The organism is Polyangiaceae bacterium (assembly GCA_016715885.1).
GTDB lineage: Bacteria > Myxococcota_A > Polyangia > Polyangiales > Polyangiaceae > Polyangium.
In genome coordinates this window covers 745172-802842 of sequence record JADJXL010000001.1, presented here as the reverse complement: position 1 = coordinate 802842, position 57671 = coordinate 745172, and the positions used below count along the sequence as shown (strand labels likewise).

The 57671-nt window shown below is 61.1% G+C and carries 43 protein-coding genes (2 of these 43 running past the window's edge); 21 read left to right on the top strand and 22 right to left on the bottom strand.

Annotated features, from left to right (window positions below; all coding sequences use genetic code 11):
- Positions 1–2384: the 5' portion of a hypothetical protein gene (locus tag IPM54_03295; GenBank protein ID MBK9258844.1), read on the bottom strand. The gene continues 649 nt to the left of window position 1, outside the view; the window shows 2384 of its 3033 coding nt (coding positions 1–2384); the start codon lies at positions 2382–2384; its stop codon lies off the left edge, out of view.
- Positions 2385–2406: 22 nt separating this feature from the next.
- The gene (locus IPM54_03290) at positions 2407–3054 is read right to left on the bottom strand and encodes a trypsin-like peptidase domain-containing protein (GenBank protein ID MBK9258843.1); all 648 of its coding nucleotides are present in this window, start codon (positions 3052–3054) and stop codon (positions 2407–2409) included.
- Positions 3055–3476: 422 nt separating this feature from the next.
- On the opposite strand from IPM54_03290, the gene IPM54_03285 reads away from it, so the two are divergent.
- The 6 genes from IPM54_03285 to IPM54_03260 all read left to right on the top strand — a co-directional run bounded on the left by IPM54_03285 (position 3477) and on the right by IPM54_03260 (position 10641).
- Complete coding sequence (locus tag IPM54_03285; GenBank protein MBK9258842.1) at positions 3477–5078, top strand: aryl-sulfate sulfotransferase; 1602 nt, start codon at positions 3477–3479, stop codon at positions 5076–5078.
- 234 nt (positions 5079–5312) lie between these two features.
- Entirely contained in the window at positions 5313–6521 is a 1209-nt protein-coding gene (locus IPM54_03280; GenBank protein MBK9258841.1) for a hypothetical protein, read from the top strand.
- A gap of 194 nt (positions 6522–6715) precedes the next feature.
- Positions 6716–8521, top strand: a complete 1806-nt coding sequence (locus tag IPM54_03275; protein ID MBK9258840.1) for a protein-arginine deiminase — start codon at positions 6716–6718, stop codon at positions 8519–8521.
- Positions 8518–9459: a HEAT repeat domain-containing protein gene (locus IPM54_03270; GenBank protein ID MBK9258839.1), complete on the top strand. Its 942-nt coding sequence runs from the start codon at positions 8518–8520 to the stop codon at positions 9457–9459. The genes IPM54_03275 and IPM54_03270 overlap by 4 nt, the downstream gene beginning before the upstream one ends.
- 47 nt (positions 9460–9506) lie before the next feature.
- On the top strand, positions 9507–10274 hold the full coding sequence (locus IPM54_03265; GenBank protein ID MBK9258838.1) for a hypothetical protein: 768 nt from the start codon (positions 9507–9509) through the stop codon (positions 10272–10274).
- Between the two features lie 34 nt (positions 10275–10308).
- A complete protein-coding gene (locus tag IPM54_03260; GenBank protein ID MBK9258837.1) occupies positions 10309–10641 on the top strand; it encodes an FKBP-type peptidyl-prolyl cis-trans isomerase in 333 nt (110 codons plus the stop codon).
- Here IPM54_03260 and IPM54_03255 read toward each other — a convergent pair.
- Genes IPM54_03255 through IPM54_03245 form a run of 3 tightly spaced genes read right to left on the bottom strand, consistent with a single transcriptional unit; the run spans position 10575 to position 18588 of the window.
- Positions 10575–15047, bottom strand: a complete 4473-nt coding sequence (locus IPM54_03255; protein ID MBK9258836.1) for a serine/threonine-protein kinase PknK — start codon at positions 15045–15047, stop codon at positions 10575–10577. The two genes, IPM54_03260 and IPM54_03255, sit on opposite strands and share 67 nt — an antisense overlap.
- A 25-nt stretch (positions 15048–15072) precedes the next feature.
- Positions 15073–15318: a hypothetical protein gene (locus IPM54_03250; GenBank protein ID MBK9258835.1), complete on the bottom strand. Its 246-nt coding sequence runs from the start codon at positions 15316–15318 to the stop codon at positions 15073–15075.
- 18 nt (positions 15319–15336) lie between these two features.
- Positions 15337–18588 (bottom strand): serine/threonine protein kinase, encoded by a 3252-nt coding sequence (locus tag IPM54_03245; protein MBK9258834.1) that lies wholly within the window; start codon positions 18586–18588, stop codon positions 15337–15339.
- A 352-nt stretch (positions 18589–18940) separates the two neighbouring features.
- Between IPM54_03245 and IPM54_03240 the strand changes: the two genes are divergently transcribed.
- The 6 genes from IPM54_03240 (at position 18941) to IPM54_03215 (ending at position 25544) form a co-directional block, all read left to right on the top strand.
- Positions 18941–19249: a hypothetical protein gene (locus tag IPM54_03240; GenBank protein ID MBK9258833.1), complete on the top strand. Its 309-nt coding sequence runs from the start codon at positions 18941–18943 to the stop codon at positions 19247–19249.
- Between the two features lie 53 nt (positions 19250–19302).
- Positions 19303–20538 (top strand): hypothetical protein, encoded by a 1236-nt coding sequence (locus IPM54_03235; GenBank protein MBK9258832.1) that lies wholly within the window; start codon positions 19303–19305, stop codon positions 20536–20538.
- 87 nt (positions 20539–20625) lie between these two features.
- Complete coding sequence (locus IPM54_03230; protein MBK9258831.1) at positions 20626–22974, top strand: hypothetical protein; 2349 nt, start codon at positions 20626–20628, stop codon at positions 22972–22974.
- Positions 22975–23010: 36 nt separating this feature from the next.
- Positions 23011–24195 (top strand): protein kinase, encoded by a 1185-nt coding sequence (locus IPM54_03225; protein ID MBK9258830.1) that lies wholly within the window; start codon positions 23011–23013, stop codon positions 24193–24195.
- A 93-nt stretch (positions 24196–24288) separates the two neighbouring features.
- Positions 24289–25221 (top strand): tetratricopeptide repeat protein, encoded by a 933-nt coding sequence (locus IPM54_03220; protein MBK9258829.1) that lies wholly within the window; start codon positions 24289–24291, stop codon positions 25219–25221.
- Between the two features lie 17 nt (positions 25222–25238).
- Positions 25239–25544, top strand: coding sequence for a hypothetical protein (locus IPM54_03215; GenBank protein MBK9258828.1), 306 nt, complete (start codon positions 25239–25241; stop codon positions 25542–25544).
- 14 nt (positions 25545–25558) lie between these two features.
- On the opposite strand, the gene IPM54_03210 is transcribed toward IPM54_03215, so the two are convergent.
- The 4 genes from IPM54_03210 to IPM54_03195 all read right to left on the bottom strand — a co-directional run bounded on the left by IPM54_03210 (position 25559) and on the right by IPM54_03195 (position 28066).
- Positions 25559–26011 carry a biopolymer transporter ExbD gene (locus IPM54_03210; protein ID MBK9258827.1) on the bottom strand — a complete coding sequence of 151 codons (453 nt, stop codon included), beginning with the start codon at positions 26009–26011 and terminating at the stop codon, positions 25559–25561.
- 19 nt (positions 26012–26030) lie between these two features.
- Positions 26031–26444: a biopolymer transporter ExbD gene (locus tag IPM54_03205; protein ID MBK9258826.1), complete on the bottom strand. Its 414-nt coding sequence runs from the start codon at positions 26442–26444 to the stop codon at positions 26031–26033.
- A gap of 78 nt (positions 26445–26522) precedes the next feature.
- Positions 26523–27230 carry a MotA/TolQ/ExbB proton channel family protein gene (locus IPM54_03200; protein MBK9258825.1) on the bottom strand — a complete coding sequence of 236 codons (708 nt, stop codon included), beginning with the start codon at positions 27228–27230 and terminating at the stop codon, positions 26523–26525.
- 89 nt (positions 27231–27319) lie between these two features.
- Complete coding sequence (locus IPM54_03195) at positions 27320–28066, bottom strand: energy transducer TonB (GenBank protein MBK9258824.1); 747 nt, start codon at positions 28064–28066, stop codon at positions 27320–27322.
- A 382-nt stretch (positions 28067–28448) separates the two neighbouring features.
- Between IPM54_03195 and IPM54_03190 the strand changes: the two genes are divergently transcribed.
- Entirely contained in the window at positions 28449–31628 is a 3180-nt protein-coding gene (locus tag IPM54_03190; GenBank protein ID MBK9258823.1) for a TonB-dependent receptor, read from the top strand.
- A gap of 30 nt (positions 31629–31658) precedes the next feature.
- Complete coding sequence (locus IPM54_03185) at positions 31659–32738, top strand: hypothetical protein (GenBank protein MBK9258822.1); 1080 nt, start codon at positions 31659–31661, stop codon at positions 32736–32738.
- A 17-nt stretch (positions 32739–32755) separates the two neighbouring features.
- Here the strand turns inward: IPM54_03185 and IPM54_03180 are convergent, their stop codons facing one another.
- Complete coding sequence (locus tag IPM54_03180) at positions 32756–34207, bottom strand: thioredoxin family protein (GenBank protein MBK9258821.1); 1452 nt, start codon at positions 34205–34207, stop codon at positions 32756–32758.
- Between the two features lie 177 nt (positions 34208–34384).
- Here IPM54_03180 and IPM54_03175 point away from each other — a divergent pair, with 177 nt between their 5' ends.
- A complete protein-coding gene (locus tag IPM54_03175) occupies positions 34385–34783 on the top strand; it encodes a hypothetical protein (GenBank protein ID MBK9258820.1) in 399 nt (132 codons plus the stop codon).
- Here IPM54_03175 and IPM54_03170 read toward each other — a convergent pair whose 3' ends face one another.
- Positions 34784–35932: a matrixin family metalloprotease gene (locus tag IPM54_03170; protein MBK9258819.1), complete on the bottom strand. Its 1149-nt coding sequence runs from the start codon at positions 35930–35932 to the stop codon at positions 34784–34786. It abuts the gene before it with no gap.
- A 1-nt stretch (position 35933) separates the two neighbouring features.
- Entirely contained in the window at positions 35934–36482 is a 549-nt protein-coding gene (locus tag IPM54_03165; GenBank protein MBK9258818.1) for a hypothetical protein, read from the bottom strand.
- Positions 36483–36703: 221 nt separating this feature from the next.
- On the opposite strand from IPM54_03165, the gene IPM54_03160 reads away from it, so the two are divergent.
- Positions 36704–37564, top strand: a complete 861-nt coding sequence (locus IPM54_03160) for a hypothetical protein (GenBank protein MBK9258817.1) — start codon at positions 36704–36706, stop codon at positions 37562–37564.
- 15 nt (positions 37565–37579) lie between these two features.
- On the opposite strand, the gene IPM54_03155 is transcribed toward IPM54_03160, so the two are convergent.
- The gene (locus tag IPM54_03155) at positions 37580–39217 is read right to left on the bottom strand and encodes a hypothetical protein (GenBank protein ID MBK9258816.1); all 1638 of its coding nucleotides are present in this window, start codon (positions 39215–39217) and stop codon (positions 37580–37582) included.
- Positions 39214–44583, bottom strand: a complete 5370-nt coding sequence (gene uvrA, locus IPM54_03150) for an excinuclease ABC subunit UvrA (GenBank protein MBK9258815.1) — start codon at positions 44581–44583, stop codon at positions 39214–39216. The genes IPM54_03155 and uvrA overlap by 4 nt, the downstream gene beginning before the upstream one ends.
- A 133-nt stretch (positions 44584–44716) precedes the next feature.
- Here uvrA and smpB point away from each other — a divergent pair, with 133 nt between their 5' ends.
- Together smpB and IPM54_03140 are read left to right on the top strand one after the other, a co-directional pair.
- Entirely contained in the window at positions 44717–45196 is a 480-nt protein-coding gene (gene smpB / locus IPM54_03145) for an SsrA-binding protein SmpB (GenBank protein MBK9258814.1), read from the top strand.
- The gene (locus tag IPM54_03140) at positions 45193–45477 is read left to right on the top strand and encodes a hypothetical protein (GenBank protein ID MBK9258813.1); all 285 of its coding nucleotides are present in this window, start codon (positions 45193–45195) and stop codon (positions 45475–45477) included. Before smpB ends, IPM54_03140 begins: the two co-directional genes overlap by 4 nt.
- Here the strand turns inward: IPM54_03140 and IPM54_03135 are convergent.
- Complete coding sequence (locus IPM54_03135) at positions 45460–46329, bottom strand: hypothetical protein (protein MBK9258812.1); 870 nt, start codon at positions 46327–46329, stop codon at positions 45460–45462. The genes IPM54_03140 and IPM54_03135 overlap by 18 nt on opposite strands.
- 128 nt (positions 46330–46457) lie before the next feature.
- On the opposite strand from IPM54_03135, the gene IPM54_03130 reads away from it, so the two are divergent.
- A complete protein-coding gene (locus tag IPM54_03130; protein MBK9258811.1) occupies positions 46458–47987 on the top strand; it encodes a DUF362 domain-containing protein in 1530 nt (509 codons plus the stop codon).
- Here IPM54_03130 and IPM54_03125 read toward each other — a convergent pair.
- From IPM54_03125 to IPM54_03110, 4 genes are read right to left on the bottom strand one after another with little or no spacing between them, the layout of a single operon-like run.
- Positions 47965–48510 carry a hypothetical protein gene (locus IPM54_03125; protein ID MBK9258810.1) on the bottom strand — a complete coding sequence of 182 codons (546 nt, stop codon included), beginning with the start codon at positions 48508–48510 and terminating at the stop codon, positions 47965–47967. The genes IPM54_03130 and IPM54_03125 overlap by 23 nt on opposite strands.
- Positions 48511–48529: 19 nt before the next feature.
- Entirely contained in the window at positions 48530–49261 is a 732-nt protein-coding gene (locus tag IPM54_03120) for a hypothetical protein (GenBank protein MBK9258809.1), read from the bottom strand.
- Complete coding sequence (locus tag IPM54_03115; GenBank protein ID MBK9258808.1) at positions 49258–50391, bottom strand: ATP-binding cassette domain-containing protein; 1134 nt, start codon at positions 50389–50391, stop codon at positions 49258–49260. Before IPM54_03115 ends, IPM54_03120 begins: the two co-directional genes overlap by 4 nt.
- Complete coding sequence (locus IPM54_03110) at positions 50388–50969, bottom strand: hypothetical protein (GenBank protein MBK9258807.1); 582 nt, start codon at positions 50967–50969, stop codon at positions 50388–50390. Before IPM54_03110 ends, IPM54_03115 begins: the two co-directional genes overlap by 4 nt.
- Positions 50970–51228: 259 nt before the next feature.
- Between IPM54_03110 and IPM54_03105 the strand changes: the two genes are divergently transcribed.
- Positions 51229–53718 (top strand): hypothetical protein, encoded by a 2490-nt coding sequence (locus IPM54_03105; GenBank protein ID MBK9258806.1) that lies wholly within the window; start codon positions 51229–51231, stop codon positions 53716–53718.
- A 16-nt stretch (positions 53719–53734) separates the two neighbouring features.
- Here IPM54_03105 and IPM54_03100 read toward each other — a convergent pair whose 3' ends face one another.
- Together IPM54_03100 and IPM54_03095 are read right to left on the bottom strand one after the other, a co-directional pair.
- Positions 53735–54772: an SUMF1/EgtB/PvdO family nonheme iron enzyme gene (locus tag IPM54_03100; GenBank protein MBK9258805.1), complete on the bottom strand. Its 1038-nt coding sequence runs from the start codon at positions 54770–54772 to the stop codon at positions 53735–53737.
- A 134-nt stretch (positions 54773–54906) separates the two neighbouring features.
- Positions 54907–56415 carry a sigma-54-dependent Fis family transcriptional regulator gene (locus IPM54_03095; GenBank protein ID MBK9258804.1) on the bottom strand — a complete coding sequence of 503 codons (1509 nt, stop codon included), beginning with the start codon at positions 56413–56415 and terminating at the stop codon, positions 54907–54909.
- A 228-nt stretch (positions 56416–56643) separates the two neighbouring features.
- Between IPM54_03095 and IPM54_03090 the strand changes: the two genes are divergently transcribed.
- A complete protein-coding gene (locus IPM54_03090) occupies positions 56644–57468 on the top strand; it encodes a hypothetical protein (protein MBK9258803.1) in 825 nt (274 codons plus the stop codon).
- Between the two features lie 142 nt (positions 57469–57610).
- On the opposite strand, the gene IPM54_03085 is transcribed toward IPM54_03090, so the two are convergent.
- A protein-coding gene (locus tag IPM54_03085; GenBank protein MBK9258802.1) for a YgiQ family radical SAM protein crosses the window boundary here: on the bottom strand, positions 57611–57671 show its final stretch. The gene runs 1904 nt beyond the window's last position; 61 of the gene's 1965 nt are visible here — the last part of the coding sequence; the start codon falls outside the window, past its right edge; it ends in the stop codon at positions 57611–57613.

The window sequence follows — 57671 nt, the reverse complement described above, 5'->3', positions numbered from 1 at the left end:
GTGACGCACGATCGCTCGGCATCTATACGCATTTCCGCAACGACGCGCGCGACGACCCGCCCCCAATCATCGGCAAACACCGCTTCGATGGTCTCGATGGCCTCCGTCAACCGGCGAATGTCCGCGCTGGTTTCGACGAATAGATTACGCACGGCCTGCGAAGACAGTCCACCGCTCGAGCCAAACCCAGGAAAAAGCACGCTGCCAATGAGCTCCGTTTCCGCTAAACTCGTTGGTTTGTCATACTCGTACCATTGACTGAACAGGCCCGGGGTTGCGCCAAACGCCAGGTCACCGGCAAATACCTGCTCGGTCGATGCCAAAAATGCCGCCGCCAATTCGAGCGACGCTCGCGCCAGCACGAGGCTCGCACGGGCCACGCGCAATTTGGGCATACGCTCCGCCAAGCGTGCCGTGTTTTCTGCATGAGCGCCCGCGGCGCGGAAAGCATCCGCGAGTTTGTCAGAACCATTCGCACCACCCAAATCGATGGGTGGAATGGAAAAGCTCGCCGCTGACGACGCTCTCGCCATTTCTTCCGCTGCAAGACGATATGCTCGAAATGCATCCACGACGGCAAACCATCGCGTGGAGAGATCCGCAGCCGGTTTGTCGACCAGGTTTGCCCATCGCAAAATCGTCGTCAGCTTTTCCAGCTTGCCAGATGCTTGCAGCGCTGCGAGCGGCTGCATTCGAGGATCGAGCGGTTTGCCAGGATCGATGCGAGGACAAATCGATTCGGACATCCCAGCAGTTGGTTCCGAAAAACCCCCGCATACGTCACGCGAAAAACCTCGCCCGAGAATCGAAAAACAAGCCGGCGAATTCGTCAGCGCCGCCAAAAGCAATGCCTTCGATTCTTCCACTTTGCCTGGTTTCGTTTGACGAACCAGGTCGCCGTACTCTTGAAATACGTAGGGCACGGCCGCCGCACACGCGAGAAGCTCCAGGCGATGACTGAAAAATCGGCGCCCTTGTGCGTCATTGACTCGATACGCATTGATCCGTTCGACGTCGCTCGCAAAGTTGTACAAAGCAAGCGAGGCATTCGCACCCGACGCGAGACTTTTCGCGAGCCGTGCACCGGACAAACGAATGTCGCGCGCCGCTTTGCATGCGAGCTGCTTCTTCATTCGAGCTTCACATGTCGCCGAATTTGCCGCAGAGGTATCGCACGAAAGGACCGTCTCGACACCAGGATCACAAGCGAGCAGGCCCGCGTCGAGCTTCATGTCGGCCGATAACGTCGCTCCAAGACCGAACCCCAACGCTACGCCGTGCCACGTGGCCACGTCCGTTGCAATGGCACCTCGCAACGTGCGCATCAAATCTGCGTCGCCATATTGCATGAAATCAATGGGGCCGCCCGCGAGCGCACATGTCGTGGGAAACCAAAACGACCGAATTTCCCTGTACGTCGGTTCGCTTGCCGCCTTGCCACCACACACGTCTTCGTGAAGCCGCCGCGTGAACCAAACGATGGATTCACGCTTTGCCCGATCCACGATCAAACTCGCCACCGCGCGAATGCCCACATCGAGCGCACCAATGGTAAATGCTGCGACGTCGAGTCCCGTATGCTGCACGTCGAGAACGCGCGATGCCGCGTCTGCTACGGCAAAAACCGGCGAGATTTCCGGCTCGGCCATGGCGATTTCGGAAAGCAACAAAGCTTGTTTCGAGGGCAATACAAATCGAACAGCATCGAAACGATGTTTTACGTAGGTGGCTAGTGCCCGTACGGATTCGTCATCGGAAATGGCCGCTGCATGCGCAAGTGCTGGTGACGCAAACGCACACAAATTGACGGGGCTCGTTGGTTTGTCGCTACCTGTACAAAGCTCGCTGCAAAGCGACGCACGCAAGGTGCCAATGCTTTGCGCCGCATTGCCGAGTTTGCCGGTGACTTCCTTTTTCGCCGCATCCAGCAATCTCTGTTTACTTTGAAGAACCGTGCCGAGCTCCGTGCGAAGGCGCCCATCGTTTGGCCTTTGCGAGATTTCTTGGCGCAAACGTTTTTCTCGCTGTTCGAGCTCCACGATGCCCTTGCGAACCGCGAGCGCTCGAATCGCAGCGCGCTCGAGCATCGCCTTGTCGACATCGGGCGCAGCGGACGTACATGCCAAACCAAGCGACCGGGAAAAACCCATGAGCGCCGCCACGCGTCCGGCATGGAGCTGAACGGCCTCCCCAGAATCACCCAACGGCGAAGAGGCAGAAAGCACAGGCTGCGCAATTCGTACGGGCGGCGGTGCGGACTGCACGGACGTTGCGGGTTGGTCCGTACCTGCGTCGGCATACGTAATGGGTTGCGCATCCGCCACACGCGCATACGCGAGCGCACTTGCGCATGCGATGCCACCGAGCTTCCAAAGTCGACTCATTTCACGGTTTTTCATGGGAAAGTTACGCGATGGCATTCATGGCAGCGTCTTTGGCAGCAAATAAGAAATCGTCGATCAAAACACGCGCCTTGGCTCCATTCGGGGACGTTCCCAAATAAATGCCAACCGCGGCCAAAGGACTTCCAGCGTCGGATACCGCGACGACGGGTCCCCCGCTCATGCCAGCGCGTCCCGGGCGTTCGATTCTCAATTGGCCCGCTCCAGGAAACGCGCGAGTGCCCACGACCGCGGGTAAACCCGAGGTGGTACGGCCGACGCCCAATGGATATCCCCAAATCTCGACACGGCAAGGTCCATCCATCGTGGCAGCTTGTAGGCCGGTGGTACAAGTTCCTTGGATCCGCACGATTGCGACATCGGGCGCAGCGTTTCCACCCTCGGGAAATGCAATCGCGACTACTTCGAGCTTCGTCCAGACGCCGCATATGAATGCCTCGGCTTTCACGTCGCTTGGAGCAATGCCTTGGGGAAGCGCGACGACGTGACGCGCCGTGATGATGGACGAGGGCCACTGGCCAATGAAAAATCCCGACCCCCACGCGGCCCAAGTATTGCCGAAACGTGCTTGCACACGCACGACCGGCGGCTCGAAAGCGACCGAATCTGCGCTCGCCGACGGCGATCGCAGCACTTTGACGACGGACTTCATGATTCCTCGCCCTTGTAACGAGCCACCTTGACTACGGGTGTGTGCACGAAGCAATGATAGCGCGGATTTCGCGAGGATGCGCGAAAGTTGTGGCGATTGTTCGGGGGCGCTGTGAATTTGTACAGCGAGCCGTCAGTGTTGCATGGAACGCATTACGGCTGGCACACGGCCATCATGCACTTACCCGAGCTGCATTTCGAGGGCATGGTGCAGAATTGTCCGTTCGGCGTACACGCGGCGGCGCACGTGGATCGGCATGAATTGTTCGTGCAATTGCCAAAGAGCATTGGCAGGTTTTCTAAGCGTCGACGCCGTTTGCGCTACGGCATTCGGCTAGATGATTTCATTGTACTTTCGCTGCTGACAAGGGTAAAACAAATTTCGTGCCCTTTCCAAGCCGACGCCGACTGCATGCCGCCGCAATGTTCGCCGGTCTAACGCTGGCTGGATGCAGTAGTGACAAACCCCCGGCTTCGCTCGTTCTCGACGCGCACATCTATCAAAACCCGAATCCAACTGTTCCTCTGGCGGCGATTTTGCACATCAAGACGGACGAACCGACGACGGTCCACATCCAAGTCAGCGGTACAGCCCATCCCGTGCATGCGGACTTCCGCGCGTCGACGACCGTGCACGACATCCCCGTGATCGGACTTGCTCCTGGTAAAACGAATTCAATCGTCGTAACGGTCGAAAGCGCAGCAAGGCGGAAGGAGACGACGACGTTGACGTTCGATGCGCCCGCGCTTCCTGCCGATTTTCCGCCCCTGGAAATCCTGACGAGCGATCCGGTGTCGATGGAGCCGGGATGGACGCTGTTCAATGTTTTTCAATTCGATCCGCAGCATGCAGGCGTGGTCGTGCCGATGGGGTGGCTCGTCATCGTGAATGCCGCCGGTGAAGTCGTATGGTATCATAGGCCGCCGGTCGTGCCGGGTGAGGCGCGCCAACTCAGCAATGGGCACTTGCTTTACGAATACAGTCATCTAGGATTGGTCGAAATCGATATGCTTGGGAATGCGGTGGCGCAATGGCAAGCAGCGGCCCTCAAAACGCCCGTACTTCCCGGTGCAACGCCGGTCGATACGGCAACGATGCACCACGACATGGCCCAAATGCCCAATGGCCACTTTTTGACATTGTCGACGACCGCCGTCATGATGTCGCACTATCCCACGAGCGAAATCGACCCCGAAGCTCCGCCCGGCAAAGCGACGGTCATCGTCGATAACGTGGTGGAATTCGATCGCAAGGGCACGATCGTACGCACGTGGGACATGAGCGACATGCTCGACCTGAAGCGAATTGGGTACGACTCGTCGAGTCCCTTCTGGGATGTGTTTTACCCCGGTCATGCCGGCGGAACGAAAGATTGGTCGCACGCCAACGGCATTGCGTACTCCGAAGAGGACGATAGCATCGTCGTGTCGCTCCGAAATCAGGATGCCATCGTCAAATTCAGCCGCGAAACTGGCAAACTGGCGTGGATCTTCGCGCCTCCGGCGAATTGGAAGAGCCCATGGCAAGAACTGCTCCTATCGCCCGCTTCGCAGTTGGAATGGCCATATCATCAACATGCTCCGAAACTCGGCCCGAACGGAAAATTGTTGCTCTTCGACAATGGCAATTGCCGCGCATCACCGTTCGAGGTCCGTGTTCCGGCCGAGCAGAACCATAGCCGCGTCGTGGAATTCCGCATCGACGAGGCCGCCAAAACTGTAACACAAGAATGGTCCTACGGCGGAAGCGATACGGAAATATTTTATTCGCCTTTCTTGGGCGAAGGCGATTGGATGCCCACCACGGGCAACATCCTGGTTGCCGACGGCGGACACGTCGTCGACGAGCACGGCACTCCGAGCGATTCCATCATCCTCGGGCACAAATGGGCGCGGATTTTCGAAGTGACTCGCGAGGACAAACCTCGAAAAGTGTTCGAGATTCGCATCAAGGCAGCGAACACCGCCGGGTTTGGCGGATGGTCGATCTATCGAGCGGAGCGGATTCCGCACCTTTATCCATAACTCGGCATTTGCCCACCAAAACAAATGTCGACATTTCGTTCGTCATCGTTGCGTTGCAACTCGCCTCCGGATCTCCGGACTTGATCCGCTTGCGCACACCGCGCGTTGGTTGCATTAGCATCGCATTGCACGTTATTGATATGACAAACAATGTCCGTTCTACCGTACGAAACGGTGCACATGCGTTCGTCTTTGGCATAGACTGAACGTGTGCACTTGCAACAAGGAGCTATCATGCAAAGAATCGCGACGGTTTCGCACGGATGGATAATCGCATCAGTGTGGATATTTACAAATTTGACCGGCTGCGCGCTTTCGGATGCAGGGACCACGGATCCATCGGGCGCAAGCGGTGGCTCGGGCGGCGATACTTCTTCGAGCAGCACCGGGAGCGGCGGAATGGGCACCGGGGGCGTCGCCGGAGGCGGGGGAATTGGAGGTGGAGGAACCGGCGGCATTGGAGGTGGAGAAACCGGCGGAACGGGAGGCAGTGGTGGCGGCAGTTCGTCGTCGTCGTCATCTTCGTCATCGGGAATGCCGACTTTGGAAAATTGCAAGGACGGGATGGATAACGATGACGACGCGCTCGTCGATTGTCGCGACACTGATTGCGGATCCATCTTCTCTTGCACAGCTCCGGCTCCGATGGGCTGGACATATGTGCGTGTTCGACAAACTGCGTACAATGCGGCGCTGGCGCCTTGTGCAAACGGTCAGCAACCAACGCGTCTTTTCGAAGGCGCCGACCAGGGGCAATGCAACCAGTGCTCGTGCCTCGCGTCCGGAGCTTGCGAAGTCGCGATGACTTGTTACACAGGCGACGCCTGTGCGGCTGGGGCAGTTTCCGCAACCTATACGACCAATAACGACGGATGCTCGGCCGACGCGATCGCAATGGGCGGTGGGAGCTGCCAGATCACCAATACGGGCACGGTTCCTGCCAATGCAAAGTGCAGTGCCAATGGTGGCGGATTGAAAAATGTAAATCCGTTCATGGGCGAGGTGCATACGTGCCCCGTCGCGAGCGCCGGAGCGGGATGCGGTGCTGAAGCGTGCGTACTGGCACCGAGCCCCATGTACGAAAATCGGCTATGCGTATCTCGCAGCGGTCCCAACGCTTGTCCAGTGGGTTTCCCCGAGCAGCATTTGACGTTCGCGAGCTTCAGCGACACACGCGCGTGTTCGGCTTGTACTTGCGACAAGAGCGCCATTACGTGCGTCGGGGATACGACGGTCACCCTATGGACGAATTCGAATTGCACGGCAAGCGCCGGAAGCATAACCACCAACAATGGTTGCCAGAACATCGGCCCTGGCATCACGCATCGAAATGTGACAAAAATCGCTTCGATGGACGTGCCAGACGCAAGCTGTCCACCATCCGTACAACAGGGAGTCGTCACGGGCCAGGGGCAAACGACGGTTTGTTGCGCCGCGCCATAACGACGACAAACCCATTCGGCAAAACGCCTCTCCGTCCTCTACGCAACGCAGCATTCACGTCATCATTCTCACCATCGAAATGCGCGCAACGATTGCGAAATCGCCGGTCGTTTGACCTTTCGCCTGCTTGCGATTTCATCTAACATGGGCCGCGCGGCGCGCGGTTTTTCCCGTTCGATGCGCAAGGAGACGACATGCGAAAACGAAGCGGATTTCTTTTATCGACTTTGCTCGCGATGAGCGCCGTGGGGTGCGGGGGCGAGGACGATAACGCAGTAGTGTCAACTCCAAAACCGGTCGCCATCGCAGACTTGCGCGCCGATGTAAATCGTAACGGTACAGTGGATCTGGATGATTCCAGCGAAGACGATCGTGAGGATACGTGGGACAAAGACCACGGTGCCATCTTTCTCGCGAATATCGACGACGACGCGAAAACGTGTCCGAAGACCGGTCCAAACGCGGCCCTGGCTGGATGCAACGACGCTTTCGACGATATCATCAATGGTCCGGATGATTTACACGATCTCGCTCGATTGAAAACGGTTGCATGGCCTGAAGCGCCAAAGGATGCCTACGCGACGATCGCTTTGAGCATGCCCGGCGTGGAGCACGTGCGCCTTTTCAAATGGAACGGCAGCGAATTTCAGGTTTTCGATGCCGCATCTGGGCAGCTTGGCCCGGACGACCTTGTAAATGGCGTGGAATTCGCCATCGAAGGCAAGGACATTCTGCGCGATACGTCGATATGGGACGGACTGCTCGACGTGACGCTGAAGGTACACGGCGGCACGGGCACCGATGGTAAGCCGATACCGGATGCGGAGGACACCGTCCGAATGCGACTGGCACCGATTATTTTCCGCCATCACTTGGACCCTGCGGAAAAGGTTTATGCCACGAAATTCACCAACGATGCCGATTCCTCGGCATTCATGGCGGACCTCGGCAAAGCCGTGCAAGCTTCGGGCATCGAGGCTCCGCTCGTCGGGCTTCCCGTGGGCGATCAATGGACGCAAGACTTTTTCGAAACGACGTACATGTCGATGCCCGCTGAAGGCGGAAAGCAGCACGTCATTCACGTCAATCTTCGATCGGCGAATTACGAAAGTGGAATCTTGCGTGCGGCAGGCAAAGTCGTGTTCACGCAATTTCGAGGCAAAGACGTTGCGGGCGCGGTTCAATACGATCCCATGCATCCGGACGAAATGGACAGCCTCAATTCGTTCGGCAACACCGAAACCATTCCTCCGCATTCGTTCGACGGCGAGGATTATCCGCTCGGTCGCGTGCTGCGCGGGTCGAATCCGCAATATTACCCCGACAAGAGCTTCGACCGCCTGATCGCTGCGCAAGGTGTGCAACCCATGGTCACAATCGACACGGAATGGCTTTACGTGGGACACGTGGACGAAACGGTGAGCTTCATCAAGGCGAATACGCCGCGCGGCTGGGCGATGCTCATCAATGATGCAACCTTGGCCAAGAAAATGCTCCAAGACGCAGTGGATGCAGGGCAAGGCGAAAGCCCCATGTTCGTGGGAATGAAGTGGTACGATTACTCGGATGCGCAAGCAACCATCAGCGAAGTGCTGAACGACCCCGAGGTAATGAATACGAGCGCTTGGGCGGCTGCCGAGGTCGATTCGCAGCTCACGCAAATCGAATCTGAAACGGGAATCACGGAAGCGGACCTCGTCAAGGTACCATTCTTGCACCAACCGGAATACGGCTATGCCGTCGCGTACAATCCCGGCACGGTCAATGGGATTTACCTTTCCGATCAAGATTTCGGGGCTCCCGATCCGCACGGCCCGGTCGTCAACGGACAAGACATCTTCAAAAAACAGCTCGAAGAAGCGCTCGCACCCTTCGGCGTCAAGGTGCACTGGATCGAAAACTGGAACCTTTACCATGCGCTCGACGGCGAGGTCCATTGCGGATCGAATGTCACGCGCGCCATTCCGACGGATGCTGCTTGGTGGGAGAGTGGACGATGAAAAAGCATGTTTTTGTTGTGGCATTGCTCGGAGCGATGATGGCGCAGGTATCTCCGGTGAATGCGGCTCCAGCGAGCGGCGTCATGCTTGCTCCGGACAAACTTCCCGCAAACGCGCGCACGGCGCTCGCTCTCGATATCGAAGCGGCAAAGCGACAGAGCCCCAAGGCATTTCAAGCGCTGAGCGTCGTACGGAATGATCTGCCGAGGCTCGATGCGAACAAACGTGGTCGTTTCGCGCCGATTCCTGCGATTCTCAAGTCCATGGGCAAAGATGCTCTTTTGCCAATGCTCGAGGAGCTCGCGTTCCGCGGTCAGCCCAAAGGTGAGCTCACGGATTCCGCGTGGATTGCCTGGCGGGCGGGCGTCATCGAAGCGGTGGGCATGCTACGTGACGCGCGCGCAGAGAGCGTGCTCGTGACGATTCTCGATGGCTCGGAGACCGAATTTCACGTGGTGCGCGCAGCGGCAGCAGCGCTTGGGCGAATCGGCACCGATACGGCGGCGCAGAAGCTCGTAACGATGTCGAAGCTCGAGGGAGCAAAACGAAAGGCGGTCCTTGCGGGGATGGGCGAATGCCGGCGCAAGGCGGTCGCCGTGGCGCTTGCCGATGTTGCCATTGCGACCCCCGATGCCGCGACAGCCAAAATCATTGCGCATTCGCTTGGTGACGTAGGATCGGCTTGGGCATGGAAAACGTCCATCATTGCTTCGAGCGGCGAGGAAGCCCCCGTGCGCGCGATTGCCGCCAAGGCGCTCGTCGCGGTTTTCGTAGCGCATGATGGCGATGCGCGAAAAACGGCTTCGAATGCGCTCATGGTGGTGGATGATCCGTCGACGCCGGCGCTCATCGACGCCGCAAAGAAAGGCGCTTCACGCGATCTCGCGGCCGCCCTCGACGCACTTGCCGCGCGATTCGCGAGAAACCCCACGCGCTAATCAATTGCCCCTTCACGCGCGGATGGCGATCGGGTTAGGGTCACGCCATGCGATACCTCGCCGTCTCGATCCTCTTCTTCATCTTGGGCTGTGGAGGCAGCAAACCCGCTGCCGAAACGCAAGACAAAGCCGCTGCGGAAGGCAGCAGCGAAGCGGCCTCCGCGGACAAACCCGCCGAAGACAAACCGAAGGACGAAGCCACTGCGGACGATGGGAAAACCATCCCGGAAGCATGCGCCAATGGCACGAGCGGTGATGGCTGCGTGATGCCCAAAGCGTTCGTCAAGCGTCTGTGCTCCGGCGTGTACCCCGAGCTTGCGCTGATGTTCTTCCAAAAAGGAACGCCTTGGAAACGCGCCTACGTGGCCGTCAAGGAAATCAATCCTTTTAATGGATTCAGCGGTCCGAGCTCGGAAGAAAAGCTCTTCTTCGAGGAAGAGCTGCTCGTGCTGCTTTCACACAAGGCCGACACGGGCGGAATGCAAGTGAGCGGGGCCGGTTCGAGTTACGACGTACTGCGTTGGGACGGATCGTGTGCGACGTTGTCCGGCGAGGAGGTACGATTGGCCGCGCCGCCGAAGCCGAAACACGCGACGATTCCGTGGCGAATTCTGGAGGATGCAACGCAGGAGGCATTGAAGAAGGACGAAGCGCTCGCGAAAGTTGCATCCGAGAGGCGCAAGGAATGCAAGGGGGCAACGATGGGCGCCGTATCGGCGAAATGCGAAAAAGCCGATCGAATGCTGAATGATTTGGTCGTCGAAGCGGTTCGGAATGGGACGTCCGTTCCCAAGCCCGCGAAAGTGCCGCAATGACCGTCCAGCCGGACGGAGAATGGGAGAATTCAAGATGTCGAGTGCAGAGCTCCAAATCGAAAAACTTCTCGAAGGAACTGGCGCCGAAGCCCAAGCGGGGGATACGGTGCAAGTGCATTACACCGGAACGCTGACGAACGGCAAGAAATTCGACAGCTCGCGTGATCGAGGCAAACCATTTCAATTCAAGCTCGGCGCAGGCCAGGTCATCAAAGGCTGGGATCAAGGCGTTGCCGGCATGAAAGTGGGCGAACGCCGAAAACTCACGATTCCAGGACATCTCGCGTATGGCGAACGCGGCTATCCGGGGCTCATTCCGCCGAATGCAACGTTGATTTTCGACGTCGAGCTCGTCGGAATCCTCTGAATCCAGGCCACGATGTCGACCGCTGCAACACGATCAATCGATAGCAAGAACATCGACGAGCCATTCGGGGCGACCGATATGTCTTCCCATGCAGTGGCGCCCAGCGGCTCCAGCAATCGAACGGCAGAACGCGGCCCGAGCAGCACGACACCGGTCGCATCGGCATACACGAGCTCGCCCGGCGACGGCCCATCACTCAATGCAGACGCTCGGGGCGTTGCATACCCCATTACGCGAACGGTGCTCGTCTTCTCGTCGATGCGCGCCAAGGCCCCGGAGCTCACGGCGAGCCACAATCCTGGGCCTTCGGTGCCCCGCGCGACGCTTGGCCTCACGTCGTACACATATCCGTCGGCCTTTGCCATGACTCGATATGCGGCCGCGTCGGCATCAAAAGGCGCCACGACGAGCTCACCACTCACACGCTGATAATAAAAATGACTACACGCGGAATCGACGCCGACGACGAAGCCAGGCTCGCGCGTTATCGTGGCCATCGTCGCGCCACTGCGAGCATCGAAGACGCGCCATGTCTTGTCGTCGCGCTCCCACGCGACCATTCGCTTGTCGTCGCAACGCCGAAGGAGTCTGCCTTTGCGCGTGAGCTCCCGTTTGCCGCTGTCGACACGGTAAAACCTTATTTCGTCATTGACTTGGAATGCAACGACTTCATCATTCTCACGGTGAATGGCTGCGACGGCGGGCGTTGATGCTTCGAGCGCTTCGGGACTCGATTCGCCGCGGAACTGCACGAAAGATTCGACGGCCGACCGGCTGTGAGCCAAAAGGACGAGATCACGCGTGAGGAATTGGCCGCCGGCAAACCGAAATCCTCCCAAAAGGTCGCGTGGACCTAGCGGCAAATTCGACAAATCACGCACGTCGTCTTTCGACTTTGCGACGACTGGACGGCCCTCGCGCGGCGCAGGTTCACACGGATTTCCTTTGGGCAAAGCATCGCCGGGTGCCCGAGCCCCTTTGCGCAAATAATGGAATTGGCCCGTTACGGCATCGTCTCCGATACTCGTGCCACAAATAGCCAGATCCAGACCCCCTTCGTCCCATCGAACGAACGTCGGTGTCCCGGCGGAATCGCCAGCCATCAATGGCGCGTCTGGACGCACTGGATCGAATATCTCGAAGCGTCCGGGCTCGACGAGGGCCAGCATATTTTCGCGCGGCCCAAAGCGCCCAAATTCGACCGGACCCGCTGGTTTGATTTCAAACGTCTTTTGTTCGGATGGACGCCACACGAGCACTTTTTGATCGATGGCAGCCGCAATCCATTCTCCATCCGGTGAAACGTCGAGCGGCAAGCCTTGAAATGGATGGGTATCGACCTTGTCTGCACGACGCAAATCCCATCGCAACAAGCCGCCGTCGCCCAAACAAGCGAGCACGGGAGCCCTTTCGGCAACCTCGAGCGCGCCCGTGCACCGCGTTGGCAGAATCGCTGCCAATGCTACCGCTCCGTCGGGCCGTAATCGAAAGACGCGCACTTCACCGGCCACCGAACGCGTCGCAAACGCGGTGTCGAATGCGAAATGGACTCGTTCGACAAACGGGGTTTCATGGGGGCGAACGAATGTCGTGTGCGGATGCAGCTCCGTAGACGGCGGCTCGGCGGGCGCGCTGCCGTCGGCTGGAGGTTCCTGGTAAAACGGGTCGAAATGAAAATCGACGACGACGATGCCCGTCCCGCCTGCATTGGCCAATAACCACCGGTCGCCCCACGGAAACGAGGGACTCGTGGACGGCGTGAGCGTGAGAAATGTCGCCGGAGGCAGATTCGATGCGGTGCGAAACAATTCGAGAGGCAATGCAGCATCCGAAGCGCCGCGTTCGATGGCTTCGGTAATCCACGCAGTGCGAATGTAGGGGTCTTCCGCGAGCCGCGATCGCGACACGACGTCGGAAACATAGGCTTGCTCGGCAGCAATGGCACGCGCGCGGTCGGCCAAAGCTTCTCGCTTTTCCATCGCTTGGTTTGCAAGGAACGCGGCCACGATGGCAGCCATCGAAAAGAAAACGAAAGCTCCGCGAATGACCTTGCGCCGTCGCGCCAAACGCCTGCTCGCTTCGACAAACTGTTTTTCGAGCGGCGAAATGGACCGGCGTAGCCAATCGGGCCGCCGCATGACGTCATCGTAAAACGAACCCGTCAGCAAAAACTCGGGATGACATCCCGCACGATCCCACGCAATCGCCGCTTCGTGGAGACGCTCGAGGAGCACGAGACGATCGGAATGCGCGAGCCTGGCCTCTTCGATGCGCGACAACGACGCGAGCGATGGATGCGATAGCTCCACGTGATCGTCTCGACGACGCAGGATCGCTTCGCGTTCGAGCATGTCGAAAACGGCAATGCTCTTGCTCGCATCGGACGCGACGACGGCCGCAAGCTCGGCTTCGTTCCACCGAATGGGTTTACGCGCGGTCGTCGCGAGGCGAAGCATCGTTTCCACCGCGACTTCGCGCGCTTCGGGATCGAGCGCCGCAAGCGCGCGATGTGCATGAGCGGACACCGCTCCAGCAACGCCGCCGAGCGACCGCCATCGCTCGACCGTGAGAACCATTTTCGTTCGATCTTGCGGACTCGGCGCGCGCGTTTCCCAGAAGCTCCGCAAGGCCAGCGCGACGAGCGGCATGCGATCGTCTGCGCCACGAAGCTCGCGCTGCACTTCATTGGCAATCGTTTCACCACCAACGAGTTGCACGCCCGCCAGCCGCATGGGCCCGGTGACGATTTCATGCACGGCTGCGGCGGGCGGCGAACCCACGAACCGAAGCGCTGGACGAAGGGAAGCAAATGGTGAGTCTGTCTCGACGAACCGGGTGACATGCGCTTCACCAAGCACACCAAGAACACGCAGCCCCGGACGAACCGATCCGTCGGCCATTGCCGTGAGGATCGCCGTGAGACGCGCGGCAGCGCTATGCGGCGCAGAAAGCGCCTCTTCGAGCGGATCCACGAGTAGCGTCACGCCAACACGCGACGAACGCGCGTGCTCTTCGAGCGCTTCGGGCGTTATGCCCGCGAGCCCCAAGTGAACCTGACCCAACGCTTCGTCGAGCGCGCGATCAGGGTCGTCTCCAGGACGCACATGAACTTCGATCCAATCGTCTTTTCCATCGACGAACTCACGCGCGAGGTAAGGGACGAGCGCTGCTCGAGCGAGCGACGATTTCCCAACGCCTCGCGGGCCATGCAGCACGACCACCGGCTCGAATGCGAGCTCGCGACCAAGACGCGCAACATCGTCCCCGCGACCAAAGAGCAGCCCTTCGGCTTGTTTTGGAAGCGGCGCGAGCCCGATGTAGGGCGGATCGATGACGCCGTACGGCCGCTCTGCAACTTCATCGAAAAGCGCAGCAAGGCGCCCGGGCTGAACGCCACGCGCGATCGGATCGACCGCGAGGAGTCGGTTGAGCAGCGCCACCAAGCCAGGCGGCAGACCAGCGGGGTCCGCGGCGAGGTCGCGCAGTTTGCCTCGAAGCGTGGCGTCACGAATATCGGACCACCACGTGCTCATGACCGCCGGATCCGAAGCGTCAGGGGGTTCTTCCGAAACATCCTCGTAATGTGTGCGGCCCGTGGCGAGTTTCACGACGGTCGCGGCGAGCGCGTACGCATCTGCCGTTGGTGCCGGCTTGGCAAGCTCGAGGATTTCGGGAGCCATGTATCCCGGTGTGCCGACGATGGCGTAAGCAAGCCCTTGCGAGCTCGCAGTTTGTCGCGAAATACTATTTTGCTCTGCAACGAACATGGCCGTGTCGACGAACGCATCGGGCGCCCGCGGCGGCGGTTCCTGGCTAGCGACGAACATGGCCGTATCGAGCGCTGCGTCGGATGCAGACCGAGCCGCAGACCGCTGCATCGTGGGCGCTTGGGAACCCGCGCGACGCGAGATGCCGAAATCGAGGACTTTTATCGTCCCTTCGTGCGTCAGAAAAATGTTGGCGGGTTTGAGATCGAGGTGAATGACGTCACGCGCATGAATCACATCGAGCGCTGCAGCGACGGCTCGGGCCCACGCGACGACGCGCCTCCACGGAACTCGTTTTCGTTCGGAAAGAACATCCGCGAGCGTACGGCCCTCGAGGAGTTCCATTGCGACAAACGGTATGGGTTCCGGCTTGGCGAAAACCCCTGCGGCATAGATCGTGACGAGCGACGGGTGCCGAAACGACGCGAGCAGCTTGGCTTCTTCGGCCCAATGAGCCGCGTCGTGGGCGATTTTATGCAGCAACTTCAGCGCAACGACGCGAAGCGGCGCACCGTCGGGCAAAAGCTCCTCGGCACGCCAAACATCACCAAAACCGCCACGACCAAGCCGCTCGATGAGCAAGAAGCGCTCGTCGAGACGGTCGCCCGGAGCGTACTCCCTCGGCGCCGAATCGCTCACGCGCCGAGGCTATCACGCACGAGCGCTACGAGGACGCGGCGACGGTGCGAGCAAACGTCTCGGCGTGCGCCATCGCGAGCTCGGGTTCCTCCTGCAGGTCGTCAGGCGTTGCGAGCTCCTTGCCGTCTCGTTCGACTTTCCAGCGGAAGCCGCGTCTTTTGCCGGGCTCTTCGGGCTGCCAAACGATCCGCAGCGTGCAGCCGTTTACTTCGGCGGAATAGGTTCCGTCATGATCGCGCTGCCACATCGACACATTCGCGTGCTCGTGCATGCGTAGCCTCCAGCTTGCTCAGGGCGTTTGCGCCCGTTCCATGGCGAGGCGCAAGAGCGGTGGCAAGCGCCGGACATCACTTGGCACTTTGATTGCCGGACCGCCGACGACGGAGCTCATCACCCAGTTTCCGTGACGCGGCAGATGATCCATCCAATAAAGATCGAACTTGTCCTCGTGCGCGACGCGTCGCACAAACGGCTCGAGCGGCAAAAGCAAGCCTTCGCGCCACCGGGCTAGATACGCGACGTTGGCCAGACGAACGGGACTGTTGAGCCCGAGCTTGCGACGCGTGCCGGTGTTGAAAGGACCGGTGTGATCAATGAATTCGACGGTCTGCAGCTCGCCATACAGGTCGGGCTCGGTCCGTTCGACGGTCACGAGCGTCCAGGCACAAAGCGGCCGCAAAGCTCGAAGGAGCGTGCGCGTCATCTGCTCGAATTCGGGCAAGTCCGCTGCAGCTCGCGCTTCGTTGTAATGCCCGTGGGCGAAGCCGTTTCGCTCGACCTGCATGAGGTTGGAAAGCGTGTCGAAGGTTTGGTTTTGCGAAAGACGCACACCCAAAACTTCTTTGACGAGCGCACCAATCGGGTCGTTGTGCCCGTCGAAACCCTTGGCTGCACAGCGCGCGATTTCCCTCCACGTACCGAGGGCAAACCCATCACGCGTGAAGTTGCGCCGATAAATCTCGACCATCGAGTCGAATGCGGGCGCTGATTCCGCGCCGTCGGCGGGCCGGCGCGCGAAGTATGCGGAAAGAAGAACGCTCGCGATGAAACGCCAGGTGCCTTCGAGCACGTCGAAGAGCATCTTCACGCGCTCGATGGCGCTCGATGCAGCAATCGCCGCATGCACACGTCCAGCGATGGGATAAGGCAGCCCGCCGCTCAACGCAGAGAGCACGCCATGCGGATCGGCGCACTCGCGCGCCAATTCCTGACCTCGCGTTTGCGGATCGGTTCCGTGCAGGATCTCCCACGAAAGCGTACGAGGAAGCTCGACCTTTCCGTCGAGCACAGGAGGTCGCGCGTGCCAATCGCACTGCACCGCGCTTCCCAAGCTCACCGGATCGAGCTTTTTGGCAACACATGCCGCAACGACACCCGGAGCAACGGGACCAACCAGCGCACCTTGCCCGGCGTGCGTCGCGACGACCGCTGAAAGCTCTTTTTCGAGGCCCCCGACGATATGAGGACCAACGTTTGCCAGCGCATTCTGTTCCTCGATGCCAAAGAGCAGCGTCACGCGTCGCGCATCGGTCGATGCTCCGAGCATTTCCGGAATGCTCGCGAGTCGCGCACCTTGCACCGCGGACCGCAATGCTGCGATGGTTTGTCCTGGCGACACTTCGGTAAACGCATTGATCGCACTCAGCGAAAGCTCGATCTCGCGTCCCGCATCGTTCGTGTCACCAGACAATGTCCAGTAGCCACACGTGAAATTGCGCCCGGTGGCGGCAGCCCTCGCGGCATTGATCGCCGCGCGCCCCTTCTCCGCAGCTTCAGATGGTTCGCCCGGAACGAGGAGCACGGCAATTTCGTCGACGAGTCCAGCAGCGAGGCTGGGAAAGGCACGATGCGCAGCAACGGCAGCAAGGGCGGCGGGCGCGTAGTCGGTACTGGACGCACGAGCAGCAGAATGCTCTGCACGCACGAGAACGAGCGCACCGCTGCGCTTGCGTTGAAGAAACGAAGCAACTTCCTGTTCGAGACCAGCGCGTGCAAGCAGGCCCGTCGATGAATCGACGGTTCCTGCGGGCACGGTGGGCGTCACGTAACGCCTGTCGACCATCGTGGCACGCATGCCGCCCACTTGGACGAACGCGCCATGCACGAGCGGAGCTTCTTCCGCGCGGTTGAGTGCTCGCGCTCCAACTTGCACGGGCACGCTGCATTCGGTGCGCCGCAAGAGCCACCAGCGAATGCCATCGTGACGCAAGGTCGCGGCAAGCCTCGAAGCAACGTCGGGATAAACGAGCTCGTTGCGCTCGTCACCCACGCGATCGACGCGTCCCAATCGAAGAACACCTACGGGCTCGAGACGAAGCTCGAACAAGTTTCCGTCGCGCGTTTCGACGCGAAGTCGATCGGGCGCGTTCACCTCGCCACGCCAAAGCGAAAACGCAGGCGAAGCGCTGAGCCACATCGTTGCTCCACCCATCGTGTGCGTGCGGAGCTCTGCGGCAGGCGGTTGAGGCTGAGGGCTCGCATCGCCGAGATCGCGAGCCGTAGGAAGGTTTTCAGAATTGCCAAGATCAGCAGGCGTATTCTGAGCTGGCGATGGCCTTACCGGGGGAACGTTCACGGGCGTAATGTCCGGACGCAGGATAGGTGCAATTTGGGATCTTTCGAGGTCGGGTGTTGCTTCGAGTAGCTCGGTGAGAAATGCGTCTGCCGACTGATAACGTTGCGCGCGATCACGCGTCATTGCGCGTGCGACCACACGCGCCAGCGCCGGTGGCAGATCAGGCACGAGGCTCGTGATGGGCGGCGGATCTCGATGACATATCGCAATCACGAGTCGCGCAAAGCTCGTCTCCGAAAACGGAGGAGCTCCAGCGAGTGATTCGTACAAGATCGTTCCGAGCGACCAGAGATCAGTGCGGTGATCGATGTCGTCGAGCGCCTCGATCTGCTCGGGCGACATGTAAAACGGCGTCCCCACGGGCGTACCGGCACGCGTCAGAGAGTCTTGAGGCGACGAGCTTAAAATCGATGACTTGTCTGCATCCGCATTCAGGAGTTTGGACAGACCAAAATCAACGATTTTTGCGTGGATTTTACCGTCTTCACCATCGATGAGAAAAATGTTGTGCGGCTTGAGATCGCGGTGGACGACGCCTGCTGCATGCGCTCGCTTCAGACCTCGCAGCGCTTGAGCGGCGATGGATGACGCGGCCTGCACGCTCATTCTGCCGAGGCGCCTTATGCGTGATGCGAGGTCCTCGCCTTGCAGGAACTCCATGACGAGAAAGGGCTCGCCTGTTTCGGTTTCTCCGGTGTCGAAGATCTGAACGATGTGGGCGCTTTCAATCGCCGACACCAAACGCGCCTCACGGTGAAACCGAGCTCGTACCGACGGATCGGCACCGGCTGGTGCACGCAAGAACTTGAGAGCGACCCGTTTGCCGATGGCAACGTTTTGCGCCTCGTACACGCTGCCCATTCCGCCGCGCCCGATGAGGCGCACGACGCGATACTTTCCGGCAGCAAGCGCGCCAATCCGAGGATCCGACCCGAAACTTTCCGCGCCCGTCACAAGTGGAACCATTCCTGGGCAGCGTCATGCCGCCGTCCTGCATAGGGCCACCATCGCCATGCGAGGTCAACGATCAAACGGTGGGCTGCATGGCTCGTCACGAATTCGCGGGTCGTGTAAAGAACCATGAAGCTTTCCTGACCCGCTCCGTCGAACCGCTGCCTTTCGCCCTGAGGGTCGATTTCCATCGATTCAGCGGCTTGATCCTCGGCGAACACGGAAGCGAGACGAGCCGTTCAGCGTTGGCTGCAATGTCGAACCCAACAGCCACGCGGTCTTGCCGTGATGGGGTACGGGTCCGCTATTCTCATTCGACAGGAGCGTCGCGACCACGAAGCGCGTCGCAAACGCGTTCAGGAGTTTTATGGGAGAGCCGAACAAGGAAGCCGTCTTCTCGATCCCCTTGCCAGGAGGCCGCGTTGCTCGTGTCCCCATCAAAGTTCTCGAGCAACACGTCGATCCCGAGGCCCGCGTCGCACACGGCGGCGACGCAGATGACGACGTTACCGCGCACTCGATGTCGGTCGATCCAACGACGGGTGCAAGCGTGTGGCACACGGAGTGGGAGCTTGGCCAATGCGATTATACGGACGAAAACGGTTTCCCTCAGTCAGCGTACGCCTGGCACCGCCATCCGCTCGCAACCGAATACACCGAGATTTTTCAGCAGTGAGCACTGCGTCGCGACCTCGGAGCCGTACGAGACAAACGGCGCATTCGTACGCCATGAAAGCCGTGGTCGCGGCGCTCGCCGTGCTTCCACCGCTTTCGGCATCGAGCTGTCTCGAAGCCGGTTACCCGCTCGCTCCAAGCGGCACCGTCGATGTTCGACTCGACGTGAATCACGCGCTCTTCGCAGCCGATTCGCTCGATGACAAGGGTCAGCCGATCCTTCCACGCCAGGTACCGTTCGAGTCGGGCGTGACGCTTTCCCTCACCGAAGCCAATGCACCAGCGTTCGGTGGGTACGTCACCGTGCGAATCGAACCGCGACAAGCCCTCACACTGCGCAGCGACGAGCAAGAAGGTGATTCTCCGACGTGTGTCGAGAGAGATGGGAGCTTTCGCTGCACGGCGTCACGCGACGGTCTCGCTCGATTCATTTTGTCGTCGCAAAGCGATTGGTCGGGCACGGCGTCGCTCGTCATCACGTGGGCCGACCGCACCGAAGAAACGCCCATCGAGGTGCTTCCCGCCGGGCTGCCGAGCAGCGCGACGAACTTCACGATGATCGTTACGGGGCTGAACGAAAGCTTCAACGGCAAGCGTCTCTTGCCGACATACCTCGCATTGGGATGCACGAAAGGTCCGGTTTCGGAAGATTTGGGGTCAAAGTGGCGCCCTGGAGGCATTCGAACGCGCGAAGCCCACATCCGTGCAACCGCTCCGCTCAACGCACCAGGCGTCGTGGAAAACGCCCCCGTCATCATCGAAGCGCTCAGCAGCGAGGCGCTGCTTTCTACGACGAGCGATTGCGCCGACCGCAACACACGGCTCCGAGTTCTTTTGGGACAAACGGGCGAAAGCGAGAAGTTTTTCCTGTGCTTCAGCGATATCGGAGGACCTGCGAGTTTCGCCGTGACGTCGGGTGAGAAGCTCATCGAGCCCGAATTCACGACGATTCAGGTCGACGCCGAGCCACGTCTTTTGCGTGTGCGACCCCTGCAGAGCGTCGTCGAATTGGGCATCCCCGTGGATTTGTTCGAAATCAGTGCATTCGACGTCAATCTCGTGGGGCTCGAGATGCCTGTCGATCTGAAGGTCGAGTGCGACGCGAGCGAGTGCGACCAGATCGTGGCGCTGCACAACACGACGATAACGCTTACCGGCGAACCCAATCCCGTCACTGCAATCACTGCAACGCCCAAGTCTGCGGGAACCGTGACGCTCAGCGTGGCGCCGCGGCTTCTCACGACGCCCGAATGCACATCAGATCCTGTCACCGTCGTCGAATTTCCCTGACCGCAATCGCTGCCCTCTTCGGGTCCACGACTTTCTCACAGAGCTATGACGCCGATGCCGCCAAACCTGCACGAAACAACGCTCTCCGTGACCAGCACTCAGCATGCGCGCCCGCGCGCGCCACATGCGGGACGCACGTTCATCGCGCGATTCGCAGCGCTTCTTGGCGTCGCGACACTGCTCACCGCAACGCCTCCTGCCTCTGCACAGGACGAGGACGACTTCGGTGGCTCGGGGGTCGACGGCAGCGACGGCTTCGATGAGCCACCGCCCACCGTGACCATGACAAACCCATCGGCCAGCGGCACGCCCACGCCGGCCGACTTCAGCGGAACGCTGCAAATCGTGCGCGGTCCACCCGCCGCTGGCAGTGGAAAACCTGGCGGCGGCCCCGAAATTTTCCCCGAAGCGAGCCGCGTGTTCATGTCCGTTCGCGACACCGATCCGGTTCCCATCGAAACGGCACGACGCGGCGGCCACTGGATGTGTTCGTCGGGGCAATGCATGACGTCATCGGGCGATCCCGGCGAAAGCCGCATCGGCAACATGATGCTGCGCTCGATCAAGCTGCAAACGCCTACGTTGCCTTTGCCCCTGACCATCTGGGGTCGTCTCAACGACCAAGGACAGCGCGTCCTCGACTTCGACCCCGTGCTGCTCAGCCGCCGCGATTACGGGCACGTTTGTGCTTACAAACCCATCGACCCCGACGACTTGAAAGGCAATCGCCCCGTCGAAAAAGCTCCGGTTTGTCGCGACACGCCCCCCAGACCACCTCAACCGGATTCGGCCGAAATCATCCTCGGCATGCAGTGGCCCAAGCAATCCGACATGGCCGATTTCCGGTATCTCGCCATCGTCGATAGTTGCGGAAACGCGCGCGTTCAGCCGTTTCAACGCACGTTCACCGTACCCGTCGTCGAAGTTGCCTCGGGCGGCTGCGGCAACGCCGACGGCAAGGTGCTCCGGGTTTTTCCGAGCGGCGGCTGGCTTCGCGTAACCGCGTTCAACCTCGACGCCCCCGCCGCTGGAACGGTCGTGAGCGCGACGTACCGCGTGTCGATTCCAGCGCTCGAAAACCTCGTCGAATCAAACCCTGCGCGTCTGCTGTTCCCCGATCCGCAATATGAAGACTTGCAAGTGGATTGCGGTCCGTCATCGCCCAAAGGACCGTCGGGCCCAGCAGGTTTGCCCTCGCCGATGATGGCCCCACCGGGAGCGCGTCCACCAGGCGCTGCGCCGCCTGGAGCTGCTCCTCCTGGGGCCAAGCCACCGCCTGCCGCTGCGCCCGATGCAAAACCGCCGGCTGGCGCGCAAGGACGCACGCCACCACAACCTGGCCTGCCCACGCCGGCAAAGCCGCCGGCTGCAACGGACAAGAGGAGTTTGTCGGGGGCAGTGGGCGTCAAGGTTGGAACCGGGGACAAACCCGCTCCTTCGCCGATCGCGCCAAAGCCTTCACCCATGGCACCCCCGAAAGGACGCCCGCCCATGGGCAAGGCAGCACCGTCTGGCCCCGGGCCTCAGCCGCTCGCACACGGTTCGCTCGTCATCGCTCCAGAACCGCTCAGGCAAGGCGTTTGTCGCATCCGGCTGAAAGGCCAAGCCAAAAACCGCCTCGTCGCACCGCTTGCACTCTACGTGTCGCTCACGCGCACCGATCGCACGTCGAACGGCGCTCCCATCGAGCTGCTTCACGAGCACACGTGGATCGTCACGCCCCGCTCCGCAGAATTCCAACTTCCCCCACTGTCCGAAAATTTCGATGGTGACTCGCGCCTTCGCCTCGCGGTCTACAGCGACCCACGCAGCGAAGACGGCAAGGTCGTGCTGTTCTCCGATGCTCCGCGCGTTGCTGCGTCGCTCCGTGCAGGCGACGCGAGCGCACCCGAATCGGCTCGACGACTCATTGGCTCTGCAACGATTCATTCGGTACCCCTTTGTGGTGAAACGAATTTCGAGACGCTGGAAACCGCCGGGAGCTGCCTCCGGGCGTACCTCACGATCCCAGCGATGCTCGCAACGCTGCAGATCACGCGCGCCCCGTGGCTCGAACGGCCACTCGTCACACGCACGGTCCTCAGCGCCGTCGGCGTTGCGATCGCGTTCGATGCGTACAACCCCGTTCGTCGCCGAGCATTTCCCATTGCAGGTCAGCTTGGTGGATCCATCCAGCAGCTCGGCGATGGGCGCGTCGGAATGCTCGGGTACTTGGGCGTCGCTCCGACGATTCCCGTGCTTGGCGAAGGTGGCAACACGACGTCGTTCGGCTTCCTCGCCGGCGCCGGTTTGTCGTACATCTCGAACGAAACCGGCGCCGATGAAGGCTTCAAACCTGCCGCGTTCCTCTCGATCGTCGTCCAGGTCGGACAAGCAACTCCCGGCATCTCCGGCTCGGGTTCCGCGAGCGGTTCGTTTGGCTTCGGGGGTCAGTGACGCGATGCGAGGCAACGCCAGTCATCGCACCTGCACGTGAAAGAAGGAGACCTCGTCGCAGGACGCTACAAGCTCCTCCGCCCCATCGGCGGCGGCGCGATGGGCGCCGTATGGGCAGCACGCCACGAGCTGCTCGGCCGTTACTTCGCACTGAAGTTTGCCCGCGCTCCCGTAAAGACCGACCCACCCGCACGCGCGCGTTTTCAGCGTGAAGCACAACTCGTCGGCAAACTACGCCATCCCAACATCGTCGATGTCACCGACTTCGGCGAAGTCTCACCCGACGGAGACTTCTTCCTCGCCATGGAGCTGCTCGAAGGCGAAACGCTTGCCGAGCGCATCGAACATCGTGGCCCCATCGAATCGTACGAAGCCGTAGCAATTGCCGCCGATGTCGCCCGAGGCCTCTCCGCGGTGCACGCCGTGGGCATCGTGCATCGCGACGTCAAACCCGAGAACATCTTTCTCGCTCGCAGCCCAACGGGCAGCACCATCCCCAAGCTGCTCGATTTCGGCATCAGCAAAGAACAGCACGACTCGTTGGCGACGCATCAGGGCGCCCTGACGGGAACGCCTGCGTACATGAGCCCCGAGCAAGCGAACGGAGATACGAACCTCGATCCACGCACGGACATCTGGTCGCTAGGCGTCGTGCTCTACGAGATGCTCACGGGTAAACACCCGTTTGTCGAACAGAACTATCCTTCGCTCATGGTGGCCATCGCCGAACGCCCGCACGAGCCGCTCGAACGGGCAGTGCCCGATGCCATTCGCCGCATCGTCGACACATGTCTCGCAAAACGGCCCAGCGACAGATATTCGAGCAGCGACGCGCTCCTCGATGCGCTCGTGTCCGTTGGCAACGCCGGTGCAAAGCACTCTCCTGGCGATCGTGGTTCATCGCGCCGGAACGCACGTTGGCTCATCGCCGGCTCGGTGCTCGCGTCGTTCATCGTCGTCGTCGTCGCGATGTGGATCAGAAGGGCCAGTGACGTGCCATCTGGGACGCGTCCGCCCTCGTCTGCGAGCGCGGCTGCAGAAAGCGCTGTCCACGTTCCAGCATCATCGTCGACGCATCCCGTCGCAGATGTCGTCCCAGCATCGAGCATGACGCAGGCGTCGCCGTCATCGATGGCTCCAGCACCGTCGACGACGCCGCAAAAGGCGCCACGTGCACCGGTAAAGCGTCCATCGACGTCCGTGACGACGCCGGGTTTCTGAGAGCCCCTCCTGATGTCGCGTACGCGCGCATTACGCACTCCCCGCGACGAGCGCGATGTGCGAGTGTGATAGATTTGCCGCGAGGAGTTTTCGTTGCACTGGTTTCGCTGGCAGGCCGCGCTCGCAGCTATCGCAATCATCGTCGCGGCACCCACGACGGCACGGTCGAGCGACGCTCCTTCGACCGCTGAAATCAACGCAGCGCGTGACCAATTTGCCGAAGGGCGGAAGCTCGAAGAAGCTGGTCGATTTGGCGACGCGCTGGTGCTCTTCCAAGACGTCGCGCGCGTGAAGATGACGCCGCAAGTGCGCTTTCACATCGCGCTCTGCTTGATGCACACGGGCAAGCATGCCGAAGCTCTCGCGAACTTTCGCGTCGCCAAGCAAGAAGCCGGCACATCGGCACCCAACGTCGTCGCCGAATCCAAGGCACACATCGCAACGCTGGAGAAGCAAGTTGCCAGGTTGACTGTGGTCATGCCGGCAAACGATTCGTCCTTCACGATCACGCTCGATGAACGTCCCATCGCTGCCAACGTTACCGTCGATGCGAATCCGGGACGTTACGAGGTCGTGCTTCGCCATGATGGACAAGCTGTCGACAAGCGGCTTGTGACGCTGCAGGTCGGAGAAAGCGTACGTGTTGAGTTTTCGCAGTTACCCGTGCAGCCAAACGGTTGGCGCACGGCAAGCATCGTGGCGTTCAGCGTTGCGGGTGCTGGTGTCATTGGAGCTTCGGTTTTCACGTTTTTGCGTGCCGAACGGCTTGCGACGCTCGAAGCTGCATGTCCGTCGTTTACGGGATGCAGCCGCAGTCTCGAGCCGGTCGTTCGCGACGGCAAAACGTTCTCCGCGACCGTCAACGTATTTGCCGGCGTCGCAGGCGCAGCGGCGGCCACGGGGGTCGTTCTGTACGTGATGTCCCGAAGCTCGTCGTCGGACCGCACGTCGTCGTTCGTCGACGTAGGGGTTATTCCCGCAGTTGGCCTGGGCGGGGGATTTGTCGCGCTGCATGGGAGGTTTTGACGGTGCTCGAGGTGAGCATGCGCCATGCAGCCCTGGGGCTAGCGCTTTGCCTTGCGTGGGCATCGTGCACGTTTCCAAGCGTCGAGTACGAGCCTACGTGTGCGGTTCCGACCTCGTGTCAGAACGACATCACGAGTTGCTCGAAGCAGGCGAACGCCGAGCAAATGATGTGTTTGTCCAAGTGCACGGCGGACTGCGGTGCTTGCGATACGACCTTGGACAAGGCGATGTCGGTATGCGTTGCGGAGTGCGAGAACTGCAGCGCAATCGATGGGTGCATGAATGCAACGGAGAGCTGCAAGGCGCTCTTGGGAGTGCCTTGAGCGGCGGGTAGGAGCTACTTCTTCTCTTCGTCTTCGGGCGGGGTGGTCATCATGCCGAGGACCTTGGCGCCGGCTTGTTTGGCCCCGTCGAATGCAGCGACGAGGCGGCCGTAGTTGGCCTTGTCATCGGAGATGAAGAAGACGACCTTATCGGTGTCTTTCTTGTACCGATCGAGCCTCGCCTTGAGTTTGTCGATGTATTCCTCTTGGGAAACTTCGTCGAAGTTGATGCGCAGTTTGTTGTCTGCACTGATGCGAACGACGAGTTGGTCCGGAGGAACCTCGGTGACGGTATCGACCTTCTCGGTTTCGGGCACGCGTACGTCGAGGTTTTTCTCGAGCAGCGGTGTAACGACCATGAAGATGATCAACATCACGAGCACGATGTCGATGAGGGGCGTGACGTTGATGTCGGAGTTGAGTTGAGAAGCTGGCTTGATGGACAGCTTCCGCATCTTCTTGCTCATCTGATTCGACTCCGCTGCGCTACTTCAACTGTTCGACGCCGAGAGCGACGCTTTTCGCGCCGGCCTTGTGGGTCATGTCCATGAGGTTACGGACGGCACCGACTTCGAGCGCTTCGTCGCCTTTGAGCAGGAGCTTGCGGCCGGGTTTGGCTTCGAGCTCCTTGGTGAGAGCCGGGACGAAGTCGGTTTCGCTGTATTCGGTGCTCTCGATGTAGATCTTCTTCTCTGTCGTGATCGACAAGATGAGCGGATCGTCTTCGGCACCTTTTTCTTCGATTGATCTCGACGGAGGCAGCTTCACGTCCTTGCCACGCTGGAGCATGGGCGTGATGACCATGAAGATGATCAAGAGAACGAGCACGACGTCGACGAGGGGCGTGACGTTGATGTCGCTCTTGAAGCCGCCTTTGTTGCCGCCAACTGCCATTCCCATGGGGACACTTGCTCCGAGTTGGGATGAGCCTTCGGTTTGGCCTGACGAAACATCGACGTTTCGGGGCCGATTGAATCACTACGCAGCGGCCTCTTTTTCGTCGCTTTCTTCGCCGCGGCTGTCGCCGGTTGCGAGGTGACGAGCGACGACGTCGAGAAATTCGTTGGACGATTCGGACATGTCGACCGAGCGATCGTCCGTCCAACCGGACAGGTAGTTGAAGGCCCAGACGGCGGTGATGGCGACGATGAGGCCGACGGCTGTCGTGACGAGAGCTTCGGCGATACCTGCGGACACCGTGCCGAGACCACCGGAGCCGCTGGATGCCATCTTTTGGAAGGCGGTGACGATACCCATGACGGTACCGACGAGGCCGACGAAGGGCGCCGTGGATGCGACGGTGGCGAGGATGCCGTAGCCGCGCTTGAGGGCAACGAGCTCGCGCTGTTGCTGTCGTTCGAGGGCGCGAGCGACGGATTCGAAGCAGAGATCTTTGTCAGCGCTTCGGGTGCCTTTGTATGCAGACAGGCCCGCGCGAATCACGCGGCCGAGATAGCCGATGTCCTTGCCGAACTTGGTGTCTGCAGCGACGTCGAGATCGTCTTTGGTGAGGATGGTGGCGAGCTTGGCAGCGAACTGTTGGGACTGCCCCTTCGACATCAGCGACACGACGAGCCGTTCGCCGAAGACGAGGATCGACGCGAGGCTCATCAGGAGCAACGTGATGACGACCAAGCGGGCGAAAAAGCCCATTTCGTGCCAGAGTCCAGCAAGTGAGAAATCCATGTTCCGGGTCGCGCCTCCCTCGCGCGTTCTCGAAATGACGTTGGGTCGGAGTCGATGTTCCTAGTGCCCGCAAGACGGGCGGGATACATTTAGCCTTTGAAGGTGAACTTGAACGTGAAGTAAACTCGTTGGGGTTTGCCCTCGAAGATCACGGGCGAATACTTTCGCGATGTCAAGATGCGAAGGATGTGTTCATCCGAGTGGGGCAAGCCTTTGATGACGCTGCACCCTTCGACGGAACCGGATTCGGTGATGGTGCAGCGAGCGATGAAGACGCCCGAAACGTGGGCGGCGATCGCTGCGGGGGGCAAGGACAATGCTGGGCCACCCACCTGCGAGGGCTGCGTCATGCCAGCGCCGAAAGGAATGGTGATGTTTTGAGGTGGCGGTGGTGGAGGCGTTGGGCTTCCGACAACACCACCGGGCACGCCGCCGGGAACACCACCGGGAACACCACCGGGAACACCACCGGGCTCACCCTCGCCGCTCTCGGGCGTTTCGGGAGCTTCCGGTTCGGGTTCCTTCTCCGGGGGTTTGTCCTCGGGCTTGGGCTCCTCTTTTGTCTCGACGATCGTGTCCGGCTTCTTGACCGGTCTGGGTTTTTCCACCTTCGGCTTCTTCGCACCTCCTGCTGGAGGAGGTGGCGGTGGCGGAGGTGGCGGTGGAGGTGGTGCGACGAACGTAACTTCGGGTGCGTCGACCTTCACTTCCTTTGGTCTCGTGCTCACCCAGAGGACGAGCAGGATCGCAGCGGCGTGAACAGCCACGGACAGGACGGCGCCTGTGCCGAGGCGACCTTTGGGTATGTTGTCGCGACCTAGAACCGAATCGAACATGATCCTCTAGCCCTGATAGACGAAAACTGGCTGAAGTGCGAGACCCGAAAGTGGTATCGACGCGCCAAATGCAACGTGGGAGTTGGAGAATGACCCCCTAGGGCGGTGGCGGCGGGGTTGTTCTCGGTCTTTCGAGGGTGCGTCGGGGCAGGTTCGAGGAAGAACAAAAAAAGTACACCGAGGCGTAACAGAACTATTGTTCACCGCCGCGACCCGTGCGTATAGTCGGCCGCCATTATCACTACTTGGCCCACGTTTCTGGAGGGATGGAGGGCTCGTGATTCTCAGAGACAGACTAGGCCTGTTGGCCGCGGTGGTACCATCCGTCGTTCTGATCGCATCCAGCTCGGCTTATGCCGCAGATGCTGTGATCACCGGCCAGGTGCGCAACGCGGCAACACAAGCACCAATTCCGGACGTCGTCATCACGGTGACGTCCCCTGCGCTCCAAGGTGAGCAGATCGTCGTGACCGACGCTGGAGGTAACTTCCGCGTCCCACAGATCCCACCTGGCGAAGGATATGCAGTCAGCGCAGACGGGGGGCAGGAGTTCAAGCCCTCTTCTCGCGGTGGCATCAAGTTGACGAGCGGTTCTACCGTTAGAGTCAACATCTTGCTGTTGCCCTTGACGGGTGTCATCAGCGAAGTCGTCGAAGCTCGAGCCCCCGTCGTCGACGTTGGTTCGTCACGTATCGCGACGACGATCGATCAAGAGCTCACACGAAGGCTCGCGGTGAACGCTCCGTCCGGCAAAGGCGGCGCGTCGCGTTCTTTCGAGAGTCTTGCGCAGATCGCCCCTGGCGCAAACGCGGACCAGTACGGCACGTCCGTCAACGGCACGACTTCACCTGAAAACGCCTTCATCATCGACGGCGTTTCCGCGAACGATCCTGCGTTCGGCGTCAACGCCGTGCCGCTCTCGGCAGAGTTCGTCAAGGAAGTCAACATCATTACGGCAGGCTACCTGCCCGAGTACGGTCGCTCGATCGGCGGCGTCATGGACGTCGTCACGAAGAGCGGTTCGAACGAATTCCACGGATCGGTGTTCGGCTCGATCACGCCGGGTGCCTTCGAAGGACAACGCACGCAGATCGCGCGTGAGGGCGGGGTTATCCAGACAAACCCGTCGCTCGGCGCGATTCGCGACTTCGGTTTCGAGATCGGTGGTCCGATCCTGAAGGACAAACTCTGGTTCTTCGCCGGCTTCCAAGTCGCGCTGCAGCGCTACAACTTGGACCGCACGCTGAACAGCTTGAACGCCACGATCGAAGACCGGTTCATGCCGGACCCGGACTTCGCCGGCAAGTGGGTCCCGGGAACCGACGACATACTCGATACCGCCGTTCCGGTGATCGATCCGGAAACCGGTTTCCAGCGCACCACGGCCCTTCCAGGGACGTCGCAGCGCTACTATGCCGATCAGCAGGTGACGCAATACATCGGCAAGCTGACGTGGAACATCAACCAAGATCACAACGTGACCTTGACGGTGTTCGGTGCGCCTTCGACGTCCGGCGGCAACGGCACGTACGGCATCGATTCGCAGGACGGAGGCATCGCAGTCGGTAACCTCGTCGGTCCCTACAGCGCACTCGGCGGAACGCTCAATGCGTTCAATAACAGCGTCGTGTTGAAGAGCTCGTCAGCGTTCATGAACAAGAAGTTCTTGATCGATGCAACGCTCGGCTGGGTCTACAACACGCTCGAAACGGGTGCTGCAGACGGCACGAACGTCGACGACATCGGCAACCCGGCGACGCTCGCAGGTCAGCCCGGTATGTCATGGCGCCGCAACAGCACGGTCCGCGACCCAGCCACGGGCATCTTGCGTGGTCGCCAGTCAATCACCCAGTTCGAAAACCTGCCAGACGCTGCGCGCGCGCAATGCGATCCAACCGGCGACGGTCGTTTCGTCAATGCGATTTGTCCGGTGACTTCGTACCGCACGGGCGGTGCCGGGTTCATGAACATCGGCACGAACAACCGCTACCAAGGTCGCGTGATCGCCACGGGAATTCTCAAGGCGCTTGGCGAGCACACGATCAAGGCTGGTGTGGACTTCGAGGTTCTCACCTATACGAACCGCAAGGGTTATGGCGGCGGCGTGCTGTATCGCGAGAGCGTTGCTGGCACGACGATCGCGGACTTCCGTCACTACGGCTTCCTCGAGGGACCGGATCAAGTCGTCGACATCAACGTCTTCGAATCGACGTCGACATCGACGACGGTCGGTGGGTTTGTCCAGGATAGCTGGAACATCCTCGACCGCGTCACGGTGAACCTCGGCGTGCGGTACGACGCGCAGGTCGTCACGGGCAACGACGGCAACGTCGGTTTGTCCTTGCCGAACCAGTGGTCGCCGCGCATCGGCGCGATCTGGGATCCGACTCGTGAAGGTCGTGCCAAGATCACCGCCAACTTCGCGCGGTTCTACCAGGCCGTCACGCTCAACCTGGTCGATCGTTCGTTCCCCGGCGAGCTCAACACCATCGCGGTGCGCCCGACGGCTACGTGCGATCCGCTCAACCCCGGCCCCGAGTGTCGCGACATCAGCAACTACCTCGGGCTGGGCGGTCCGTACGATGCGAACCAGAAGCACGTGCTCATCGGTGGTGACCGCGTCCCCGTCGATCCGGACATCAAGCCGCAGTCGTCGGATCAGTTCGTCATCGGTGGCGAGTACGAAATCATCACCGACTCGCGCGTCGGCGCTGCGTACACCAAGCAGTGGTTGAACTATGCCGTCGAAGACATGAGCCGCGATGAAGCGACGACGTACTTCATCGGCAACCCCGGCTACGGCATCGCAAAGGACTTCCCGAAGGCAACCCGCGACTATGACTCGTTCATGGTCTACTTCCAGAAGTCCTTCTCGAAGCAGTGGCTCGCCCAGGTCAACTACACGTTGTCGTGGAACCGCGGTAACATCGCCGGCTTGTTCCGGCCGGAAACCGGTCAGCTCGACCCGAACATCAACTCGGACTTCGACCTGATCTCGCTCCTCGACAACCGCACCGGTGACCTCCCGGGCGACCGTCGTCACGTGATCAAGGTGTTCGGCGCGAAGGAATTCACGCTGCCCCACAACGTGACGATCAACCTGGGTCTCGGCTACACTGGTCTCAGTGGCACGCCGCAGAACGTCCTCGGTTCACACCCGATCTACGGTGCTGCCGAGGTGTTCATTCTGCCGCGTGGTACGTTCGACCGGAACCCGTGGCGACACAGTATCGACACGAACATCACGCTGGGCTACCAGTTCAGCAAGACCAACGCCGTCACGCTCGGCGTCGACATCTTCAACCTGTTCAACTTCCAACAGGCCACGGGTTTCGACCAGAACTACACGGCAGCGGATGTGCTTCCCTGCAAAGACTGCTCGAAAGACAACATCCCGAACAAGGATGGCCAGATCGTGTCAGCGGATCCTCAGAACCAGAAGGTTCTGCGGTACACCGACGGATCACCATTCGATCCCGCGGATATCAACCCGAACTGGCAGAACCCGACGTCCTACCAGACGCCGCGGCAAATCCGCATCAACGCTCGGGTGACCTTCTGAGGACCGATGGGAAACGAAAGGAAGAACATCATGAAGCGACGTTTTCATGACGCTCTGCTAGGCATCGTCGGCCTCGCCGGCGTCGCCCTCTTCGCGCTCTCGGGTGCCTCGTGCGAAGGCCCCAAGATGCAATGCGCCGTCGGCCATGGGCCGTTCACGATCGTGTACGGCGAAGTCGTCAGCGGCGACTCCGCCTGCTACGAAAACGCGTACAGGCGATACGGCGCCGCGTGTGCACAGTACGAATTGGATGACAGCTTTCCCGACTGCCCAGGGCTGTCCAAGGTTGAGCATGTCGGCTTCAGCACGTACTTGACGCGCAACGCCGAAAACACAGGCGCCGACTACAACACCCGCAACATTGCCGCCCAGTCATCGACCATGGGCGGGCTCCTCCAGGAGCGCGATGGTGCGGGCACCGATGCCGACGACAAACCCTACGCGCTAGGTGACTACGGGACGTTCCCCGATGAGCAGGACCTCTGCTACACCGGCACGTCCTCGGCACCGCTCTCGACTGCCGAAATGAACGTCGCAGCATTCGACGTTCTCGACGACATGGGCATGGTCGTCGACACCTTGCCCGCCGTCCACTACCGCCAGGAGTGGAAAGACGTTCACTTCTACGTCACCACCGGCGTGCCCGGCACCCAGGTCGTCGGCAACATGAGGTTCGAAGACGTCCAGGCAGGCTGCTCCGTCGAGTACAAGTTCAACGGCGTCTACCCGGCCGTCTTCTGCGGTAATCCGGTCTCGGCTGTGGGCCAAGTCGTCGCGGGAGGACAACGACGGCGATCCCAAGACGCCGGCCGAGCGACAACGACGATGACGATCCCAATACGGCGACCCAACGACAAGGATGAGACCGTAGTCGTCGTTGGTGACGATCGCAACCGGGCCCCGACGAAAACTGCGATCCGAGAGCAGACCCGGCAGCAGGTCGCATCTACGGCTCGGGCATCAACCCCGACTTCCAGACGTACTGCCATCCGGAATACCTGCACTGCGTCCTCAAAGAAGGCACAGCACTCGTCAGGTAACTCGTCCCCTACCCTTCCCCACTCAGCTCCCGCCCCGAACTCGCTTCGCGGCGGGAGCTTCCCATTTTAGGCCCGGACAAACCTTACCTACCGCCCTTTCGGCGCCGGCGATCCTTCCCCAAGCGCTGCTGCAAGCCGCTTCTTTGCAGCCTCGAGCTGCGCCGTGCTGAGCTGCCCCTTCGGAAGCGCTTCATGCCCCGCAATTTCCTCGCGCAACGTCGCAATCTGCCCCTGCTTGTCCCCGAGCCGCGCCTGGATGTCCCCGCGCAAGCGCAAGTACCCGAGACGCCGCGGACCATACGAAAGCGCTACCGCGCGACCATTCGCTGCAAGCGCTGCATCGAGCTTTCCCATGCGCAGCAGCACGTTCGCCAATCGGGCCGGCGGATCGTACGACTTCGGCATCTCCCGCTCGCGAGCTTCGAGCATCCGCATCGCTTCTTCCGCGCGCCCGAGCGCCAAGTACGAGATCGCTCGACCGTAGTCGTACGTTGCTGCGATCTCCGGCGTCTTCGCTTCTCGCGCTGCCTGTTCCATCATCGCCAGCCGCTTTTCATGCGCCACACGCGCTCCGTCCGTATCCCCAACTTCGCTTCTTGCCGACGCCAACATCGCGAGCACGTCTGCGCGGTCGTCCACCGTCGACTCGGGCGGAGGCGATGCAACGAGTGCTTCGATTCGCGCGAGTGCTTTCTTCTTCGCCGCTTCCTGCGTGGCGCTCTTCGCAAGCTTGCCGGCGCACGTGAGCATGATCGATGCGAAGTCCGCCGGCGCCGCGGCCCCCGTGATCTCGTCGATGTGCGCCGTTCCAAAACGTGCGCATCCATCGGGATCGCCGCTCGATGCGAGCGCGTTGAGCTTGCCCGCCAAAGCTTCGCTGCGTCGGGGCCACTTCGCATCCGTTTTCGCAAGGAGCTCGTTGTATAGAGCGAGCGCTTTTTTGGCATCTCCTGCCGCACGCGCATTGCTTGCCCGCGCGAGCAGCAAGAGCGGATCACCAGGCTTGGCGTTGGCATCCATCACATGCAGCGCATCTTCGATGAACGTCTTCATCTCACGCGCCGATGCAGCTCCCGGGAAATACGCAACGACATCCCCGCTGTTCGGATCGATAACGAAGAACGTCGGCCAAAAGCTCATCTTGTAACGCTCGAGAAACGCGCCGCTCGAAGGCCTGTCCGTATCGACCGACGCGAAGACCACGCGATCAGCCAAGGGCTTTAGCGACGGGTCGACGAGCACGTAGTTCTTCATGCTCAAACACGTGTGGCACCAGGGCGCCCACGCATCGACAAAGAGCGCTTTCTTCTCGGTCCGCGCCCGCGCCGTGGCTGCCTCGAGATCGTCCTCGACAAACTCGACCGCTGCGGATGGTGTTGCCGCTGCGGTCGTTTGCTCCGTCTTGGGCTGCGGCATGGCGGCACTCGATGAAGCCGGCGCCGACGAGGAACCTTCGGTCTTGGGGTGTGCGGGTTGTTCGACAGGAGTACACGCGGCGGCAAGGACGAGAGCTGGAAACACGGCGAACAGAGGACGCATGCGGCGCAGTGTACCGCGGCATTGGAGCATCTGCTCGCAGCACGAGCGCGAGATCACGCCCGACCTGACGACGGCATGACGCCTGCGTGACGGCGCGCCGACGACGTTACGCTTGGACGCAGAGTGGATTTGCTTGCGGCAGAGTCTGGTCGCAGGGCCAGCGTGAGGAGGTCGAAGATGCGAACGAGCATGGTCGTGACGATAGGGTTTGTCTTGGCAATCGCAGGGTGTGGGAGCGAAGTAGAAACGGAACCGGCCACGTACGCAGGCGGCGGCGGATCGAATCAGGTTCACACTGGTGCTCTCGAAGCTCCGATCCTGGAAGCCGTCATCCCGATGGCGAAAGTGTTGCGCGTACGGTGGAGCCTTCCTTCGACGTGTGACTCGATCGACGGTGAACGTCGAACCGATGCAATGACGTTCATTCCCGCATTCACGGCGCTGGGTACCGATACGGATTACGTCGATGAAGACGCGAACGAGGATCAGACGTACACGTACCGAGTGCGCTGCATTCGAGGAGACGCGGCATCGGAGTATTCGAACATGCTGGGTGGCAACCCGCAGCTCGAGTGATCAGGAACTGCGGCGCCGTCTGCTGAGCGCCGCGATGACGAGACCAAGGGCGGCGACGGTGCCGAGATGTTCGTCGCTGCCGATGACGGTGCATCCGCACCCGCCGCCATCGGTGAGATTCGGTCCTCCGCCGGCACCGCCCTCGCCTCCGTCGCCCCATCCGCCGCTGGGGTTGTTGCCGCCGGCGCCGGCGGGGCCACCTCCTCCGCATTGCGTGACGCAAGGCTCAGCGCAGATGTTGCAGATGCAATTCGCGTAGGCCGTGTACGGCATGATTCCGTCTTTGAATTGCTCGGAGCATTGCGTGGCGCACGCGTCGTACGCATTGGCGTCGGACGTTGGACAAGCGATGATGCAGTTGTAGAGCCCGAGGCACTGTCCGGTGCAGGCTTTCGTTTGCATCGAGCATTCATTGTTGGCTGCGCTGATTCGACAAGGATCGCAACTCACGCCCCCCGCAGCAGCAGAAACCGTGGTGCCTCCAATGGGGTAAAGCGCGCACACGCCATTGATGTCGTCTTGCTCGATGCTGGCAATATCATTGCCGCCCACGTAGGCGGGCTCCATCGTCGCGCCAGGAGAACTGGTATGCCCGAGGCCCAAGAAATGGCCTTGCTCGTGCGTAGCAATGGATTGCGTGTCGACCGGACTGCCTCCAGAGCACGTAGACCCAGGCATTGCAGGATTGAAATCGAACCAGCAGAATCCCACGTTGTTGAAGACGATGTCGGCATCGAAAATCAATGAATTGCCCATGCCGTCGTTGGACCAGACGGGCAACGTGACGCCAATGACGTTATCGACGGGGCCGAGCTCACCTGGCCAAGTGTCGGGCTTGTTTATCCATAGCAGCACATTTTTGCCATCATTGATGTCGTACGTACTGCCGGGCAAGTCTCCCAAGAGCTCCGTGTCGAAATACGTGCAATCGGGTGCGGCCCATGAGGCGAACCCGTCCACGAGTCGTTTTTCCGCGGTCGCCGCGATATTCGGCGGAAAGCTGGCCTTGTTCACGTAATACTTCACGGGAATGGCCCCCCAGAAAGGATACGGCGGCCCTTCCAAACCCGTCCACGCATTCGATTCTGCGCTCGTCCCGAGAATCGAAACGACGGCAGCAAGTGCGGCTGCGATTCGAGGCTTTTTCATTTTACTTGCCTCCTGCAAACCGCACGATGTCCGTCATGAGCGATTCGACCGGCTCGGGCAATTCGACATGCGCCATTCGCTTGACCTTGCCGTCCTCGTATTTCATGAAAACCATATCGTCGACGTAACGCCGAGCCATTCCTTTGTCGTCGATGTGGTAAACGGACAGTGCCAACCCCGTGAGATAGGTTTTTCCTTTATCGTCACGTCGCAAAAATACCACCGCGTCTTCGCCCGGGCGCAATTGACCATCACCCACGACCTTTTGGGTTTTACCCCTGAACGTTCCCCCGAATTGCTGCACCACGATCGGACCTTGCACTTTGCCCTTCAGCAGCTTGGTGACGACGAGCTCGGTGCGCGTGACGATCATGCGCCCATCGTCCGATTCGGACACGGCCGCTTTCCCTACGCGAACGCGCGCGACGATGTCCGAACGAAGCGTGAGCTCCTCGCGCGTGAGGAAAAGCATCGTCGTCGCCTGCGCGAAAGCGCTGACGCCCAGGAAAACGATGGCCGCAAGGAGTGCCAAAAACTTTTTGAAGCTCATACGAATACCTCCGCGAATTCTCGATCAGCCAAAATAGCTCGATTCAATCTCATGCGAATGTTTACTTCCGAACTTCGCGTGATGTCGGCGGAAGTTTCGTAACGTGTGCTCTGGTGCACGGCCTTACGACAAACCCGCGAATGCTCGCGTTCCGATGCAGTTGGAGATATAAACGGGCCGGTCTGCGGTAAACTCCGCGGACACGAGCGAAAGATCGACCGATGCAGAGCTCTGCTGCAAGCATGCGCTTCGCGCCCGACCCGGCTGCTTCGAGCGGCTATCCGGCGGCGCTCATGTCTCTTTTGGAAGAGATCGAGGCGCTGCCGGACAACGCAACGGGTGGGCTCGTGTTCAAAAACCCCGTGCAAGGTACGCTTCTGCTCGAAAACGGGCGGGTTTGCTGGGCCGCCGCTGCGGGCATGGAGCGTCGGCTCGGAGAGCTCATTCGCGCATATGCCGACGAGCCGCCGGAATCACGGCGCGTCGAGGACGTATACAAGCGCTGCAAGAAAGACTCGGTTCCGGTCGTCAAGGCCCTCATCGACAGCGGCATCGTGTCGTTCGATGGCCTGCGCGAGGTCGTCTACCAACACACCGCTGAGGCGCTCGTTCTGCTTGCGCAAGCGCCGCCGGCCGAGCCGCCGCTGTGGGTGCCTCACAAGCATCAGGGGTACGACGCGAAGTTCACGTTCGAAGCGGCGGAGTTGCTGATTGGCGCTGGAAGCGTCTGCCATCCGGATCTTGCGAGCCGCGCTCGCGTGGACTTCGAGGGCCTCTTGCGATCGGGCGTCTACGCGCTCGCTTATGCTCGTCCGCCGGGAGATGGGGCACCCGTGCCGCTTTATCGGTCACCCGGCTCGTACTTCAAGCTGCGCGACACGATGGCGCTTGGTCGATGGGCATTTTCGGCGCTCGACGTCTGCAACAAGTACAGCGCGCGGGCGAAAATCGCGGCGACGCTCGTCGATCCGGGCGAGTACCTGGTGGCGTGGCATTCCCGAGGGCTCGTAAGCGTTGCGCAGTGCGAAGACTCGATGAGCTTCGCGTTCATCGTGGGTAAACGCGCTCGCGCCACATCGTGACGCAATCCCTCGCGGCTACTTCACGAGTTCGAGGTCCATCTCTTGCGGCAGCGGCTGCATCGTTGCGGACAAACGAACGCGCACTCCATCGTGCACGGGAACTTCGACATCCAAGGCATGCCGTCCGGCTACCGCGTCGTCCGCTCCGAGTGGTGACACAGCAGCGACGCGTGCCGGTTTCAACGTCGTATTGACGAGACAAACCTCGAACGATGCTTCGACGCTCTTGATGTCGCAGGCGAACACGTCACGCGAAACGCGAGCGATGCGCGCAAGTAGGCGTTCTTCACCAGGTTTCGGAGGTCCGAGCGCCGCGAGCACATCGTGCACCCGTTTGTCACGGTGATACGCGAGCATCTTGGCGGCATGCATGCGTACGGTGCGCAGCCTTGCCCGTGACAGCTCGAAGAAAGCATCCGCCGATGCCGGCGCTCGATCGGCGTCGAGCATGCCGACGACGGATGGCTCGACACGCATCTCCGTCCCGGGAGCGACCACGTGCCACTTCACGGCTCGACCGGGCAAAAGCGGGCCGGCGAAGTAGAGACCGCGATCGGTTGCGCCGACCCGCGTGCCGGCTTCGTCACGCCGCGCAAACGTCAGCAGCACGGTGACTTCGGGCAGCGGCGTGCTGGCGTTGTTCACCACGGATACATCGAAGTCGTAACGGGGGCGGTTTCTCTTGTCCGGCATCGGTACGACCACGCCCGATCCGTCATCTGGCCGCGCTGCGAACAGCACTTCGAGCGCCAAGATGCCGTCGTTCCACAGAGGCGAGCTCGGACGAGGACAAACGCACCGGGGCAAACGTGGTTTCGGAGGGACAATCGCCTCGACCGGCGCGGCGCTCCACACGGACGAGATGCGAGCTGCAGGTTCCTTGATGGTGATCCGTTCAGAGGGATCCGGCGGCGCAGAGTACTTCCGGAAAAACGCCACGCTCGCGACAACGAAAGCTGCCACGGCAAGAACTGCAAACACCGGTCGCATCCACGGAGGAGTGTGGCGCGACGGGCTCGCTGGATCCGGGTCTTCAGCGAGCAGCGGGAGGTTGGCTGCCGGCGCGGGCGCAGTCGGTTCGAGTCCGAGGCGGAGGCACAACGCACGCTCGAAGGCATCGGACAAACGATCGGAAGCCGCTCCGCCCCAGGTTGCCGCTTGAAAGAGTTCTCGCATGACAAACCACGACACGATTGCGACAACGGCTGCCGCGGACAAACGCCCCACGGCGCCACTCACGAGCGACGGCGGCGCAGCGACAGCCACGAGCGATCCGAGTAGCAGTGGCATGGCGGCGACAAACAGGGCCGCGCGCTGGCGTGCAACGTAGGCACGAGCGAGCGCATCGCGCGGGTCGAGCGTGAAGTGCGCCAGCGTGAACCGCGTGTGCGGCGTTGCGAGTTGCGGGTCGAGCGCGAGACACAGAGCACGGCCGCGGCGCACGAGTCCGCGAACGGCGGCGTACGGCACTCGCATGGGCGCCGCTTCGACAACGCTGGCCATGACGAACCCGCGTTCGAATCGAGCGGCGCGAACGAGCTCGATTTCCATGTCGCGTTCGAAGAGCGTGATCCGTACGGCTCCGACGGCATTGGCGCCTTCGGCCGCAAGGGCAAGCGCCCCGACGGTGAAGACGTCTGCCACGGGCGTCATGCCTCCACGAGCTCGTTCACGACTGGACGATCGAACAGTGCACGGAGCACGCGTCCAGTTGCGGTCGCGCGCCGCGCAATGGCCTCGGGTGCTCCTTCGGCAACCACTTTGCCTCCAGCTTCGCCGCCTTCGGGACCAAGCTCGACGACGTGATCTGCTGCCGCAATGACCGCAGGATGATGCTCGATGACCACGAGCGAGTGACCTCGCTGCACGAGACGATCGAGCACCGTGACGAGGCGCTTCACGTCCGACAGATGCAGGCCCGTGGTGGGTTCGTCGAGAACGTACAACGTCGGCTTGCTCCGCGCGGACGAACAAAGTTCCTCGGCAAGCTTGAGACGCTGCGCCTCACCACCCGACAGCGTGTGCGAGCCTTGACCGAGCCTGAGGTAACCAATGCCGAGATCGCACATCGTCGTGAGAGGTTCGCGAATCTTGGGGTGTGCAGAGAACAGCTCCGCAGCCGCTTCTGCCGTGCGATTCAAGATGTCACCGATGGAGACGCCGAGGTACCGCACGTCGAGCGTTGCAGGCTCGAATCGAGTACCTCCACATGCTTCGCACGTCGTGACGACATCGGGCAAAAAAGACATCTCGTGAGAGATCACGCCTTGACCTTCGCAGGTCGAACAGCGGCCTCCAGCGGACGTGTTGAAGGAGAAGCGCGCCGGACCGTAACCGCGCGTTTTCGCATCGGGAGTGGCCGCGAAGAGCTTACGAATGGCGTCCCAAAGGCCGAGGAACGTGGCCGGAATGGATCGCGGGGTACGGCCGATCGGCGATTGATCGACGGCGACGGCACGCACGAGCGACGACGGAACGCGTAGCGCATCGTGACGTCCAGGATCGGGCGCGACCAGGCCGAGAGCTCGACGAACGGCTGGGTAAAGAACCTGCCTGATGAGCGTGCTCTTGCCGGATCCGGAAACGCCGGCGACGACGGTCATGCGACCAAGCGGGATACGGAGTTTGTCAATACGAAGGTTGTGCGCACGTACGCCCTCGATCTCGATGTATTCGTCTGCGCCTGGCAAACGCGCACGCGCGGATGCCAGGTCGCGCTCATGCGCAAGCGCGCGTGCCGTGGGTGAAACGGGATCACGAAGCACCACGGAAGGTGGCCCTTCTGCAACGATTCTCCCGCCAAACCTTCCGCCGAATGGACCGAGATCGATGAGGTGATCGGCTTCGCGAATGGTGTCCGTGTCGTGTTCGACCATGAGCACGGTGCTGCCCATGCCAACGAGCTTGCGGAGGTTGCCGAGCAAGCGATGCGTATCGCGTGGGTGCAAGCCGATCGTGGGTTCGTCGAGAACGTACAGTGCACCCGTGAGGCCACTCCCAAGCTGCGCGGCGAGACGTAATCGCTGCATTTCGCCACCAGAAAGCGTCGCAGCGCGCCTATCGAGCGTCAGATAACCGAGTCCGACTTCCTCGACGAATTCGAGGCGCCGCACGAGCTCGCGGTGAGGAGCATCCGCGATGAGGGCCTGATCTCCGCTGAAACGGAGCGTCTTTGCCCAGCGAGCAGCCGCAGCTACCGATCGCGCCGTGGCTTCGGGATACCGCTCGCCTGCGAGACGAACGGCGCGCGGAACGGGCGCGAGACGAGTGCCTCCGCAGGACGAACAAGGTTGCGTAGCAAGCTCGTCCGAGTCTGCGGTGCCTCCTTCGACGCCGGTTCCTTCACAACCTTCGCAACGACCTTGTTTGGTGTTGAAAGAAAACCAGCGCGGATCGACTTCAGGAACGCCTATCCCACACGTGGGGCACGTGCGCGTCGTGGAAATGAGCTCTTCGTTGCCGTTCGCTTGGCGAACTTTCAGCGAGCCTTTTCCAAACGCGAGAGCGCGATCGAATGTCGCGCGATCGAGCGTAGCGAGCTTGCCCTCGAAGATGACCAAGTCGATCGAGTGCTCGCGCCGTTTGTCGAGCTTGGGTGGTTTGTCCGTACTTGCCACGTTGCCATCGACGATCGCCATCGTGACGCCAGCTCGTGCGGCAGCGGTGAATACGTCGAGGTACGTACCTTTGCGCGCGACGACCGCGGGCGCGAGAAGCGTACGATTGCCGCGCGTGGCGAGCAGACTGCGGTACGCGTCCTCGGGCAGACGCGATGCGATGGGTACATCGCACGATGGACAGTGCGGCGTTCCAACTTTGGCGTAGAGCAGCCGCAGGTAGTGCGCAATTTCGGTGACCGTTGCGACGGTGGAGTTCGATCCGGATCTCGTCGTGCGTTGTTCGAGCGCAATTGCAGGTGGCACGCCCGTGACTCGATCGACGTCGGGCTTGGGCATGGTCGGGAGAAACTGTCGCGCATACGGCGTGAGCGTTTCGAGGAATCGCCTTTGGCCTTCCGCAAACACGACATCGAATGCGAGCGTGCTCTTGCCCGAACCGCTCGGCCCCGTGACGACGACGATCTTGCCGTGAGGAATGGTCGTCGAAACCTCGACGAGGTTGTGCTCGCGTGCGTTGACGATTTCGATGGCAGATGGCGTAGGAGGCGAGGAGGCGCCATTTGCTCGATGCGTTTTCCCGTTTGTCTTGGAACGCCTTCGTCGCGAGGATGGCGTGGACCCCTCGAGATGCGCGGCAAGCGCTTTGCCCGTGCGAGTGTCGCTCTGCGCGATTTGGTCAGGCGTTCCCTCAGCAACCACGCGCCCCCCGTCCGCACCTCCGCCAGGGCCGAGGTCGACGATCCAATCGGCAGCAGCCATGACGTCGAGGTCGTGATCGACGACGATGACGCTGCCACCGCCACGCACGAGATCGCGCATGGCATCGTTGACCAACAGCACTTCTTCCGCGTGCAAACCGGCGCTGGGTTCGTCGAGCAAGAACAGCGTACCGACGGACGATTCGGCGAGCGCCCGAGCTAGCTTCAGACGCTGCGCTTCACCACCGGACAACGTCGACAGCGGTTGACCAAGTGCGAGGTAGCCAAGACCCAACCGAGCGAGCGGCCCGAGCGCTCGTACGACGGCTGCTTCACGCGCGAAAGCCTCGAGCGCTTCGTTGATGGACAACGCGAGCACATCGGCGACGGAGCGGCCGTCGAGCTTGACCTCCAGCACTTCGTCGCGGAAGCGTCGGCCCTGACAAACCGGACATGTGAGCGACACGTCTGCCAAAAACTGCATCTCGATCGTTTCGGCACCTTCACCCGCGCATGCCTCGCATCGACCGAGCGCGACGTTGAAGGAGAAGTGCCCTGCGGTGAGCTCGCGCTCTTTGGCTTCGGGCAACGCGGCGAAGAGTTGCCGAATGCGATTCCACGCGCTGGTGTACGTCGCGGGGTTGCCTCGTGACGTGCGACCGAGCGGCGATTGGTCGACGATGGTGACGGCCTTGAGGCTGCTCGTACCTTCGATGCGTCGATGCGTTCCAGGCGTGTCGATGTCCTTGTATCCGCGTGCTCGTGCAAGAGCGCGGTACAGGATGTCGTCGACGAGCGTGCTTTTCCCCGAACCGCTGGCACCTGTCACGCAAACGACCTGCCCGAGCGGAAGACGTACGGTGAGGTCTTTCAAGTTGTTCGCGCGTGCGCCAACGATGCTGATCGCCCCACGTGGTGCCGTGCTCTCACGAGGCGTCGACGATGTAGGCACGTGCGCGCGCGAGATCGCTCGCCCCGTGGGAGACGACGTGTCCGCGGCCAGGGCCTCCGGCGAACCGTCGAACACGACGCGTCCGCCCTGTTTACCGGCGCCAGGACCAAGCTCGATGACGCGATCGGCGGCACGAACGATTTGCGGCTCGTGCTCGATGACGATCACGACGTTGCCGCGAGCAGCAAGCTCGCGCATGGCATCGACGAGCGGCGGAATGTCGGCTGGATGAAGGCCCACGGTGGGTTCATCCAGGACAAACAGTGCACCGGTTAGAGACGAGCCAAGCGCGCCGGTGAGCGTCACACGCTGTGCTTCACCGCCCGACAAAGTGCGCGCTTGACGATCGAGCGTGATGTAGCCGAGACCGACGCGTTCGAGGTACGCGAGCCGTTGTTCGAGCTCTTTGCGAACGATTTCGCCTTGTCCCGTCGTCGTCGAGAGCGTTGCGAGGCGGGAGCGGGCGTCGCGCAATTCGAGTCCGTGCCAGGAAGCCAAATCGAGGTCCCCTACGCGATAACGAAGCGATTCGGGCGACAAACGTTTTCCATCACAAGCTTTACAGAGGTCATACGACCGATAACGCGCGAGAAGCACGCGGACGTGCATCTTGTACGTGCGCGTTTCGAGCCAGCGGAACCAAGCTCGGAGCCCTGGATACTTGCCGCCGTGAAAACTGCCTTCGCCATCGAGCACCATCGCGCGCTGCGTCTCGGAAAGTTGTGCCCATGGCACGTTCACGGGGATTTCTTTGCGATCGCAGAATTTGCGGAGAACTCGGCGTTCCCACTGCGTGCTCGATCCGGTCCAAGGTCGGATTGCACCACCTTCGATGGTTTTGGAATCGTCGGGAACAACCTTGTCCCAAGCGATTCCGATGGTGCGCCCAAAGCCTCGGCACGACGGACAAGCGCCCGTCGGGGATTCATAAGAAAACATGCCGATGCGCGGAGGATCGAATGCACGTGCGCAGGATGGACAAGCAAGCCAGCGAGGAATGAGGACCCGCCGTTTTTCGGAGTCTTCTTTCGAGCTTCCAACGTGAAGCGCAGCACTGCCGTCGGATCGTTTCCATGCTTCTTCGATGGCGGATCCGAGACGGCGTTTGTCTCGACCATCCAGCTTCAAACGATCGACGACGACTTCGATATTGCCGCCGGCGGCGACGGCGTCACTCGGCGCGACCTCGTCGATGTCGCGGATTTCGCCGCTTACGAAAAGGCGGCGATAACCTGAACTGAGAAGGGTTTCGCGTACTTCGAGAAGTTGTTCGGTGCCGCTGACGGGCACGCGATATGTCACGAGCGCGGCTTTGCCCTCATGATTGGCTACCGCTTGTGCTGCTGCACGAGCTGGGTCGACACGCGCTGCGGGAACCTGGCAATCGGGACAAATTGGAACGGCTTCACGAGCGAACAGCGCTGCGAGATAGGGTTCGAGGTCCGCCATTGTGGCGACGGTCGAACGGGAGCTTTTGATGGGGGCGCGGCGATCGACGGCGACACCAGCCGCAACGGGGTCGAGCTCATCGATGGGCGGTCTTTCGAGCCGTTCGAGAAATTGCCGTGCGTACGGGCTGAAGCTTTCGACGAATCGCCGCTGGCCCTCGGAATAGAGGGTATCGAGCGCAAGGGACGACTTTCCCGAGCCTGATACGCCAGCGATGCAGACGAGCTGTCCCGGGGTGAAATCGAGATCGATGCCTTGGAGGTTGTGGGTTCGCGCGCCGCGCAAACGGATGGTTTGCATGAGTGATTGCCGGCGTTCCTAGCACGGCGCGCGTGTTTGTCGCGACGATGTACGTACCGAGCTATGGACGCGGCGCGCACGGCGCGCTACTTCGAAAAGCGGGCGCAGCCATGCATGCGTCGAAGGTGTGCAGGTGGGCGAGAAACAAGCGAGCGACGAAAAGCTCATCGTGAAAAACCGGCGGGCGAGCTACGAGTACGAGCTCGGTCAGAAGTACGAAGCCGGGATCGTGCTCATTGGTAGCGAAGTCAAAATGCTTCGCGACGGAAAAGCCGACATTTCCGACGCGTGGTGCGCCATCACGAACGGCGAAGCGTTCATTCACGGGATGCTCGTGGCCGAGATGCCCGGCGCGGCGTTCGGGCACATCGGCAAACGTGGTCGCAAGCTGCTTTTGAATCGCAAAGAGATAGAGGAAATCCGTCGAGCCGTAGAACGCGAGGGGATGACGGTCGCGGCGACGAGGCTTTATTTCAAGCAGGGCCGCGTGAAGGTGGAAATCGCCTTGGCACGGGGCAAGAAGCACGCGGACAAACGCGAGACGGTCAAGCGGCGGGAAGCCGAGCTCGAAGCAAAGGCGGCGATGCAACGCGGTCGCAAGGGGGACCGATGACCGATCATGTACGACTGCCGAGCGAAGGCATGGCGAGCATCGTGGCAATCGACGGTGAACGCGTGAGCCTCCTCAGCACGCGACCATCGGCTCCAGGGTGCCCGCTTGCAGGAAACATGATGGAAGACGGCGCGCTTTTGCGCGTGAAAGTGCATCGGTGTCGCAAGCAGGGCGAACGATTCTTGATTGAAGGTCGCTTGATCGATGCGACTCGACAATTGCGAGAACGACTGGGAGCGCTCGTCGCGGCAAACGATGCTCAATCAAATCGTGCCGGGTAGAGTCCCTTGTTCGGCCATCGACGAGTATCCGGATTTGGGGCCGAGAATGATGAAGTCGGCAAGCTTCATGCGCGCGGCGAGCACTGCGCGATGAGCCCGTAAAACGAAGCGCATGTCATCAGGCGTGACGCTCACATCGCCACTCGGATGATTGTGCACGATGGCGATTGTTTTGACGTGCATCTTCGCAGCAGCAGTGGTGACGGCATTCACGTCGAGAGCCGTACCGTGAACGTCGCCATGAGAAATGCGACATGTGCCGTGCAAACCGCGGGCATCGTCGATACCGACGATCCATATGTCCTGAACGAATTGTCCGCCGATTCGGAGTTTGAACCAACGTGCGATTTCTGCGGCGCCATACATTGGACCGGTTGGACGGGCTTCGCGCACGAGCCCTCGGCGCCCGAGCTCGCATGCGGCAAGAATGCGGGCGGCATCGGCTTGCGATATCCCCGCCAACTCGACCAAGTCATCAATGCCGAAACGAGAAAGACGAACGAGAGAGCCCGCCGCGGCAATCCATTTTAATGCGGTTTCACGCGAGCAACCAGCGACGGTCACGAGCAATGCGGCATCGTCCATTGCAGCAACGTCGAACGGATGCGGACGCTCCGCCGAAAGCGATTCCGGAGCAAGCTGTGCAGGTGGGGGAAGTCGCACGGTTTTGGCGCGATATTCACGCGGCGACCACGGTTGCATCGCGCGTGGGGTCGGCGGAGCCCATGCGGGAAGCCCGTCGGCACGCGCCTCGTTGACCCGATTGACCCGAGAGCGGCCGAGATCGGTCGAGCGAGAAGGTGGACGCACGGCCATGGCGGCAAGTGATTGCGGATGGTTGGGTTCGTTCATGGCGAGCTCTGGATCCAAGGCGAGGTGGTGGACATGGAGCGAGGGTTCCCATCCTTTGAAACTGAACGGATGTCAAGCGGAAGGAAGGGGTTGCTCGGTCGAACGGCGCCACATACGCTGGGACGGACATGAAAATACCGTCGCGGCCCCGAGTCATCATTCGCCGTTGCCCGACCTACGACGTCGAGCACATCCACCGCATCATCCGAGAAGGCCTCGAGGAGCTCGACCTCCGGCCGCACGGAAGAACGTTGGTCAAGCCGAACTGCGTGGCGTCGGGAACCGCGTTCCCTCATGCCTACACGCGCCCGGAATTCCTCGAAGGCGTCATTCGAGGACTGCGCGACCGCGACGACGGCCAAGTCAAAGAACTCGCCATCGGGGAGCGGTGTGGGATCACGATTCCAACCCGGCGCGCGTTCGACTTGGCCGGCTACTACCCGATGTTCGAGCGCACGGGTGTCAAGCATTACCATTTCGAGGAAGAACCGCAGGTCGAAATACGGCTGCGTCACAAAGAACGGCTGCGTGACTATCTCTTCACGCCCGAACCTGTTGCCAAAGCAGACTTCTTCGTCAACTGCCCCAAATTCAAGAGCCATCCCTGGACCACCGTGACGTTTTCCATGAAAAACTACATCGGCATCCAGGACGATAGGCACCGATTGATCGATCACGATCACCGCCTCGACGAAAAAATTGCCGATCTGCAATACATCATCCAGCCTCAATTCATTGCCATCGATGCCATCGTGGCCGGAGAGGGCCGGATGCTCACGCCCATTCCGCGCAACCTGGGGCTCGTGATCATGGGCAATGCCCAGCTTGCTTTCGATGCCGTTTGCTCGAGAATCATTGGTGTGGATCCTCGAACGGTCGATCATTTGCGGTTTGCGTCGGAGCGCGGATTCGGTTCGCTGGATCCCGACGCCGTCGACATCTCCGGCGACGTAACGCTGGAAGAAGCCCAGGAAATGGCCAAAGGCTTCAAAGTAGGGTTGGTTCGCGTCGAAAAGTATTTCGAGGGAAGTCATATCAACGCGTATGCAGGTCCTCCGCCGGAACCCGAACGAACCGATTACTGCTGGGGCGGTTGCCCGGGAGCGCTCGAGGAAGCCATCGAAATCCTGCGGCAATACGACCAAAATTGCGATTCGAACATGCCCCGCATGCACATCGTCTTCGGGTCGTACGAAGGTCCAATCGATGCCGCGCCGGGCGAACGCGTCATCTTCATTGGCGATTGTGCGCAATGGTCGGGTCAGCTTCACGGAAAAACAATCCGCGTGGAAAGCCTGTACCGAGATCGCGCCCAAAAAGATCCGTACCAGGCCAAACACGAAGACGTATTCGTCAAAATGGCTCAAGTCATCGGAAAGCTCGCCACGAGCGATACGAAAGAACCGCTGCGGCTCGAAGGATGCCCGGTCAGCGTGGCCGAACAGGTACTCGTGCTGGTAGAGCTCGGCAAATTGAAGAATCCAATTCTATCGCCGGAAGAATTGGTTCATTTCAACAAGGCATACGTGGGTTGGCGCAGCCGAACACTCATGAAGCGTGTGTCCGGCACACCCTACCAAATTCACGGGCCTTGCTCGCGTGGCGAAGCAGCGCCCGATGTGACGGTTCCCGCCGCTAGTCCGCCGGCCGCAGAGTAACCTCGAAAAGAACCTCGACAGCGTCCTTTACTTTGAACGCTCCGAGTGGCCCCTTGATTTCTCGCACACCTAGTTTCGCCAAGGACAATTCGGTTCGTCCTGTCATACGAATGCGTCCATCGGCTTCACCGCCGCGCATCGCGATCGGAATGGATTGCTTGCCGAGCCCGCTTTCGACGACCGCGTCGACGTGATTCCACTCGCGCCCGTGGCCGCGCACGTGAATCTCTTTTACTCCAGGAAAAACTTCTTCGCGAATTTTCCGTTCGATCTCCAAACGATCAGAACTGGATATGCCGGCCGGATCCAAGCGATCGCCATGCAATTGACCTGCAACGCGAATTCCCGCAACGGGCACGATGAGCTCTCCCGAAAAACCATCGGCTTCTCGATTCACTCGACCGCGAATGTCCGAAGCAACGAGCTCGAGGTCGTGCGCCAATCGAGCGAGCATGCCGGTCGTACGTGTCCGAATGGCAAGTTTCGATGCAGGCGCTTCGACGATCAATGTAACGGATTCCATCATGCACCTCCTCGGCGTCTCAGTCGCGAGATCGTGTGATTGCCAGTGCGGAGAGCACGATCAACATGACGACGAGCGCCATGCAATTTTGAGGCTGGGAAAAACCCGTGGGCCCCGCTTCGCCAAGGAGCCCGCGAGCATGGGATCGCGGAAAGATCGCGGCAAATACGCCGGTACCACTACCAAAGAGAAAGTCGAGCACGAGCGGGACCCAGCGACCGCGGCCTCGGTCGAAAAACGCAGAGCCAAATGCAAACCATCCGCCATACGCAGCGGCGACGAGTCCGCCAATCCAACCGCTCGTAAAAAGCTCGAGCGCAAGCGGGCGTGACGCTGCGCCATGTGCGGACACGACGGCGGCCATGGAGAGCAAGACGCCACTGGCAGCAGAAACCAGGACGAGCGCGATGACGATTCCGAGAGCTACGTCGCGACGAGCAGCGCCAAAGCGAGCAACGGACCATGCGGCATCGCGAAGGCCCGTGCGCTGACATGCACGGGCAGCGATCGCGAAGCAGTAGAGCGGAATGACGAGCCGAAAGGTCGAAAGAAGAGAGCGATCGACGGCTCCCCACATCGTCACACGACGCTCGATGATGCCCCCGACGACAGCAAGCGCGAGGGCGAGTGCAACGAGCAGAAACGTCGGGCGTGACATCAAGCGACGTCCCGCGGTCATGAAGCCGAGACGCACACCCGTCGTGACCGGAGCCCCGCGAATGACGCCTGAGGATGCCTCGATCGAGCTCATCGCGAGCCTCCTGCCAGAGGTGCGTTCGACGTCGCCGGACGATGAGGCGGCGTCGCACGGCGCAGCGCTTCGGTGGTTTCCGATGCTGCACGCAAACGCGTGAGGCCCGGTGATGCGGGCGCGATGGCCTCGATGACCGCACCCACCTCGGTTGCTGCGTCGGCAAGCGCCAATGCACATGCATCGATGTCGCTCCCGGACAAACGAAGCTCGGCCGCTTGCGCGGATGCATCTTGTTTGTCGTTCCAAGCGACCGAGGAAACTTCGGGACGCTCGGCAAGGACACGCGCAAGTAGGCGAATCGGAGCGAGACCGTCGTGCTGTTCGGCGGGACGAACCCAAGCGACGAGCAGCGGAGTGCCTCCAGGCAAGACGTCTGCCGACGAGGTGCCTCCGGCGATCGCGCCGCGATGAAGAACGATGACGCTATCGCCAAGGGCACGCGCGTCAGCGGGCGAGGATGTCGTGATGACGACGCACGTCCCCGCGGCGGCAAGCTGTCGGATGCGTTCACGCACGACGCCGAGAAGGTTGACCGCCACATCGGCGAGCGGTTCATGAAGTGCAACGAGCAGAGGCGATGGCGTCGAAAGCGCGATCGCGAGCTCCACAGCGCGGGATTCGGCAAACGACAACGAGGTTGGGCTGCGCGGTGCGAGGCTTTCGAGCCCAAGGCTCGCAAGCACCTCGGTCGGTCGAGCCTGGGCTTCGCCGCGTGCGTGCTGCGCGATGCTCACTGCCTCGGCAACGGTGCGCGAGGGTGGAAGCAGCGGTTCTGGAGGGAGCATTCCGATGCGAGCACGCGTGGCTCCAGATCGGGCGGGCGAAGCGCCAGCAATCGCCACGCGCCCACGCAGCGGCGCTCGAGTGCCCGTGATGACGTCGAAGAGCGCAAACGTCCCATCTTCCGGACCGCCGACGAACGCGAAGACACCTGAACCGAGCGCAAGGCTGACACCGGAAAGGGTGCCGCGTGCACGGCGCCTGGGCGCGGCAGCATCGCGCGCCATGACGGCATGCAGGAGGACGAACGGTTCGGCAGTGGGCTCTGCTGTCGGCGCAGGCTCTTCGGCGGCCGGTGGCTGCGCGTCTACCACAGCATCCGAGTTTGTCTCGTCGTCATCGCTCACGCGCTTGCTCCCAGGCTGCCGATGTCGAGGATCAAGGACAACGCAGCGGAAAGTGCACCGGGGATGGAGTAGATGCTGCGCCCAAAAAGCTCTCCGACGATCCACGGCAGAAGCACGATCGCCGAGACGACGAGCTTCCCGCGGCGTCCACCCACTCGAGCGGAGAGCGACGCTGCAGCGCCGAGCACGACCCCGACGATGAGGGAGAACGCGAGCAATCCAAGTGCGATCCCGACGCGTCGAAGTGCCATTCCAGCACTGGATGCGAGGGCGGCGATGGCGATTGCGAGCGTCACGAGGGGAAGCGCCGTGGTCCGCGCGATATGCATCATCGCGGCGTACGTGCGAACGAGATCGAGGTGGGCAACGTGAAGGCCGCGCATCGCGGAAAGAGCCTCGATGCCACCTTCGCGATCGGCCGTGCGACGATCCGTTGCTGCTGCAAGGGTCGTGGGTGCCGCTGCAACGCACGCGATGGACGCCGCTCCGGCATCGATGAGGCCATCGAGTGGCGCGGTGGGACCATCGGATGCACGGACGATGATCGCGAACACGGCGAGCGACAGCGCAAGCGACATGCCACTCACGAACCCGATGCGTGAGAGTGTCGAGTGAGCAAGACGAGAGCGCGAAAGCGCAATGGCAACGAGCCAACGGTGCTTCCGTCGGTCGCGTCGGGCTCCAGTTGGATCGCGCATTCGTGAAGCTTTCGTGGGGCCTTCCGACGTCGACATCTCTCGCAATCTCTCGTGCGAAGGGTGCACGGATCGGGCTGCTCGAGTTCACGAGCGGCACTTCCGAAGCACCTTTAGCAAGGATATCCTTCTACGCACTACCGTGCTTGACCTCAAAATTCGCTGCAAACGCGTGTCTCTTGTCTTGTCCCTGGTGCTCTCCGGCGGCTCGCTCGCCATCGGTTGTGCCCCGGATTCGACCATCGGAAAAACCGCAACGTCATCCGGTACCGCCACGGGCGGCGGCGGAGGCATGGGCGGCGAAGGCGGCGATGCGAGCTCGTCGAGCAGTTCTTCTTCGACAAACGCGTCCTCCTCGTCGAGCTCGGGCTCGGGCGGAAGCGGAGGCGAAGGAGGCGGTTCTGGCGGCAGCGGTGGTTCCGCCGGAGGGGGAGGTTCCGCAGGCGCCGGCGGCGGTCCCCCAATGAGCAATTGCCCTCCCGACGAGGACTTCGACGGGATATCGGACACGGTTGAGGGCAAAGAGACGAACGTCGATACCGACGGTGACAGCATCCCCGACTACCTCGATCTGGACAGCGACAACGATTCGATCCCGGACAGTCTCGAAGGACAAACCGCATCGGTTGGTTGTGCAACTCCGCAAAACTCCGACACCGACGCGCTGCCCGACTTCCGTGACACCGACAGCGACGACAACGGGTTGCCCGACTTGCTCGAGGTTTATCCGGACGGAACTCCATACGACGCGCAAAAGCCAGCGCCGAACCCGGCTGACACTGATGGCGATGCCATTCCCGACTACGCCGATCCGGACAACGACAACGACTCACTCGTCGACACGCTCGAGCTCGTCGGTGGTCAAGCCGTCGACACGGACGGCGACGGCTTGCCCGATCTATCGGACCTCGACAGCGACAACGACACGATCAGCGACACATTCGAAGGCGTGGCGGATCCCGACGGGGACAACAAGCCGGCTTATCAAGACTTGGACAGCGATGGGGATGGTTTGTCCGACCTGTGTGAAGCCGGCCCTGGTCACATGATCAACGATCCCGTGCCGGATGCGGACAACGACGGCAAGTACGACTTTCTCGATGTGGATTCGGATGCCGACGGGATTCTCGACAAGAACGAAGACGCGAACCTCAACTGCATGCTCGACGAGCTCGAGACGGACCGGACAAACCCCGACACGGATGGCGACGGGACAAACGATCTCATCGAAAAGGAATTGGGGTCGGATCCACGCAATCCGTTCGTGACGCCTGGAACGCTGGGCAAGTACTACTTCGTCCTGCCGTACCTCGGGCCTCCGTCGCCAGCGGTGAACATCGTTCCGCTTCGAACGAATCTGAACCAGGGTGACGTCGCGTTCATGGTCGACACGACGGCGACGATGGGCGGCGAAATCCAAAATCTGAAGAACAACCTCAACGCAATCATCACGAAGCTCAAGGCGTCGATTCCAGACCTCGCCGTGGGCGTTGCAGGCTTTGATGATTTCCCCACCGGCTTGTACGGCACAGCAGGCGTCGACTTGCCGTTCTACGTAGCGGGCACGACGGGGTATGTGAGCACGGCGCTTGCCGACAACATCTCTGCGGTGTTTGGCCTCAACGTGCACGATGGCGGAGACGGCCCGGAATCACATGTTGCGGCGATGCATCGAGCGCTCACGGACTACTACTTGATCTGGGATGGCGGTCAGATGGCCCCGCTCGGTGCGCCCGGCGGTCGGTACGGATCGCTGCGCTTCCGCGATACATCGTTACCGATCCTCATCGCGGTCACGGATGCGCCGTTCCACAACGGGCGTCGCTCGAACAATCCCAACGCGCTGCACGATACGTACTCGTTCAACGACACGCCCCCCTTCCCTACGCCCACGATCGATCAGCTCGTCACGGCGATGAAGAACAGAGGCGCGCGATTCATCGGCGTGTCATCGGCGGATGGAGCTCGCGCGGGAGCCGATCCGTACGAAGACATGGCGTATCTCGCGGATCAGACGGAGTCGTACGTATCGCCGTCGGCATTCGGTGGCATCAAGTGCGGCACGGGGCTCAATGGTGGGTTCATCAATCCAGACGGCCCGATGAACGCAGAGAACCCCGGCGGAACGTGCCGACTGATTTTCGACATCAGCACGGCGGGTACGGGGCTCAACGACGTGACGCTCGACAACGCAGTCAAGGCGCTGCTCAAGTCGATCAAGCTCGACGTGCGTGCGCTGATCACGCCCGACTTCAACGATCCGATCGATTCGGTCGACACGTTCATCGACAAGATCGCGGTCAATGCTCCTGGAGGTGAGGATCCGGCCGAACCAGGTGTGCCCTGTTTCTCTCTGAACGCCATGATGCAACTGACGGACATCTGGTCTGGCCCGAAGGGCATCTCGAAGATGCAGGACGGCATCAACGAGACGGCGCTCGGAATCGTGCCCGGGCAAAAGGTTTGCTTTCAGGTCGTGCCCAAGGGAAACACGACGATTCCGCAAAACGCGAGCGCGCAGATTTTCCGGGCGACGCTGACCGTGAAAGCAAAGAACGGTATCGCGCCATCGGAACTGACGCTCGGCGTGCCGCGTGAAGTGCTGTTCTTGATACCGCCGGCGCCGCAGTGAATCGCCCATCCCACCATCACCACTGCGGTTCCTTCTTGCCCCTGCGCTTTATTTTGCGCGCCTTTTCGCCAACCCCGATCTTGCCCCACTCGTAGGACAAGCGCCTCCGGAAGGCGCCGGCATCGTCGCCGCCGTAGACGTAGAGCTCACGAGCGGAATCCGCTTCTCCGATGGTCGGTTGCCACCGTTCGGTCGGGACAAACCCGAGCGAAATCGGAACATCGGAACGCATGCGCGCCACGATGACGCCACAACGCGCCTTGCCGGCCCCCTTGGCGCATCCACCACCGAGCATGAGCTCCTCGTTCCCAAGCGGATGCCATACCCAAACCCGTTTGACGACAAATCGTTTGTCGGGGTCGTACTTCTTCGCCTCTGCACGAATGTCTTCTGGGGCGAGCGGTTCGAGCATCGGGCCGGTCTTCGTGTCGTTCGGCAAGTAGACGAGCGGCGTGCCACGCGTAACGCTCAAGACGACCTCGAAACTGTTCACGTCGCCTGCGCAGCATCGGACACCGATATCGCCGCGCTTCATGTCGGCACGCGTCGCTCGGCCATTCGCACAGCGACCAATGAGCTCGCCTTGCGTGCCGTTGCCTCCGCGTGTCGCGATGAGGTTGGTCTTCGTCGGATCGCGTTTCCACTGGCTCGCCGTCCACTCCCAGATGCCACCGTGCATGTCGTGCACGCCGAACGCGCTACGGCAGCCAGCGTTCATACCCGTTGGTACGAGGTTCCGATTGACCCCCGTCGCACACACGGAAGCTCGATACGTGTCGCCGTATTCGTACGTCGTGTTTTGCGGCCCCTTGCAAGCACGTTCCCACTCGAGCTCGGTGCAGAGGCGTTTGTCCTGCGCAACGCACAATGCTTCCGCCTCGGCTTGCGTCACGTTCGTCGTCGGGATGGCACCAGGTTCATTCGGGTACGGATGAACGTCGATGTAAAACCCCGTCATGACGACTTGCTCGCCGGTCATTTCTTCGTCGGCCACGCGCGGCATGCGATCGGGCGGCGTGCCTGCGATGAGCGTGCCGGGCGGAATCCACGCCATGCCCGGCCGCGGCGCAGGCTGCTGGTTTCCGCTCAGCCACGCGGGAGCATCTTCGACGCCAGCATCGGTCGGAGTGGGAGCTGTGCGTTTGCCTGTGCAGCCGAGGACAAACAGAGCGGCAAACGCAAACTTCTTCACGTCGATTCGGAGTCACGCTCCCGAAGGCCCAGCTCCTTCATCTTGAGCTGCAATCCTTTACGAGAGATTTTGAGAAGCCTTGCGGCATGCGTCACGTTGCCCTGGGTCTGTTCAAGCGCGCGCACGATGAGCTGCCGTTCGAGACGGCTCATGGCTGCCTTGACCTGCTCCTTCAAGCCATCCGCTGGATCGCCCACGGAAGCCTGCGAGCTCGTTTGAGGACGTGACGTCTCGCCCGTCGCAGGCGCCGCGGCGAACGCAACCGTGGTCGCTTCGTTCGAACGCACTTCGTCGGACAAGTCTTCGAGGCGAATGCGGGATCCATCCGCGAAGAGCACCGCTCGTTCGATGACGTTTTCGAGCTCGCGGATGTTGCCAGGCCATCCGTATGAGCACAAACGATCGAGCGCATCCTGTTCGACGCCATCGACGTTCTTGCGCAGGCGCGTGTTGAACTTCGCGATGAAGTACTGGACGAGCGGAGGGATGTCCGAGCGGCGGTCGCGAAGCGCTGGAAGCGCAATCGATACGACGTTCAAGCGGTAGAACAAGTCCTCACGGAACGATCCTGCTCCGATCTCGCGCTTGAGGTCTCGGTTCGTCGCGGCGACGAGGCGGACGTCGACGCGGATGGTCTTGATACCTCCAACCCGCTCGAATTCGCTTTCCTGGAGCACACGCAGGAGCTTGACCTGCATCTCGTTCGGAATTTCGCCGATCTCGTCGAGGAACAACGTTCCGCCCGATGCGAGCTCGAAACGGCCCGGCTTCGATCCAACGGCTCCCGTGAACGCACCTCGCTCGTAGCCGAACAGCTCGGACTCCATGAGGTCCTTCGGGATCGCAGCGCAGTTGACCTTGATGAAGGGGCGATCGCGCCTGCTGGAGTTGTCGTGCAAGGCCCGCGCGACGAGCTCTTTGCCCGTGCCGCTTTCGCCTGTGATGAGCACGGTCGTGGGGGTGTCGGCAACGCGCTCGATGATGGCGTAGAGATCCTGAATGGGCTGACTTTCGCCGATGATTCCGAAGCGCGCGTTTCCTTCGCGAGGTGCGGAAGGAACGACGTCACGTGATGCGTCGGCGCTCGCAAGGTCCCTCGTTCGCAACGCCTTGCGGACGACCATGCGCACTTCGTGCTGGTCGAAAGGTTTTGTTATGTAGTCAAAAGCTCCGGTCTTCAGAGCTTCGACGGCGTTGTCGACGGTGCCGTGGGCCGTGAGCATCACGACGGGCCTACTCGGATCGTCGCGGACAGCGGCGCGCAAGAGATCCATGCCGTCGACCTTGGGCATCCGAAGATCGGTAATCACCAAGTCGATGTGATGGTCCTTCAGGAAAGCGAGGGCCTCTTCGCCATCCTCGGCCGTATGCACTTCGTACCCATCACGACTGAGCTGCGCGCTTAGAACGCGGCGCAGGTTCGCCTCGTCGTCGACGACGAGGATCTGCTTCTTCTCGGGAAACACCAGATCGAGCTTACCAGAGTAAGGCACAAAGCGGAGCATGATCCGGGCATTGGGGAGCCATCTGACGTATTTTTGCTCGACATCGCCCGCTGCGCGTGGCAACCGAGAGCCGGCTTTGTCCGCTCGAAGTGATCGCGCTTTTTTTCACGAACGGCGGCTCATGCCTTATGCTCGGAGCGAAGGACGGAAACACGCATCATGTGGGGAACTCGCGCGCAGGGGATGACTCTGGCCGGGCTCGCTGTCAGCGCATCTCTGATCGCTGGCATGGCGCTCGCTCAGGACCCCCAAAACCCGTTTGCCGGTGAATGCAATCGTACGGCAACGCCCGAAGAAATCGAAGGAGCTCGAGGCGCCCATCAGGCTGCCAAGCAGTTCTATGATCAAGCCGAGTACGAACGCGCGATCCAGTATTGGCGCGACGTCTTCAAGTTCGATTGCAATGCCATCCCCGTGCTGCTGAACATCGCCAACGCGTACGAAAAACTCGGCGATCGGCAGAACGCGATCTTTGCACTCGAGGCGTACATCATGCGCGCAAAGCTCGCGAACCCTTCGGCGAACGTCACGAAGTACGAGACGAAAGTTCAAAACCTGAAGCAACTGCAGCAGGCGCAAGCATCCGCGTCGGCGTCGGCATCAGCTTCCGCGGTGGCACTTCCAACCGCGAGCACGCCTCCGCCGCCGCCTTCGGCCACGACGCCGCCCGTCATGGTAAAACCCTACGGCGCAGCGCCCTGGGCCGTCGTGGGCGCCGGCGCGGCCGTGATGGTCGTTGGTGGGATCCTGATCCCGGTCGGTCTGAGCCAAGTTTCCGACGCACAGGCAAACTGCAAGGAAAGTGCGACCGGCCAGTGGAGTTGCCCGAACCAAGCGGACGTCGACGCGGCGCAAATGGGACAAACCCTCGTCCCCGCCGGAAAGGTTGCTCTCGGTGTTGGTGCTGCCGCCGTCGTCGGAGGCTTGGTGTGGGAGTTCCTTGCGAACAAACCCGCCCCCGCTGACGCCGACAAACCCGCCTCAGGTCGAGTCCGCATGTCACCGTCGTTCGGCCCCGGCATGACGGGCGCAACCATCCACGGTACGTTCTGACGAACCCCGTTCGCCTTCGAAAACCCCGTTCGTCCAAACACAACCCCAGCCGACCTCGAGCGAGCGTGTAGACCTCGAGCGGGTCAAATTCGTCTGGACGTACCGGGACGAAGTCTCTCACCTTGTCGCACACTGCACACGGTCACGCCCTGCCCCGTTTGTCCTGACGCGGGTCGGCTGCTCGAGGCGCTTTGCATCCCGCT

Coding starts and splice junctions, on each gene's coding strand:
- IPM54_03100 (MBK9258805.1), bottom strand. CDS start 54,772: ATGGCGTGGATTCCGCCCGGCACGCTCATCGCAGGCACGCCGCCCGAT.
- IPM54_03140 (MBK9258813.1), top strand. CDS start 45,193: ATGACCGATCATGTACGACTGCCGAGCGAAGGCATGGCGAGCATCGTG.
- IPM54_03165 (MBK9258818.1), bottom strand. CDS start 36,482: ATGAGCTTCAAAAAGTTTTTGGCACTCCTTGCGGCCATCGTTTTCCTG.
- IPM54_03215 (MBK9258828.1), top strand. CDS start 25,239: ATGCGCCATGCAGCCCTGGGGCTAGCGCTTTGCCTTGCGTGGGCATCG.
- IPM54_03250 (MBK9258835.1), bottom strand. CDS start 15,318: ATGCACGAGCACGCGAATGTGTCGATGTGGCAGCGCGATCATGACGGA.
- IPM54_03285 (MBK9258842.1), top strand. CDS start 3,477: ATGTTCGCCGGTCTAACGCTGGCTGGATGCAGTAGTGACAAACCCCCG.
- IPM54_03130 (MBK9258811.1), top strand. CDS start 46,458: ATGAAAATACCGTCGCGGCCCCGAGTCATCATTCGCCGTTGCCCGACC.
- IPM54_03135 (MBK9258812.1), bottom strand. CDS start 46,329: ATGAACGAACCCAACCATCCGCAATCACTTGCCGCCATGGCCGTGCGT.
- IPM54_03155 (MBK9258816.1), bottom strand. CDS start 39,217: ATGACGCCCGTGGCAGACGTCTTCACCGTCGGGGCGCTTGCCCTTGCG.
- IPM54_03160 (MBK9258817.1), top strand. CDS start 36,704: ATGCAGAGCTCTGCTGCAAGCATGCGCTTCGCGCCCGACCCGGCTGCT.
- IPM54_03090 (MBK9258803.1), top strand. CDS start 56,644: ATGGCGCTCGCTCAGGACCCCCAAAACCCGTTTGCCGGTGAATGCAAT.
- IPM54_03205 (MBK9258826.1), bottom strand. CDS start 26,444: ATGGGAATGGCAGTTGGCGGCAACAAAGGCGGCTTCAAGAGCGACATC.
- IPM54_03175 (MBK9258820.1), top strand. CDS start 34,385: ATGCGAACGAGCATGGTCGTGACGATAGGGTTTGTCTTGGCAATCGCA.
- IPM54_03235 (MBK9258832.1), top strand. CDS start 19,303: ATGAAAGCCGTGGTCGCGGCGCTCGCCGTGCTTCCACCGCTTTCGGCA.
- uvrA (MBK9258815.1), bottom strand. CDS start 44,583: ATGCAAACCATCCGTTTGCGCGGCGCGCGAACCCACAACCTCCAAGGC.
- IPM54_03260 (MBK9258837.1), top strand. CDS start 10,309: ATGTCGAGTGCAGAGCTCCAAATCGAAAAACTTCTCGAAGGAACTGGC.
- IPM54_03290 (MBK9258843.1), bottom strand. CDS start 3,054: ATGAAGTCCGTCGTCAAAGTGCTGCGATCGCCGTCGGCGAGCGCAGAT.
- IPM54_03270 (MBK9258839.1), top strand. CDS start 8,518: ATGAAAAAGCATGTTTTTGTTGTGGCATTGCTCGGAGCGATGATGGCG.
- IPM54_03180 (MBK9258821.1), bottom strand. CDS start 34,207: ATGCGTCCTCTGTTCGCCGTGTTTCCAGCTCTCGTCCTTGCCGCCGCG.
- IPM54_03245 (MBK9258834.1), bottom strand. CDS start 18,588: ATGGTTCCACTTGTGACGGGCGCGGAAAGTTTCGGGTCGGATCCTCGG.
- IPM54_03110 (MBK9258807.1), bottom strand. CDS start 50,969: ATGTCGCTTGCGCTGTCGCTCGCCGTGTTCGCGATCATCGTCCGTGCA.
- IPM54_03195 (MBK9258824.1), bottom strand. CDS start 28,066: ATGTTCGATTCGGTTCTAGGTCGCGACAACATACCCAAAGGTCGCCTC.
- IPM54_03185 (MBK9258822.1), top strand. CDS start 31,659: ATGAAGCGACGTTTTCATGACGCTCTGCTAGGCATCGTCGGCCTCGCC.
- IPM54_03120 (MBK9258809.1), bottom strand. CDS start 49,261: ATGAGCTCGATCGAGGCATCCTCAGGCGTCATTCGCGGGGCTCCGGTC.
- IPM54_03210 (MBK9258827.1), bottom strand. CDS start 26,011: ATGAGCAAGAAGATGCGGAAGCTGTCCATCAAGCCAGCTTCTCAACTC.
- IPM54_03125 (MBK9258810.1), bottom strand. CDS start 48,510: ATGGAATCCGTTACATTGATCGTCGAAGCGCCTGCATCGAAACTTGCC.
- IPM54_03200 (MBK9258825.1), bottom strand. CDS start 27,230: ATGGATTTCTCACTTGCTGGACTCTGGCACGAAATGGGCTTTTTCGCC.
- IPM54_03275 (MBK9258840.1), top strand. CDS start 6,716: ATGCGAAAACGAAGCGGATTTCTTTTATCGACTTTGCTCGCGATGAGC.
- IPM54_03240 (MBK9258833.1), top strand. CDS start 18,941: ATGGGAGAGCCGAACAAGGAAGCCGTCTTCTCGATCCCCTTGCCAGGA.
- IPM54_03095 (MBK9258804.1), bottom strand. CDS start 56,415: ATGCTCCGCTTTGTGCCTTACTCTGGTAAGCTCGATCTGGTGTTTCCC.
- IPM54_03265 (MBK9258838.1), top strand. CDS start 9,507: ATGCGATACCTCGCCGTCTCGATCCTCTTCTTCATCTTGGGCTGTGGA.
- IPM54_03170 (MBK9258819.1), bottom strand. CDS start 35,932: ATGAAAAAGCCTCGAATCGCAGCCGCACTTGCTGCCGTCGTTTCGATT.
- IPM54_03280 (MBK9258841.1), top strand. CDS start 5,313: ATGCAAAGAATCGCGACGGTTTCGCACGGATGGATAATCGCATCAGTG.